The organism is Paenibacillus sp. J22FR5, from assembly GCF_059691975.1.
Genome location: NZ_JCAUAN010000006.1, coordinates 1 through 57,671, shown reverse-complemented (window position 1 = coordinate 57,671; position 57,671 = coordinate 1). Strand labels below are relative to the sequence as shown.

Sequence of the window (57,671 nt, the reverse complement as noted above, 5' to 3'; positions counted from 1 at the left end):
TGAAAAAGTTAGAGCTTGATACGTTTAATCAAATTATTTACTCGAAAGTTCCGATCGACGAATTTGATAACTTCGTTAAGAAGTGGCAATCCTCTGGTGGCGATCAGCTCACTAAAGAAGTAAACGATTGGTACAGTTCCGTAAAATAATAATGGGGCAGGCAGTGTCTTGCCTGCCCTTTCTTAATAATGTGAGTGGGAGTGGTAGATATGGAAGCCTTACAGAAGGTAAATAGACGAGGCGACAGCTGGCAGTTATATCTGATGCTGCTACCGGCAGTTATTTTTACGGTAATTTTTATTTATGTTCCGATGGGCGGGGTTGTCATGGCCTTTCAGGACTATAAGCCTTATACAGGGATCCTTCATTCAAAGTGGGTGGGCATGGACAATTTCAAGTTTTTGTTTACTTACCCAGATAGCAAGCAAGTCATATGGAATACGTTCATCATAGCTGTGCTGAAAATCGTCTTTGGAACCATTGCAACATTTACCTTTGCACTCTTACTTAACGAAGCACGAAATAAATTCATGAAAAATTCTGTTCAAACGATTGTGTTTCTGCCACACTTTTTATCATGGGTTGTTCTAGGCGGCGTGTTTATGGAATTATTGGCCCCGAACGGCGGTTTAGTGAACCAATTTCTGCAGAACGTGTTGGGGATGAAGCCGATCTTCTTTCTTGGCGATAATCGTTTTTTTCGAGCGACCATGGTTGCAACCGAAATTTGGAAGGAATTTGGATATGGTTCGATTCTATTTCTAGCTGCTCTTGCAGGTATTAATCCTGCGTTATATGAAGCAGCTGAAATCGATGGTGCAGGCAGGTGGAAACAAACGCTAAATATCACCATCCCATCGATCGTCCCGACATTGGTCGTCGTGGTTACCTTGTCGCTCAGTCAGGTATTGAATGCTGGCTTCGATCAAATTTTCAATTTGTACAATCCGCTTGTTTATCAGACAGGTGATATTATAGATACTTTCGTATACCGGATGGGTCTCATTAGTGGAAACTTTAGTGTTTCAACCGCGATTGGACTTTTCAAATCCGTCGTCGGCCTTGTGTTGATTATTACCTCGTATCGAATCGCCGGGAAGTTTGCGGGCTACAAAATATTTTAAGAGTGGAGAGAATCGCCATGCATGCTATAAGTCCAGGCTACAGAATCTTTCAGGGCGCCAATTTTATTTTCTTAAGTCTACTTGCTTTACTGTGTCTAATCCCAATGATTCACGTTGTTGCCGTTTCCTTTAGTTCCGCATCTGCGGTTGCCGCACATGATGTTACATTCTGGCCTATTGAACCCACACTGTTTTCCTATAAGAAAGCGCTTGGAAACCCTGAACTATATCGATCCTTTATCGTTTCGGTGGAAAGAATCGTTCTCAGCTTTGTCATCGGGTTAACGATCACGTGTATGGCTGCTTATGTCATGTCCAAAGGAGGAGGGCGCGACGGGATCGGAGGTTATCGATTCTTCGTCGGATTTTTCGTTGTCGCGATGCTGTTTAACGGCGGAATGATTCCCACATATCTACTGGTAACGAAGATCGGGCTGTACGACTCCATTTGGGCGCTGGTGCTTCCCGGGGCCGTCAGCATTTTCAATCTGATTCTCGTGATGAATTTCTTCAAAGCCCTCCCCAAAGAACTGGAGGAAGCTGCTTTTATGGACGGTGCGAATCATTGGATCGTATTTAGCAAGATTTTCTTGCCCTTGTCTCTTCCAGTCTTGGCGACGGTCGGGTTGTTTTTGATCGTGAACGACTGGAACGAATGGCTGGCCGGAAGCATCTATATGAAATCCAATCATGTGCCGCTTGCCACTTATCTGAAATCCATCATAGCCATGCCTGATGTGAATTCCAATAATGCCAAAGAATTGGCTCAAACCAATTTTCAAGCACTTATGTCCGCTCAAATTGTGATCGGTGCTCTGCCGATCCTCGCCATTTATCCAGTGCTGCAACGTTTCTTCACGGCTGGAATCGTCATTGGGGCTGTTAAGGAATAGGAATAAACGGACCGCTTAAGGTTAAAGAAGTCCTGCCCTTTCGAAGAAAGGGGCGGGACTTCTTTAGGTTGAGGCGGAAGCTGATGAAAGTGGCGCGATTCCACATAGTTTTCGATACGGCTGTCTTATTATATTAATGAAGAGAGATTTATAGGGTATGGGTATGCATGTGAAAGACAGGAGATGAATATTGTGGAGTCCGCTCAAGCATTATCACAACCGGTAACGAAACATGAAGTTAAGCATCAGGGACTACTACTTGCAGGTTTATTCATCGCGATGCTTTTTGGAGCATTGGATGGAACGATTGTTGGTACCGCGATGCCAAGAATCATTGGGGAGCTCGGGGGACTGGGATTGATGACTTGGTTAACGACCTCCTACATGTTAACCTCAACGGTAATTGTTCCGATTGCGGGAAAATTGTCAGACTTAATCGGTCGGAAAATGGTCTATGTTACTGGCCTTATGATCTTTATTATCAGCTCCGCTTTATGCGGAATGTCCCAGAATATGACCGAACTAATCATTTTTCGAGCGCTACAAGGGATTGGCGGGGGAATCATGATGCCAATGGCCATGATCATTGTCGGTGATCTTTTTACAGGTACTCAAAGAGCACGGTGGCAGGGGATTTTTGGAGCGCTTTTTGGACTATCCAGTGTCATTGGACCTCAAGTAGGAGGCTTACTCGTCGATAGCTTGAACTGGAGATGGGTATTTTATATTAATTTACCCGTGGGGATTGTCGCTACGATCCTGATTGCCGCGGCGCTTCCGAAGCATCGTTCGGTGGAAGCTGTTCGTTTTGATGTGGCAGGCATGTTCACGATGATCATAGGGGTTGTCGGTTTACTTCTCACCTTAACCTTCGGAGGGAAAGAGTTCGCTTGGGGTTCATGGCAAATTATTGGCTTGTTAACCGTTTCGATTCTTTTTATCCTGGCATTTGTTTGGGTAGAGACGAAGGCGGCAGAGCCCATACTACCCATGCGTTTTTTTAAAGATCGTACGTTTACATTGATCAATGCGATCGGGTTTCTGATGAGTGTAGGGATGTTCGGAGCGATGATGTTTGTCCCTTTATTCATGCAGGGAATTCTGGGAATCAGTCCATCGGCAACGGGAACTATCATGATGCCGCTTACCCTAACCCTGATTGGTGCGAGTATCCTTAGTGGCTTAATCATCCAAAAAACAGGTATTCGCTTGCAGATGGTGGTTGGCTTATTGATCATGGCGATTGGTTTTGTCTTTCTCGCAAGGATGGGCATGGATACAAGTACGTTAACCACTACGATGATTATGTTTATATTGGGGCTAGGGATGGGGCTGGTGTTCCCAGGATTAACTGTAGCCCTGCAAGAAAGCTATCCGCAAACTGATCTAGGAATCGTAACCTCTTCCAGCACGTTCTTTCGTCAAATCGGCGGAACCTTCGGGATGACCGTTCTTGGAGCTATTATGAATATTCAGTCCAGCAGTCTGCTGACCAATCGTTTGATTCCCGTTTTGAATCGATTGCCTGAGAAAGACCCGGCGATCGAGAGCATCATCTCCCAAGTTGATCGTGATCCGCAGCAGTTGTTCTCGTCATTATTAAGTCCGAGTTCTATTGCGCAAATGCCGAAAGTATTCCTCGATAATGTGGTTCCTGTTATGAAAATAGCGCTAGTTGATTCACTTCATTCGGTATTTCTCTGGTCTCTCGGGTTTGTTGTAGTCGGTCTTGTCATCTGCCCGTTTATTGGGAAAATCAAGATTACCTCTCAAGCAAAAAGCAAAAAGAATATGACCCAGCTGCATTAACTTTTCACTCTTAAAGGAGACTGTGCAGAATGAAGGAAGCTCTGGAAGCGGCAATTCCACTTGATTTTCAACTCGATTTCACCGTGGGACCGCTTTGGCCGATCACGACTCCCGCTATCAGGGATAGAGACGACCCTCGTTGTAGACAGGGCCTTCACGTAGGTACGCTCTGCTTTACCGGTTCGTATCAGGGGCAAATCCCTGCATCGGAAACCGTCGACGTCGAACGTGCCTGCAAGCTGGCAGCGGTTACTGCTGCCCGCAAGCATGTCGGCGCTTCGGTTGGAAAGCAACTCATGCTCGTTTTGGACTCGTTCTCGGGTGCCATTTTGGAGCTTGGGGAAGTGTGCGATACATTCCGGGGGAAAGTGAATGGGCATGCGCTGCAGAGAGAGTTGGACGTTCGATATCCATTTGACTTCGGGTTGTCGTATACCACATTTGAGTATTCCGATTTGAATGTACAAGCCGATAACAAAGAAGAAGAAATCGCTGTTCAAGTCACTTTGAAGATTAAAAATGTCGGAAATCGCTTTAGTAAGGAGATTGTCCAGCTTTATGTACAGGATAAGGAAAGTAGTTTAAGACGCCCGATTCGAGAGTTGAAGGCTTTTACGAAGGTAGCCTTGCAACCTGGGGAGGAAGTTGAAGTCTTCTTTACTCTGACGAAAGGGGTTTCTCGTTCTATCACGATACGCTGAAGGCTTGGTATATGGAACCGGGTGAATTCGAGATCGCAGTCGGGACCTCCTTAAGAGATATCCGTTTGAGTCAAAAGATTACACTTCAATCGATCAACCCGACCCCAATCCCACTGAATATCGATTCCTACATTTATGAATGGGAGGCTGTCCTCCTATGCTGAAGGCACTCTTTGAAGGAATGAAGCAAACGATTGGAACGGAGGAGTTCCTATACATGTTCGGTTCAATGCCTCTTCTCCGTTTCGCACGTTTTCCATTAATTCCGCTGACGGACGAACAGGTTTTCTCATTCATCGGGGATTTGAACAGAAGCGATGATAATCGTAAATGACCGCCAATACCACAGGCTGCCGCTGAGCAGTCTTTTCATTTTTCAGCGCAAAGCGGAAGTTAAGAGTCGCGTGAAAAACGTGACTTTTTTTTCTGCAAATACACACAATCTGAAAGTTGACATATATCGACTTAGTATGTTCTAGAGGATCTGAGACATATAATAATTTAACTTGATGTTATGGGGGAATTAAGGTGAAGTTTCGGAGATTGGGCAACCAAATGTGGGATATGTCTCATTTCCCTCCAGGATTAGAATTGTATACATTGCGTAATGAAACCAAAAACGACTTTTATGGCACACTAGAGAAAATAGCAAATATGGGATATAAAGTAGTAGAGTTTGCAGGTTATGAAAAAATATCATCTTCAGAAATGAAAAAGTACTTAGACACTCTTGGTTTAAAGGCGATATCTACTTTAGGCGGCGTCGAGTATGATTTCAATGAACAAATCAAATACGCTAAGGCCATTGGCGCGCAGTATATCGTGGTCACATCTCCCAAAGAGACTTTCAACGATGATTCCAAAATTCAAGTGCTTATTAAATCTCTTCGAAGTTTTGGAAAAGAGCTTCAGCGTCATGGTCTTCAGCTCTTGTATCATCCTCATGATTACGAGTTTGAAAAAAAAGACGGACATTATTTCGTCGACCGTTTGTTGGAGCATGTAGGTAGTGATCTTATGCAATTGGAACTCGATCTTTATTATGTGAAGAAGGCGGGACTGGATCCGCAAGCCACCCTTCAAAAATATAAAGGCCGCGTTTCGCTCATTCATATCAAAGATATGGATCAAAGCGGGGACTTCGCTGATGTTGGCAGCGGTACGATCGATTGGCCCCCGATTTTTCGTATGTTGAATGAAGTTGGTGTCAAGTATTACTTCGTAGAGCGTGATCAAAGTCCGCATCCGTTGGAAAGTGTAAAAATGAGTCTGGAATATCTTCGGTCTATTGGCGTCGTTCCTTCAAAAACGTAGTTATTTCAATTGTTGGACAATAAAATCGGCTGTGCGAATGGCAAGGGCAACGGTAGTGAGCGTCGGATTGGCTGTACCGCTTGTCGGAAGGATACTGTTATCTGCAACATAAAGGCCTTGTACACCATGGATTTGACCATAACGATTGGTTGCCGAGGTCATAGGATCATCTCCCATACGGCAGGTCCCCATTTCATGCGAGCCGAAATCATACGGATGAAAGAGAATTGTTTCACCGTTATTCGACATCAAGGGAACTTTCATTGCATTGGATGCCTGCTTCACCGCTTCTCCCATTTGCTGAATGACGAGGCGATCCCGTTCGCTGTAAGTAAAATGCATCTGAAGCTCCGGTACCCCATATTCATCAGGTCTCTGCGGGTTAAGGCTTAGATAATTGTCAAACCGAGATTCGATCCTTCCATAAGCCAAAATAGAAAGGTTCAATTCTTTGCTCAATGGCTCTACAGTATCCTGGCCACTCTTCATATAAATGGGTCCACTAAATTGTATTTGATAGGGGCGACGTTCGGTTCCAGGAGTTAGTATGAGAAGAGGTCCCAAGCTCTCCGGAAATTCGTCACGTTTTACTTTTCCCATGGCAGAGACCTTGGAATGCCCGCTTAAATAATGGCCAATTGCTGTCCCTTCAATCCCCGAATTAAGCAGGATTTGCGTCGTACCCAATGTGCTTGCAGATAGGATCACGTTTTTTGCTTTTAGAAAATAGCTTTTTTTATCTTCCGACATGACTTTAACGCCTACGGCTTTTTTATTTTCTGTGAGTACCTTGACGGCTCGGCTATTTATGGCCAAGTCGAAAGGAGAGTAACTCATAGCCTTTGCTAAGAAAATAATGGAACTGAAATAGACGTTTGAACTGAGCGTCTCATATGCCAATGTTTCCAAATTTAAGGCCATAGGGGTATCGATTGATTCTGGAAATCCATTCAGCTGCAGCCAATTTAGAAGAATTTGTGTGAGTGAGGCTCCTTTAGTAAAGTTCTGTGTTACACTCATGACCTTTTCTGCAAGGTTATAATAAAAATCCATTTCTTGAAGCGAGACGGGCCAGTCTATAATTTCTGAAACAGGCATGCGTGGACAAGCCACTCCCCAGAACAAGGTTCTGCCGCCAAGGGCATAGAGTTGGGGGAATGGTACATCGGGATTGCTTGTAAAAACATTGTTTATATATTTTTCGTAAAGCTGGAAGTCCATAGTAGCAATATTAAGCGCATGAGTCGGTATTAATAGACTGCCTCTTTCAATAATGCCGATGCGTTTGCCGCTGTGTCTCAATTGTTGCATGATTCTCCACAAAGCAGCCCCTCCTCCAGCTCCGGTACCGACAATAAGGACATCATAGTCTTTGCTTTGCATCTCATCTAGGGAAGTCAAGGGAATCCATTCATCCTTAAGTTTCTCCATACTTTTTGTCGGTAGGGCAAGATCGGGAAGTCTTACTTGTTTGTTAACAAGATTTATATCTGGATCGATGATCTGCGGATTAAGTAAAAGCAGATGCTCCAGTTCAACATGATTTTTCCGAGCGATAATTCGAAGCGTATCGGCATGACGAGCGATACAGATCTTCAACAATTTTACACACCCTTTCGTTTACGCTCTTACATATATATGTACGAAGAAGTGGTCTATGAAGAAAAAATGCATATTCTTAAGCAACGTGTGTAATACCCCATTTCAAAGAATTTGGCAGATAACCTTAAGCGCATTGAGGAGATTTTTGTCGATTTCCAAGATATTCAAATCCTTCCATGGAGATATGAACCTGAACTCAATAATGAGGCATTTTCTGTTTATTTCGATACGCTTGTTCAAGGGAAAGAGCTGAATTTTTTGAAGGAATCCCTTCAGGATTTGGTGACTCATGAAGTTGGACCGGCTACGATGATTACTCCTGATGATGTAATATCCCATTTCAGAGCGATAGAATCCAATATAAGGATTTGTCGTCCTCTTCACCAGACGATGAAATGATGATGAATCATTCACAAAATAGCTGAATGTAAGTGATACTGCTTAACGCGATAGTATCGAGTTTCCGCGATCCATAAAAAGAATTGATTAAAGCATCCTGAAAAGGGCGCTTATTTTTTTTGAAGATAATTAAACCAATTGACGGATTTATTCCCCTTGAGTGTAAATGGGTTGTCATAAGAAAAAAAAAGACAGTGGCGATGGCGTTTTCCTCAAGCGAATTTTAAAAGATATTCCCACCAAATTTCTGAAGTTAAGATTCGACTATACAACCTTTAGATTGAGCTATATAACGCTGCATCAGAGTTTTGTACACTTGGATTGTATAACAGAGAAGGCTACTATGGAGGACTGAATATGGAAAGAGAGCTATCGAATAAAGCTTTAGCGGGAGATGCAATGGGGCAATTCTCCCTAAATATCTCAACCGGCCTGCTTGGGATGATCACCTATTACTATACGGATATCGCCGGGGTTTCTGCTGGGTTGGTCGGGACGATCATGCTGTTGACCAAAGCGCTGGACGCTGTGGCTGATGTAGGGATGGGGGTTCTCGTCGACCGGACACGGTCCAAGCATGGGCAAGCGCGCCCATGGCTGTTGTGGATGGTCATTCCAATGTTTGTATCGATTTTACTACTGTTCTCGGTACCTGATGCGGATCCCGGAGTGAAGGTTGTCTTTGCGGTCGCTACCAATATCTTGTTCTTTATAGGCGTATATACACCACTTTCCATTCCTTATGTAAGCTTAATGGTATTAACGACAAGAAGCCCGGCAGATCGATCTCTCATGGGCATCTTTCGTTCGGGATTCGGATATTTGGCAGGGATGGTTGTGGCAGTCGGATTCATTCCGATGGTAAACGCGATGGGAGGCGGAAAGCAGGATTGGATGCTGCTCGCTGCGATATTCGGAGCTGTTGCCTCCATCGGTATTTATATCGCCTTCCGTACGACGAAGGAGAAGTACAATACAGAACAACTGAAGGAGCTGGGTGAGGTCAAGAAGTCGTTGTCCTTATGGGCAGGGACCCGATTGTTGTTCACGAACAAATTCTGGCTTATCATCGCTGCTTCCAGCATGTTAGCCAGTATCTTGTTTGCGTTATCCGGTACTGCCGGGATGTATTATGCCAAATACATTTGGGGCGATGTCAATCTGGTCAGCATCATGGGCGGTATCGGTCTTATACCCGTCATCGTCGTTTTCTTGCTTTCTGGACCGGCGATCAAGCGAATCGGAAGACGCAATACGGCTATCCTTGGGCTCATTATCGGGATATTCGGGTTGCTCTTGCGTATCATCGATCCTGCGAGTGTTACGATCGGCCTCATCGGCTCCTTGATCCAAGCCTTCGGGATGATTCCGCTTATGATTGTGCTTTCGCCGCTTATGGCGGATACGATCGAATACGGAGAATGGAAGCATGGACAGCGCATCGTCGGACTAACGAATAGCGTTAGCGGCTTCTTTGGCAAAATCGGCACCGCATTCGGGACTGCTTTAATCGGCTGGCTGCTGGCCTGGGGTCATTACCAGGAAGGGGCAACGGTTCAGATGGAGTCCACCAAGCAGATGATCATTATTTTTAATATTTATATACCGCTGGTCATTTATGCATGTATTGCCGTACTACTGTTCTTCTACTCCCTGGAAAAACAATATACGCACATCTTGGACGACTTGGAGCGTAGAAAAGACATCATCAGTTAGTAGATTACGTTTGCTGATGAGAGGAGCGTTAGAATGGATTATCCAATATTTCCCGGAAGTTTTTTCATCAAGGACAATGTACCGATCCATACGGCATTGACTGAAGAGGCACCTTATCTGATGAGACATCAGCATGATTGTATCGAAGTCGCTTATGTTACAGAGGGAGAGGGACTGCACTATATCGGTGAAAGTACTCTGAGCGTGACCAAAGGCGACTTGTTTCTCATTCCTGCCTACGTATCTCACGTATTCCAGCCGAAGGAGTTAACAGGTGAACGACCGCTAAAGCTTATCAATTGCTTATTTTATCCCGATATGCTGGACGCAGCGGAGTTGTGTCAGATTAATCATTGGCGGGTATACCGCGAGCTTGGTGACGAATTCAAGCAGCTTCTGGACGGTATGCTTACAGAACAACAGAAGCAAATAGAAGCTCCCATGGGGCTTTTGACGTTATGGAAGAAGCTGATCGTACTGCTTCAAACCAAACCACAGAAGACGGATTTGAATTGTGTTGAAAGTAATGAGGTTCCGATTCACCAAGCAGTCCAACATATGGGATTCCGATTCGTGAACCCGCTTCCTATAACGGAAATCAGTCGGTTCGTTTCCATGAGTACCCGGAATTTTCAACGCTTGTTTAAATCCCTTACCGGACGATCCTATGTACGAATGCTGCAAGAAATTCGAATGCTCCACAGCTGCGGAATGCTTCAATATACCGATTGGAGCGTTCAGGCTGTCGCTGAAAAGGTCGGCATCTATGATATGAATTATTTCTACAGGTTGTTTAAGGATCATTTCGGTACGACGCCAGCAGCGTTTCGGCTGCTTCACAATCGCTTGGGAGCGTTATGAAAATGGCGTGATTTCACATAGTTTTTCAGAATGAGGTTTTGTTATCTTTAGTTAAGAAATCTGAATTGCAAAGAGAGGAATATGATTATGAGAATCACTCGATTGAAAACCAACCGTATTGTCAATCCGATAGGATTCGCGCTTGACAAACCGCGATTATCATATGTCGTGAATGAGACGGACGCAAAGAAACAGATCGCCGCGCGTTACGAGGTCGCCTTGGATGATAAATTTACAACCGTTCTTTACGACAGCGGCAAGAGAGAGGATATCGATAGTATCGCGTTTGAACTATCGATTGCACTGCAACCGCGAACCCGTTATTACTGGCGAGTGGAAGTGTGGGCGGATAACGGTGATCATGCCGTCAGCGAGACCGCGTGGTTCGAGACTGCGAAGCTGGACGAACCGTGGGTCGCCAAATGGATTGTTCCAGAGTTGGACAAGGACACTCATCCGGTCCTTGCGAGATCGTTTGAGTTAAGTGCGCCGATCGCGTCTGCACGTGCATATGTTTGCGGATTGGGATTGTATGAAATGGAAATCAATGGCGAGAAAGCCGGTGACGAGTACCTCGCTCCCCATTTTAACGCTTACCAGAAATGGCTGCAGTATCAAACTTATGATGTGACGGAATTGCTGCAGCAAGGCGAGAACCAAGTAGCAGTCAGTCTCGGTAACGGATTGTATAAAGGAAGATTCGGCTTCGACGGACATTCGGCTGAGATGTACGGAAACGAGTTCGCCCTTCTGTGTGAAATCGTTGTAACGTACTCTGACGGATCGAAATTTGTTATTTCATCTGATACGGACTGGAAGGCAACCAAGAGCAAAGTGATGGACGGCAATCTTTATGACGGTGAAGTTTACGATGCGACATTCGAATCATCGGAAACCTTCGCTGTCCGCGAAGGCGCGATCGGTTACGACCGGTTAGAAGCACGGCTTAGCTTGCCTGTTGTCATTAAAGAAGAACGTAAGCCGATCGAAGTCATTCATACTCCGGCAGGTGAAACCGTACTTGACATGGGGCAGAATATGGTCGGTTGGATGCGATTCCATACCAACGCTCCCAAAGGCACCGTCATCCGTCTCCAGCATGGCGAAGTGCTGCAAGATGGCAACTTCTATCGTGAGAACCTGCGTACTGCCAAGGCGGAATATCAATATACAGCTGATGGCTCAGAAGCATTCGTGCAACCGTATTTCACGTTCTATGGCTTCCGATATGTAAAGGTTGAAGGCTGGCCAGGCGAACTGAATCTAGATGACTTCGCCGGGTGCGTCCTTTACTCCGATATGGAGGAGATCGGAACCATTGAAACGAGCAATGAACTCGTAAACCGTTTATTCCTAAATGCGTTGTGGGGACAGAAAGGCAATTTCCTCGATATTCCGACGGACTGCCCGCAACGGGATGAAAGAATGGGGTGGACGGGGGATGCACAGGTGTTCTCCGGCACGGCAAATTTCAACATGGACACGTATGCCTTCTTCAGCAAATACGGATACGATATGGGCCGTGAGCAAGAGGATCGGAATGGCATGGTTCCGATGGTCGTTCCAGCTGCTAATGTGCAGGGAGGCGGCTCCAGCGCCTGGGCAGATGCGGCGACCATTATTCCATGGAACGTATACCTCCATTACGGTGACAAAGCCATTCTGGAACAGCAATTCGAGAGTATGACAAGTTGGGTCGACTTTATTATCCGTGCGGATGAAGAATCCGGTGGACGGAGACTATGGACGACTGGCTTCCATTTCGGCGATTGGTTGGCGCTTGACGGAAGCAATCCAGATTCTCCGATGGGCGGAACCGACACGGACTTTATCGCTTCGGCCTATTATCGTTATTCCTCGCAATTGGCGGCGAAAGCGGCAAGAGTGCTCGGGAAAGACGAGTTGGCAGACTACTATGGGCGCATATCGGATGAAGTGAAAGCAGCTATTGAAGTCGAATTTTTCACGAAAAGCGGGCGGCTCGCTCTCGATACGCAAACAGCTTATGCGGTGGCCTTATTCATGGATCTGGTTCCGGACGCTTACAAAACGAGAGTAGTTGATGGGCTTCGCAAGCGGCTCAAGATCGATCGCAATCACCTGAAGACCGGCTTCGTTGGTACCCCGTACTTGAATCGCGTTCTTTCGGAATACGGATGTAATGACCTTGCCTATACACTGCTGTTAAATGATGACTATCCGAGCTGGCTCTATGCTGTAAAAATGGGGGCAACGACGATATGGGAGCGCTGGAATTCAATTATGCCGAACGGCAAAATAAGTAGTACGGGAATGAATTCGCTTAACCACTATGCGTACGGGGCGATTGTGGAATGGATGTACCGCACGGTTGCGGGGATCAATCCAGTCGAAGAAGCGCCGGGCTTCCGTCGTGTAGAACTAGCACCGCAACCGGATTTCCGTTTAAAGTGGGCCAAGGCGGGGGTGGAGTCGGCGGCAGGATTATTTAAAAGCGAGTGGACATTTAGTGATAAAGGACATCTTACATTCCATTTCGTAATACCGTTCAATGCAGAAGCAAACGTTCGATTGCCTTATGCGGACATGACAGCGGTCGAGATTAACGGCAAGAACGTAAGTGAGAGCTTGATCGCCGGCGTTCAGCTAGGTGAAGAAACGCAGCTGGAACTGTCCAGCGGCAGCTATATCATTCACTATGCGCCAACTAAAAGTTATATCAAGCAGCTTAGCACTAAGACACCGCTGATCGAGCTGATTAGCCATGAAGGCGCCGCAGCCTTGATTCAAAGCCTTCTTCCTCCCGGCATGGAGCTTAATGCAGACATCCTCGTACAGATCGGAGACGCATCGCTCCGTGAATTGGCGGCCTATTATCCGATGGAAGCAAGCATGCTCGACGAGTTGGATGAGCAGCTTATGGCGTTGACTATCGGATAAAATTATCACGTTCGAGAGGGAAAATAGATGAGAACTTTCACCCAACTGCTAACCAATGAAAATGTTACATTAACGGCCTATCTGTTGGATTCATCGCAAGAGATGCCGAACACCCACATCCGGCCGGCCATTCTTATACTTCCAGGCGGTGCGTACCGGGGTTGTTCGGATAGGGAAGCCGAACCGGTTGCCATGGCCTTCCTGGCGGAAGGATATCAAGCGTTCGTGCTAAGATACTCCGTCAATCAACATGCTGCATTCCCGAAACCGCTTCACGATGCGGAAGAAGCTTTGGAGCTGATCAGGGAGCACAGCAGCGATTGGGGGATCGACCCTGACAAAGTGGCAGTCTGCGGCTTCTCGGCAGGAGGACATTTAGCCGCGGCACTTGGCACAATGGGGAGAGTAAGGCCGGATGCCATGATACTCGGTTATCCTTGTATCTTGGCGTCGATGAGCGCCATCTTTCCAACGCCTGTGCCAGGCGTAGATGAAGAGGTCGATGCTTCCACGCCGCCTGCGTTTATCTTCCATACGTTCGCGGATACGCTTGTACCTGTTAACAATGCGTTGGCATTCGCTGCGGCTATGGATCGCGCGAAAGTGCCGTTCGAGCTGCATATTTTTCGCAATGGCGTACACGGATTATCCCTTGCGAAGCCTGTCACTTCAGGCGGATTGCGGTCTATGGCGGATGCAGATGCTGCCAAATGGTTCGGTTTGTGCACGGCTTGGATCAAGAATGTATTTGGTGAATTTGCTTCGAATCAAGAGCTATCGTTGAACGAAGATGTTCATGAATATAGTGTAGACGTTCAACTGGGCGTACTATGGAAAAATCCCGCATGTAAACAATTAATACAGACTGAGCTGCCCATACTTGAAGATAGTCCGCAATTGCAAGATGCAATGGGCGTTCCACTGCGTACCGTAATCGAATTCGGCGGGGGGCTGCTGTCGGAAGAGGCCATAGACCGATTGAACGAGGACCTCAAAGTGATTCCGGTTGACTAGATTATTAGCTGAGGAGAGTGCCATATGGGAAGAAAAATCAATGAATTGATAGCCGCCATGACATTGGAGGAGAAAGCCGGACTTTGCTCCGGAGCTACCTTTTGGACAACGAAGGCGATTGACCGCCTTGGTATCCCATCCATTATGATGACGGACGGACCGCACGGACTGCGCAAACAGGCGGGAAATGCGGATCATCTGGGGCTGAACGAAAGCGTTCCGTCTACCTGCTTCCCTTCTGCAGCAGGATTGGCAAGCTCTTGGAACCGTGAGTTGATCCACCGTGTCGGCGAGGCTTTGGGTAAGGAGAGTCAGGCGGAGAATGTCGCCATTCTGCTTGGTCCGGGTGCGAACATCAAACGTTCGCCGCTCTGCGGCCGGAACTTCGAATATTTCTCAGAAGACCCCTACCTGACTGGTGAACTGGCAGCCGCTCATATCGCGGGCGTGCAAAGCCAAGGCGTAGGGACATCGCTGAAACATTTTGCCGTGAACAACCAGGAGCATCGCCGGATGACGACTGATGCGGTCGTAGATGAACGCACGCTGCGTGAAATTTACCTGACCGGCTTCGAAATAGCCATTAAAAAAGCGCAGCCTTGGACAGTCATGTCGGCTTATAACCGCCTGAATGGAACATACTGTTCCGAAAATGAGAGACTGCTCACGAACATTCTGAAAGAAGAATGGGGGCATGAAGGGTTCATCGTTTCCGACTGGGGGGCCGTGAATGAAGCGGCAGACAGCGTAGCGGCCGGTATGGAGCTGGAAATGCCGGCCAGCAACGGCGTCGGTCAAGAAAAAATTGTGTCGGCCGTGAATAGCGGGCAACTTTCCGTTGAGGCGTTGGACAGAGCGGTTGAGCGTCTGCTTACAGTTATTTACAAAGCCGTCGATAACCAAAAAGCCGATGCGGTCTATGACAAGGAAGCGCATCACCAATTAGCGCGAGAAACCGCTCGCGAGACGATGGTGATGCTGAAAAACGACGATAGCCTGCTTCCTTTGCCAAAAGCCGGCAAGATTGCGATTATCGGTGCTTTGGCCGAGCAGGTTCGTTATCAAGGCGGCGGCAGCTCCCATATTAACCCGACGAAGCTGGATAACATGCTCGATGAAATGAAGAAATTGGCCGGCAGCGGAGCAGATATCCATTATGCGCAAGGGTACGAGCTGGGTAGCGACGATACGGTCGATGCTCAGTTGGAAGAAGCCAAGAGACTGGCTGCGGATTGCGACACAGCCGTCTTGTTTGTCGGTCTGCCCGACCGCTACGAATCGGAAGGCTATGACCGGACGCACCTCGATTTGCCGGCAAACCAGGTATACCTGATCGAACAAATCTCGACGGTCCAACCGAAAATCGTAGTGGTACTTAGCAACGGTGCGCCGATTGTCATGCCTTGGCTTGGGAAGGTCAAGTCTGTACTGGAGGCGTATTTGGGCGGGCAAGCTGTCGGGGGAGCAGTGGCCGATATACTGTTCGGCGACGCCAATCCGAGCGGCAAGCTTGCGGAGACGTTCCCGAAGAGCTTGAAGCAGAATCCTTCGCACCCTTACTTCCCTGGCGAAGGGGACCAGGTGGAATATCGCGAAGGGATATTCGTCGGGTACCGGTACTATGAAGCGAAGGATATTGAACCGCTCTTCCCTTTCGGCCACGGACTAAGCTACACCACGTTTGCTTATTCCGACCTTACTGTAGGTAAGAGCGATATTACAGACCAAGATACCGTTTACGTAAGCGTGAATGTGAAGAATACGGGCAGCCGATCAGGGCAAGAAATTGTTCAGCTGTACGTCTGCTGTGCGGCTTCAAGTGTGATTCGTCCGGAAAAGGAACTCAAAGAATTCGCCAAGATTGCACTTGAGCCGGGTGAAGTGAAAAAGGTTTCGTTCACATTGGATAAGCGAAGCTTCGCCTATTACAACACCGAATTGAACGATTGGTATGTAGAATCGGGAGAATACGAAGTACTGATTGGCAGCTCTTCCCGCGATATCGCTCTGAGGTCATCCTTTAACGTAAAGTCCACGACTGAGCTCGTGCCGGCGTTCCACCGCAACACAACACTCGGTGAACTCATGGAGAATCCGAAGACGCGCCCGATCCTGGAATATCTGCAAGGGATGTTCTCTCAATCCGCAGCGCCTTCTGAAGCCGTTTCTTCAGATATGATGATGGCGATGATGCGTTACATGCCGCTGCGTGCACTAATGGCGTTTTCAGGTGGAGCGATGACGGAGGAGATGCTTACTTCACTTCTCCAGCAATTTAACAACGCGGTTAGAAACAATTAATACCTTCAAGGATTGAACCCAAATCGTATAGCGGAGGGAACCAATGTCAAAAATCGATTTTTTGAACGAAACATTTATTCGCAATCCCTATCCTGCCTACAGCGAAGTTCGCGATCAAGACCCGGTGTACAGTTTTCTCATGCCGAACGGACACTATGCATGGATTATCACTCGATACGACGACGCTGTGGAAGTCTTGAATGACTCGCGTTTCGTGACGAACCCTCCATACATGGCCGAGAACAATGGACCATCTGGTCCGCTGCACAAGGAGATCATTTCCCGCAACTTGCTGAGTGTGAATCCTTCGGATCATCGCCGCTTGCGTCGTCTGATTCAGAAGGCGTTTACGCCGCGTATGATCGAACGACTCAGAGGGCGGATTGAGGAGATCAGCACTGAACTTCTCGATAAGGTGCTGGACAAGGGGGAAATGAATCTTATCAAAGATTTCGCATTCCCGCTGCCGATTATTGTGATCTGCGAAATGCTGGGCGTTCCGATCGAAGATCAGGATAAATTTCACGAATGGTCCAATGTGATTATGGAAGGGTTTAACAATTCACAATTCGAAGAGCAAAGCGATGCCGTGATGATGGCATTCGTTGATTACTTGCAGGACTTGATTGCAAAAAGACGCAACCATCTGCAGGAGGATTTAATCAGCGATCTGATCAGCGTAGAGGACGAAGGGGATGTCCTAACTGAGCATGAGTTGTACGCACTCGTATTCGTACTTATTATTGCTGGTCATGAAACGACGGTGAATTTGATCGGGAACGGCATACTTGCTTTACTGGAACATCCGGAACAGAAGGAAAGGCTGCAAAGTCAACCTGAGCTTATTCACTCTGCGATCGAAGAAATTCTACGCTATAACGGGCCTGCTGAGGTTAGTAACATTCGATGGGTGACGGAGGATGTGGAGCTGAGAGGCAAGCGTATTCGCAAGGGCGAGATGTTGTTTATTTCTTTCGCATCAGCCGATCGGGACAGTGAGCAGTTCACAGAGCCGGATAACTTCGACATCACCCGAGAGGCGAATAACCATATCGCCTTTGGCAAGGGGATTCATTACTGCCTCGGTGCGCCCCTGGCCCGATTGGAAGGAGAAATCGCCATCGGCATGGTGCTTCGACGAATGCCAGAACTGCGTTTGAAGACGGCAAGCGATAACCTGGCATGGCGTCCCGGGATGATTATACGAGGTCTAGAGGAGATTCCAGTTTTGTTTTAATTACGATTTTAGTTGAAAGATCATCATACAGGAGGTATTAAGTGGTATGACATACAACGCGAACATCAAAATTGGCGAGCTTCTGAATCACGAAGATGCGGTAGCCATATTGACAAGACATTTGCCCGAGTTTGTCAAGGAGCCTGCCTTTAAAATGGCTTCTTCCTTCACTCTGGATCAACTGGCGGCTTTACCTCAAGTAAACATTCCGACAGAAGTGCTGCAAGCGCTGAAAAACGACTTGTCGCAGCTCTCTTTTGAATACTTGTCTTCTGAAGCAGCACCGAAAAGTGAAGTACCGAACCTAGCGGCTGCTCCCAACCTTGAAGGCAAGGTCGTCATTGTTACTGGGGCTGGCAGCGGGATCGGACGGGCGAGCAGCTTGAAGCTTGCCGCAGGCGGTGCCAAGGTTGTTGTCGTCGATTATAACGAGAGCACCGGACTGGAGACGCTTGAGCTTGTCAAGCGTATGGGCGGAGAAGGCATCTTCGTGCAGGCGGATGTATCAAACAGCTCTGACGTTCAGAACTATGTGCAAAAGACCGTTAATACGTATGGCAAAATTGACGTTCTATTCAACAATGCCGGTATGCTGCAGAAATTTGGCCGGTTCCAGGATATCTCTGAAGAGGAATTCAGTCAGGTGCTGGATGTCAATCTGAAAGGGGTTTTCCTTGGCATGAAGTATGCCCTTCAGGTTATGGATAAACAAGGGTATGGCCATATTATCAACACGGCTTCGACGACCGCACTACGCGCGGAGCATAGTCTTGCCGCTTACACGGCAAGTAAACACGGGGTGGCCGGATTAACCAAAGCAGCCGCTATCGAATATGTGCGAAAAGGGATACGGATTAATGCAATCTGTCCGGGTGGAGTCGCAACAACCTTGACAGATGCAGTGCCAAGACAACTTCAAGAAAGTGGATATGTGCCGGAGGAGTTCCCGAATATGCGAATCGGACGCTATGCTGAGCCGAAGGAACTAGCTGAGGTTGTTGCTTTTCTGGCTTCCGACAGCTCCAGCTATATGACAGGATCAATCATTGTCGTTGACGGTGGATTGACGCTATAATACAAGCGAAACAAGGGTGTCCTATATGGGATACCCTGTTTGCTTATTAACAGAGTCAGAGCAGGTCAAGACAATATTCGCCTTTGGTACAAACCTGAATCGACACTACAATATGCCTTCATAGAACTTTCGCACTATTATGATATAATTGCAGGTGTTCCATAAGAGGTGGGTTGATTTTTTTGCAAATCATAATTAGTTTGGGCGGGGGTGATACCATTGAAAATTGGAAATCTTTTAAACGTGAAAAAAAGTATTCAAAGTAAAATATTTGTAGCTTTCATATTGGCTTTGGTTGTACCGGCTATCATTATAAGCATGAGTTCTTACTATATATCTGTACAAATCCTTAAGAACAAAGTAAGTTCTTCCTACATTGAAACCGCCATGTATATTGGAAATAGTATAGAGAAAGATCTCTTACAATTGGAGCAAATGAGTGATTATATTTTTACAAGTTCAAAGAACTATGATTATTTGATTAGAAATTACAATAGTATTACCGAGTCTTATTCCGATTTTAAAAAAATGAATCAAAGTATAGATAATTATTTTACTTACGTCAAACTCTCTCCCTACGTTTCGTGCATCGCCATTCTGGGTAATAATGGTTATTTGTATTTAAATGGAAATGATTCCATGGGATTTCAAGCCGAAAGTATGAAACAGTCTTCCTGGTACAACCAGACTTTACAATTGAATGGTAAGATTAACTGGATCGGGGCTGAGGAACTTACCACAACTGCAGGATCCAAAAGATCAGTCATTTCGTTTTCCCGAGTGATCAAAGATATCGATTTTAAAAACACGATAGGAGTTGCTTATATTGCCGTAACGAATGATGTTTTTTCGAATTCACTAAAAAAAGTAAGTACCCATTCAAATAATCAAATTTTTCTGTTGGATAACAACGGCAATATTGTCGTACATCCCGATGTTGAACAGATAAACAAGCATTTTGATGAAGTAAGTAAATGGGGTGTTACTACAAATGGGAGTTATCTTTCGTCGGAAAACGGTCAGCAATATCTGGTTGCTTACCAATTGATAAATCAATATGGCTGGTGGGTTGTAGAAAAAATACCTTTCAGTGAGTTGATAAAGGATAACAGGCTGATTATTGATGCAACCCTAGTGGTTTGTGTCGTTTCTTTTATTTTTTTCAGTATTATTTTGTACTTTGTATCATCGGCCATTGTCAAACCAATCAAGGGACTTACAAAAATTATGAAAAACGTAAAAAACGGCAATTTCGGCTCGAGGTCATCTTATACCGGGGAGGATGAAATCGGTATATTGAGTCATAATTTTAACTACATGTTGGATAGGATAAATTTTCTGTTCAATACCATCATGGAAGAACAAAATATGAAAAGAGATGCCGAATATAAAGCGCTTCAAGCACAAATCAACCCTCATTTTCTATATAACACACTGAATACGATCCGGTGGATGGCCATCATAAAAAAAGAAGACGGTATTAAAGCAGTAGTTGAATCACTAGGGAGGCTTCTTAAGAATACGACCAGCAAAATGGATCCCTATATATTAGTGAAGGACGAGCTTAGTAATCTTAAGGATTATGTTTTTATTCAAAAGTTAAGGTATAAAGATAAGTTTGATATCATCTACGAAATTAAGGAAGAATGTCTGGAATGCAAATGTATTAAATTCATTTTACAGCCAATCGTTGAAAATGCGATTTTTCACGGAATTGAACCGAAGGAAGGAAGAGGAACCATTTGGCTCCACGCTGAAATCCATGAAAATTTGCTCATATTTCTAATTAAAGACGATGGCGTCGGAATACCCACACAGAAAATTAGCCATCTGCTGTCTGGAGAGGCCGAGGATCGAAAGAGATTTAACGGAATAGGTGTAAAAAATATTAATGACCGCATTAAAATGGAATATGGAGAGCAGTATGGGATTCAAATTGAAAGCAAGGAGAATGAGTACACATCTTATAAAGTCATTCTGCCTTCGATAACTGCAAGTGATGAAGAAACAAAAAGTTGAAAGGGGTATTGGATTGTATTGTATAAGGTGCTTATTGTTGACGATGAGGTTCTGGCAAGAGTGGGAATAAAATCTTTTGTTCAATGGGAAGAAGCCGGATTTGAAATTGTTGGAGAGGCTGAGAATGGGAAAAAGGCTTTTGCCATGATTAAAGACTTAAATCCTGATATCGTAATTACCGATATTCATATGCCTGTTATGAATGGAATCGATTTGATTAAAGCTGTAAAAGAGGAAAAAATTCCTGTCAACTTCATCGTTTTAAGCTCCTACAATGATTTTGAATATGTGAAAGAAGCAATGAAACTTGGGGCTGAAGATTATATATTAAAGCTTGAAATGGAGCCAGAAGCTTTAAATGAGCTTTTAAATAAATTGAAGGAAAAGATAGAAGCGGAACATACAAGGAAATCGGAAGAAGATATACACTCTATGCATGCTAAGGAGAATATATCGACAATTAAAGAAAAGCTCTTTAAGGACATGGTGTTTGGGAATAAATATAGAAATGAAGAGTTTAAAGAAAGATTAAAGGCAATCCAGATAGAGTTGCCACAAAAAAATTTATTTTGCATCGTTCTGCATTTGGATAACAAAGGGCGCTTTAAAAGAGATGTAAAGGATGTTTACCTTTTAGATTTTGCTATTTTGAATATTATTAATGAGATTTTGACAGATTATCACTATGGGAATGTATTTTGCTCCCAACCTGAAGAATATGTCATTATATTCTCTGCCGGAGAAGAAGTGAATCGCGATCACATGAATGAGAAGCTGGCACAGATGGAGCGATTAATAAAACGATTTTTGAAGGAATACCTAAATATAAGCGTATCTATTGGAATCAGTGATGCATTTCAAGAATATGTAAAATTACAAGTGGCTTATCAACAGGCATTGTATGCAGTGAATCAAAATTTCAATTTCCCGAAAGGCAGTGCAATTTGGTATACGGATATTGTTCCCCGATCAGTAGCCACTGACCTCTCGATTAAAATTGACTTCAAGGATTTAGAAAGACAGCTTGAAGCAGCCAATGTTGTAGGTATCCAAAATTGTTTCGATATCATTATAAATAGTTTTCTGGGGGCGGCAGCAAGTCTCACAAGGGAATATTTAAGAGCAACATGCGCCGCACTGGTCCTTATTATCAATTCTTATCTGGATGAAAGCGGTATGGAGAATGGGAAATTATGGCGAGATGATCCGTACAAGCAACTTGAGGAACTAAAAACTCAAAAAGATTTTATATCTTGGATAGAAAAATTGAAAAATACACTATTAGATGTTTTCAACCAAACAGATGAATCGAAGAGAATGATTGCAAAAGCAAAGCAGTTTATTATCAAATATTATATGGAAGATATATCATTAGATTCCGTTGCCGAGCATATCAGTATTTCTCCTAATTATTTAAGTACAGTTTTTAAAAAGGAAACGGGACATAATTTTATTGATTACGTGACGAATGTTCGCATTGAAGCTGCAAAAAAGCTCCTTAAAGAACAAAAATATAAAATATACGAAATATCACAGATGGTTGGATATGAGAATGAACATTACTTTAGTAGAGTATTTAAAAAGATTACCGGTATGTCTCCAATAAAGTTTAGGTTATAAAAATAAATCGTAAAAAAGTTCACTTTATTATAAAAAAGTGAACTTTTTTCTATAAGTCCGAGGCAGGATCATGAGCTGCCATAAGATGTCGAAGAATCTGGTGAAAATAGTGCAATATGTCGAAAGTAATTGCATTAAGGAGAAGTGTGGAGTGTTCTATAATGAAATTGTAAATAAAATTAATCAGCTGGGGGAAAGCAATATGATGAAGTTAAAGAGAACAATGTCAGTAACATTAGCTACTTTCATAACGGCAAGCTTGGTTAGTGCGTGTGGTGTCAACTCAAATTCCGGTACTTCAGTTAGCCCGAAAAGTTCAAGTAGTGTGACAGCAACTCCTGGTTCCGACGCGAACAAGAAAGCTTCCGCTAAAATCACGATGTTTTTGGATTCGGCAAAAGCTAAGAATGCTGTATTTACGGACTTAATCTCTGAATACAATGCGCTTGGCGGAGATCAAGTTGAAGTGAATGTATTACCCGGAGATGGCGTGGCGGCAATGCAGAAAATGGATATCTTGATGTCGTCAGGCGATACCACAGATGTAGTCGTACTTGATAACCCGCTGGTCCAAAAAAAATATGCTGCTGCAGGATATCTTGCACCCGTGAATGATTTGGCTAAAACCGCCAACGTCGATTTGGAGAAAACATTTGGTCAATATCTTGCGAAAGAGGATGACGGTAAATCCTACTATCTAAGAACGGATGTCGGTCAATGGTATGTATTTTACAATAAACAACTATTTGATGATGCGAAGGTTCCGTATCCTTCTGGAAAATGGACTTGGAGCCAATATATCGAAACCGCAAAAAAACTGACAAACACTCAAAAAGGGATCTATGGTTCCCTTATGCTGGACTATGACAATTATCTAAATTTTACGGCAAGACAGAAGAATGTGCCGGCTTATAAGAAAGATGGAACGTCGAATTATGATGACCCGGCCTACAAGGATGCTTTGAAATTCTTTGGGGATTTAGGTAATGTCCAAAAAATTCAACCCAATTGGCTGGAGTTTAAAACTCAAAAGGTTGCATGGGATGCTTTTATGTCCGGAAAGTATGGCATGCATCTGATTGGTGGTTGGTACATGGGATTATTAACTGATAAGAAGACTTATCCGATCACATGGAAATGGGGCATTACGCAAGTGCCTGTACCGGATTCTGGAGATGGAGATCGGACATTACTTGCTGGTGGTGCATTCGGAGTAAACAGTAAGTCAAAAAATAAAGATGCTTCATTTAAATTCGTAAACTACTTGGCGCAAAACGTATATAAGAAAAACAAGGGGATTCCTCCGCTGCAAAATATAACTGATGCCGAAAAAACAGCATTACTTCAAGGCATTGCGGATGCCTCCGATGGAAGTGTCACAGTTGATGATCTGCGCAAAGTCATATTTGATAGCGGCTTAGGAGTTGCAGATGAAAAGATTTCCGGTCCTGGAGCGTCTGTAATCAGCCAAACGGTTCTCCAAGAAGGCGAACTTTATATGGTTGGACAAAAGTCACTGGATGATGCGATTGGAGCTATCAAGAAAAAATCGGATGAAGCAATAAAAGCGGATGCCAAAAAATAAGTTCCAACAACATGCACGTTAAAAAAGAAATAAATTCTAATAAGATAAGACTCTTTTTAGAGTCTTATCTTATTAGAACAAATAGTGAGGTCCAGCGATGAAAAATGCATATGTATCTTTAAGAAAGTCTGAAAATTTTTATGCCGTCTTGTTTTTAGCGCCATTCTTGGTAGGGTTTATTCTATTTAATCTCATCCCCATTCTATTTTCGGTTATCCTTAGTTTTGTGGATTATAACAAGCTTGGACCTTTGAATATGGATTTTGTTGGATTGAAAAACTATGTAAACATATTTTCTGACGATCAAGCTATAAACGGCTACCTGAAAAGTCTTTTATTTACCGTAGGATACGTGCCGGCAATGATCATTTTGTCTCTACTGATAGCTATTCTAATTAACAAGAGCTTCCACCTAAGGACTCTAATAAGAACGATGATTTTTATGCCGTATGTAGCGAATGTTACTGCAGTTGCTATGGTTTGGTCATTGTTATTTGATCCGTTCAAAGGACCAGTCAATCAATTGTTAAAGTTCATAGGTGTATCAAACCCTCCGCTTTGGTTTGGGGGAGTGAATACTTCCTTGCTTTCCATCGTTATCGTGAATGTATGGATCAATCTGGCGTTCCAGACCATTGTCTTTTTGGCAGCTTTGCAAGGTGTTCCCAAGGATCTTTATGAATCGTCCTCTATTGATGGGGCCGGAACGTGGAGAAAATTTATCAACATTACAGTTCCATCCATATCCCCTGTAACTTTTTTCTTAATCGTTACAAGTGTGATAGGGTCATTCCAAAATTATTCCATCGTCAAGTTGCTTACCAATGGGGGGCCTGGTACATCCTCAAGAGTAGTATCGTTAAATATTTATGAAGAGGCTTTTAACTTCAATAAATACAGCTATGCTTCTGCACAAGCGATGTTATTATTTGCCTTTATTCTCATTCTTACTCTAATACAATGGATGTGGCAGAAAAAATGGGTTCAAGATTAATTTCAAAAGATACATGGGAAACATATAGAAAGTTGCTATTTTCATTCATTATGCTGCTCGTTGGACTAATCATGATTATTCCGTTTATCCTCATGATTTCGGCATCATTCAAAACGTCGGCCATGGTATTTGAAAACCCGCTCTCTACAATTATTCCTAAAAACATTGTTTGGGACAATTATTTGAGCATTTTTCAAGATCAGTATTACTTTGTTTGGTACTTTAATAGTATTCGGGTAGTATTTCTGACGATTATTCTCAGGGGATTTTTCGTAACGATGGCAGCCTATGCATTTGCGAAAATTGAATTCAGGTTTAAAGATGTATTATTTCTGATGCTTCTAACTACGATGATGATCACCCCGGATACTACTGTCGTATCACGTTTCCTTATATATAAGAGTATACACCTTAACAATACGTTTTGGGCTCTCGTATTACCAGCTGCATTTGATGTTTATTTTATCTTCATGCTTAGACAATTTATGACTGGTATTCCCAAGGAATTATCTGAAGCGGCTATTGTTGATGGATGCGGTCATTTCAAGATTTATTATCGGATTATGCTGCCGCTTATCAAGCCGCCTCTTGTAACGATGATCCTGTTCACCTTCATTTGGTTATGGAATGATTATGCCAACCCGTATATTTTTTTAAACAATATTAAAAGCCAGACTTTAACTGTCGGATTAACAACTTTCCAGGGGCTTGGCGGAGCAAACTATGCATTGCAAATGGCTGGTGCTACTTTGGCAATCATACCCACCGTGCTGGTATTTACCTTTTTTCAAAGATATTTTGTTGAAGGAATTGCTTCAACTGGTATCAAAGGTTAGTTGAATATTTTTCGTATGTAGAACATGATCGAGTTGTGCGGAAGCATGACTCGATACCGATATATTGAATTGTGGAATCGCTTTCAACTGATGCGTGAAAGGGGTGATTAACCAAATCCAGCTAATGAATGTTTGTGACTGTAAATTTCAGAAAAAGGAGTTAAAAGTATGATTAAAAGTCTGATTTCTAACCGCAGTAAAAAAAGGTTTAATGTGTTATTTTTGTTGCTTGCTTTGTTAGTATCTTTCGTTCCAATTGTATCCATGCCGACAAATGTTCAAGCGGCTACTACATTAAATGTATATCCGGCTCCATCAGGGGTTACACTTGACACCACCTATACGGTAAAGGTGCGGGTACCGGGTGGGTCTTGGCATGATTTGGACGAATATCAAACGACAGTCGGAGGGTATACTCCCACGAATGCTGCCTTTGTTTATTTCGATACGGACGGTACGGTGGATCTATCTGTGACCTATAATAGCGGAAGTGTTTCTTCGGCTGTTATCCGCCCTGCAAGCAAAAACATTACTCCCACGATCAGCGGCAATACCATGACATTTAGCATTTCTGGTCCTACGAAGCTCTCCTTAGCGGTTAACGGGAATATCAACAATACGCTGGACATTTTCGCGAATCCAGTTGAAGTGAATCCTCCGAGCTCAACTGACCCTAATGTCATATACCTTGGTCCAGGTCTTTATACACAGGACTACACTGTGCCTAGCGGCAAGACGCTTTACATTGCCGGCGGAGCGGTTGTCAAAGGCGGCGTTATTTTGGATAATGCCACGAATGCCAAAGTAATAGGGCGTGGAGTTCTAGACCATCCTGCGTTAAAAGGGATATCGGCTGACTATACCAACCAGATCACGATCGATGGGATCATCGTGAACGACTACGGCGCGGGGGATAACGGCGGCTGTGCAATTTCGCTCGGAGATGCCACCAATGTGACCATCAATAACTTTAAAGCCTACAGCTTTCGGAAGTGGACCGACGGCATTGATACGTTTTCCTCTTCCTATATTTCGATCAATGACATCTTTATGCGCACCGGTGATGATGCGATTGCGGTCTACGGTATGCGCGCTAATGGCGGAAGAGTCTGGTCGGGCAATTCCAGCCATATCAGTGTTACGAATTCGTTTTTATTGCCCGATGTTGCTCATCCTCTCAATGTCGGTACACATGGCGATCCAACTGCACCTGGCGGCGGCGATACGCTTGATTCAATCAGCCTTTCGAATATCGACATCTGGGATAAAAATCAGGCATTGCCAATTACCGTTACCAGCACCGACGGTAACCTGGTAACGAATGTGTCTTTCACAGATATCCGAATTGAGGATAATTCTGTTGGAAAGTTTGTGGAACTCCAAACGTTCTTTAATTCGGCCTATGCCAGAGATGCGGGTCGCGGACTTAACAATGTCTATTTCAAGAATGTTACCTACAACGGCACGAATGATGTCGTAAACCCGATTTCCGGCTATGACGCTAACCGTATCACTCAAAACGTAACATTTGAAAATTTGATTGTGAACGGGACTGTCATTCAGAGTGCCAGCGCGGGCAACTTTAGCGTCGGCAGCTATACCAATAACATTAACTTCATCGCTACCGGAGGTTCTGTACCTGCACCGATAACGATTCCGCCATATACCCCCGTCAATCTGGCTCAGAACAAGAGCGCCAGTGCGGATAGTGCATTCTCGGAGAAACCTGCCTCCTATGCGAACGACGGTAACGATGCGACCCGTTGGTGTGCGACTGATGGAAGTGCCGGCCATTGGTGGATGGTAGACCTTGGCTCCAGTATGGATATCACCGGCGGTACTCAGGTGAAGTGGGAAATGAGCGGCGTGGCCTATCAGTATAAGATTGAAACATCCAATGATAATATTAATTGGACGTTAAAAGTTGATAAAACCGGAAACACCAGCACGAACCAGATTCAATCCGACTACTTCCTCGATACCGCCCGGTATGTCAGAATTACAGTTACCGGAACGGCATACGGTTCTTGGGCCAGCTTCTACGATTTCAAGGTATTTGGAGACGCAAGCAACCTGGGGCTGAAGAAGTTCGCCACTGCGGATAGTGTACTGTCGGGCAATCCGGTCTCCTTTGCGAGCGATGGTAACGCTGCGACCCGTTGGTCTGCGAATGATGGAAATACCGGCCATTGGTGGAAGGTAGACCTTGGCTCAAGCCAAAATATCGCCTATGGCACGCAGGTCAGTTGGGAAAAGAGCGGCGCAGCCTCTCAGTATAAGATTGAAACATCAACGGATAATACCAACTGGACCTTGAAAGTTGACAAGACCGCTAATACCAGCACCGATCAGGTGCAATCGGATTACTTTACCGATACTGCCCGGTACGTGAGGATTACCGTGACCGGACTGCCTAGCGGTGCTAATGCCAGCATCTGCGATTTCAAGGTATATGGAGACCCAACTAATCTGGCGCTTGGTAAGACTGTCAGTACGGATAGTTCGCAAACAGCCAATCTGGCAGCGAGCGGGAACGACGGCAACACGACGACCCGCTGGAGTGCGAATGATGGAAATACCGGCCATTGGTGGACGGTAGACCTTGGCGCACCTATGAATATCAACGGTGGTACTCAAGTGATGTGGGAGAAGATTGGCCAAATCTATAAGTATAAAATTGAAACTTCAAACGATAATACCAATTGGACGTTGAAGGTTGACAAAGCTGCCACTAGTGGTGATGCTAATGCACAAGGTAATACAAGATCTGCCCAGGTCCAATCCGATTACTTTACCGATATCGCCCGTTATGTCAGGATTACCGTGACCGGACTGCCTAGCGGCGCTAATGCCAGCTTCTACGAGTTCAAGGTATTCGGAACGGGTACCTTTAGCGGAGCTTACAAAATCATTAATCGGAATAGCGGTAAGGGCCTCAACGTTCCGGGATCTTCAACTGCAGACGGTACACAACTGCTCCAGTGGCCATATGGAGGGTCACCGAACGAACAATGGCAAATCACGCCGGTCGGTGATGGGACGTACAAAATCATAAACGAGAACAGCGGCAAAGCGATTGACGTTAATGGAGGCTCTTCGTCGGACGGAGCCTCAGTCATTCAATGGTCATACTCAGGAGGTGCCAACCAGAAATGGTGGATCGTGGATGCAGGTGGGTATTACAAATTTATCAATGCAAAAAGCAATAAATATCTCGATGTGTCGGGCGCATCAACAGCCGACGGCGCCTTGATCGTTCAGAATAGTGACAACGGTGGAGCGGATGAACAGTGGCAAATCCTGACACCGTGAGGTAGCATTTGATCGTCCAATACTATGCGCTTGCACAGATGCAGGCGGCAGGTATCGCCAATGATAGCATATCGTCTCAACAATAACTAATCATATCTCTTATTAAATCTAGATAGGGTTGTCTTTAATAGATAACCCTATTTGGATGTTAGGGCTAGAAGCAAAGAAAGAGTAGGAAGGGAAACGATGATGCATATTCAATTTGATTCTCCTGCCGTTTATTGGACAGAAGCGCTCCCAGTTGGAAACGGCAGACTTGGCGCAATGGTATTTGGCGGGGTTGAGAAAGAGCGCATTGGTTTGAATGAAGATACGCTTTGGTCTGGCTACCCAGGTAATTGGAATAATTCGGGTGCGAAAGAATTGTTACCGAAGGTGAGGGAGCTTATCGAACAAGAAAGATATGAGGAAGCGGATCGGCTCTGCAGGGAAATGATGGGTCCTTATACGCAATCATATTTACCTTTCGGGGATTTGCATATCGTGATGGATCACGGTCAATTAAGCCGCAGCGGGTATAGCCGGAAGCTTGACTTGTCTACCGGGGTTGTTACAGTTGCATATTCCATTGGCGGTGTTCAATATTCACGCGAAATATTTGCTTCTTATCCGGATCAAGCCATTGTCGTACGTTTAACAGCAAGCAAGGAGGGCTTCCTTCATTTCCGGGCCAAGCTGGATAGTCGTCTCCGATATGCATCGAAAGTTGACGGTGATCACTTTACGATATCCGGCAAAGCGCCGGAGCATGTCACGCCCAGTTACTACGATAGGGAAAATCCTGTGCGTTACGGCGACCCTGAGACCTCCCAAGCATTGAAGTTCCAAGGACGTCTCTCTGCGGTGCATGAAGGCGGGACGATGACGGTTGATGCGGACGGCTTACACGTCATCGGAGCAACTAGTGCAACCTTGTATTTCAGTGCAGCGACAAGCTTTGTTCCGAGCATCGGAGCCAGTTGCTCCGAACGCGAACCGAATCAAACGACATCTGAGGCGATCCAGGCTGTTTGCGGGAAACCATATGCGGATATTCTGAATCGTCATCTGGATGACCACCACAAGCTATTCGGCAGGGTTGCTCTACATTTGGGAGAAAGCAAAGCCCCCTCGGATATGTCTACCGATCGGCGAATTGCCGAATACGGAAGCAGTGATCCGGGATTGGTTGAGCTTTTGTTCCACTATGGACGGTATTTGTTAATTGCCAGCTCTCGTTCGGGAACTCAGCCCGCTAATCTTCAAGGGATATGGAATGAAGAAACGCGGGCTCCATGGAGCAGCAATTATACGCTTAATATTAACGCGCAGATGAACTATTGGCCTGCAGAGACTTGCAATATGGCAGAGCTGCACGAGCCGTTGATTGATTTTATCGGCAGGTTGGCTGAGAATGGCAAGAAGACGGCAGCAACGAATTATGGCGCAAGAGGCTGGGTAGCTCACCATAATTCCGATTTGTGGGCCCAGACAGCACCGGTTGGCGATTATGGTCATGGAGATCCGGTATGGGCATTTTGGCCGATGGGCGGCGTTTGGCTAGCCCAGCATTTGTGGGAGCATTACGCTTTCAGCGGGAACGAGGCATATTTGCGGAATACAGCGTATCCGATTATGAAGGAAGCTGCGTTGTTCTGTTTGGATTGGCTAATTGAAAATAAGGACGGACATCTCATTACGTCGCCGGCCACTTCTCCGGAGCATAATTTTTTGTTTGGAGATAAACGCCACGCCGTAAGCGAAGCGACGACGATGGATCTATCATTGATCGGAGAATTATTCGACATCTGCATCAAATCGGCAGAGCGGCTGAAGCTGGATGCGGATTTTGCAAACACCCTTATCGAGACGAAGCAACGGCTGCTGCCACTTCAAATCGGCAAGCAAAGCCAATTGCAGGAATGGTACAAGGATTTCGAAGACGAGGATGTCCATCATCGCCACGTCTCCCATCTTGTAGGGGTTTATCCTGGTCGGCTCATTACGGAGCAGTCTGCTCCAGATCTGTTCCAAGCAGCAAAGAAATCGCTTGAAATCAGAGGAGACGGCGGTACAGGATGGAGTCTAGGTTGGAAAATCGGTTTATGGGCAAGATTCAAGGACGGCAATCGTGCAGAACGTCTCATCTCGAATTTGCTAACCCTTGTAAAAAGTGACGCGCCAATGGATCATGGAGGCGGCGTATATGCCAATCTGTTTGATGCGCATCCTCCTTTCCAAATCGACGGTAACTTTGCCGCAACAGCGGGGATCGCAGAGATGCTATTGCAATCCCATGAAGGATATTTGGAACTGCTGCCAGCGCTTCCTGATGTTTGGAAAGAAGGATATATCAAAGGATTGCGGGCAAGGGGCGGATACGAAGTTGATGTAGAATGGACGAACGGCGCTTTGTCCAAGGCAGTTATCGCAGCTTCCATAACGCAGACATGTGAAGTGCTTACGAAGCAGAAGATCCGGATTACCCAAGACGGCGAAGAAGTGAAAGGGTTTTATATGGAGAACGGCCGTATTGGTTTCCATGTTGAAAGCGGCAAACGTTATGATATAACGCAAATATAAACAATTGCAAAGAGGCTGCCCGAAAAGTTATCATAGATGACAGAGGGTGGTCTCTTTTTACCACATGGATCGAAAGGTTAATGTTCAGTATTTCCAACGAAAAGTAGGTAAAAAATGATGTATACGAATCGCAAAACAAGCTTTCAGAGGTTAAGAGGGAGAACTATATGAAGTTCCTTAAGGATTTTATCCGCAAAAAAAATATGCTTGTGAAAATTATTCTTTCCTATGTATTCGTCGGTTTTTTGTTTATGGGCGCCTTTTCCTATTTGGTTTTAAGCAAGGTATCCGATAATGTAACGACGGAAATCAATGAGACGTCGGCAAGGATCATCGATCAATCCTATAACACGGCCAATATCCTTCTTACGTCCACTTATAATTATTTCTCCCAAGTATTCACCAATAATGAATCTATATATAAGGCGATGTACGCTAAAAATCTGACAAAAATCGAAATTAATAAAATCAACAATGAGCTGAACGATTTTACGTTGGCCAACCCGCTCGTGTCGTCCATCTATGTTTACAACTTCAGCAGCGGGCTTATCTTTTCTTCCTCAACAGTCGTCAGCCCCTTCGAGAATTTTTATGACAAAGATATGACCAAGATGCTAATTCAGAATGAGACGAGCAAGGGAAGCATTTTTATTCCACGGCAAGCTCACCTAACCCTCCTGGGCAAAAGCGAGAATAAGAACCTGATTTCGGTCATTTATTCCAATTCTCGTTCCAACGGCAATCGGGATGGCATGATGATTCTTAATCTTGATCAGAGCGTGCTGCAGAATCTGGTGACAAAGGGAAGCGGGGATGCAACTCATAAGATGATGATCGTCAATATCGATGGCGTCATTATTTCACGTCCGGACGGATTGTTTATGGATGAAAATAAAGGCACACCGCCATTCCTGCGGACTGTGCTGGAAGCCAAAGATAAACGGGGACGGATGCTTACCTATATCGATGGCACGAAGTCTATGGTTTCTTATGTGAAATCGGATCGATTGGGCTGGAGCTTTGTCGACGTGTCCGATTATGACAAGCAGCTAAGTAACGTGAACAGGTTGAAGAATTTTATTTTATGGGTGACCGGGGTCATTGCTGCATCGATGGCGATCGCTTCAGCTCTATTTACCAGAATCATTTATGTACCTATTTATCAACTTATCAATAGGATGAAGAAAAATGCAGTCGAGCCGAAAGAACAAACACAGCTTAACGAGTATGATCTATTAAGTAAATCGTTTTCCAATCTTGAGAATAAAGTGAACACATTGCAAACGGATGTAAATCAATCCCTTCAGGTACGTAAACAAGACTTTTTGCGCTCGCTGCTGCATGGAACGATAGGAAAAGAATCGGATTTCCGGCAAGCAGCAAAACAACTCGGCATCCATTTCGAAACCGGGAGATATCTCGTTTGCGTGTTGAAATTAGATGCTTTCCATGAACTTTCGGAGAAATACGATATGATCGATATTTCTTTATTGAAATACGCGATCGAGAACATCAGTAGAGAGTTAGCATCAGCTCACTACCCTATGGAAACCTTTGCGGATGGTCACGATACTCTTGACCTCATCTTGAATATTGGAGATGTCGGGGACACAGAGAAAGCAACGATCAAATCTCTGTTGAAAGACATTCAGTTCAATGTTGAGAAATTTTTGAAGATAACGGTTACCGTCTCCATTGGTTCGGTGGTCGATAGAATTGAGGAGCTCAATTATTCGAGACAAGGTGCTGTACATGCCGCTCATTACCGTTTGGTTTACGGAATCAACAGTATGATATTCTACAACGACATTTTAAGTGCAGATACCGCAGACTACCAATATCCCGTTGATCTGGAGAAGCAAATCATGGACAGCTTGAAGCGGGGCGAATTGGAGCGACTGAAGGAGCTAATCGCCGAATTTATCGGCAATATTCATTCGTTTAGTTATGATGAAATGATTCTTTCTCTTGTTCAATTGCTGATGATGACGGTTCGCACAGCCAAAGGGATGGCAAGCTTTGATAGCGTGGATGCGGTTTTCGAGATTCATACGTGCCAACAACAGCTTCTACAATTTGAAACGCTAGTGCAAATCAAGGCATGGTATATCTCGTTATGCGGAAAAATCGTTGCAATCCGGGATAAGCAGGCGCAAAGCAAAAATAATAAGGCCGTTGAAAAAATTGTTTTCTATATTCGTGAGCATTATACGAACTCCAATCTATCCGCAGACATGCTGGCGGAATTAATCGGACTTACACCTAATTATTTTTCGAAGCTGTTCAAAGAAGAAACGGGCCAGTCCATTGCCGAGTACATTGCCGAGCTTCGTTTCAAGAAAGCTGAAGAACTCATTATCCGCACCGATCATCCGGCCAACAAAATTGGAGAGATGGTTGGGTTCGATAACATCAGTTATTTTTATAAGTTGTTTAAAAAACATTTCGGCAAAACACCCGATCATTATCGTAGAGATCATAAATTGGAAAAAATCGATTAGGAGAATGGCTATGTTACATGGAAAATTTCGCTGGATTACCATTATGGCCATCACTGCGATGTTCATTGCGACATTGCTGGCGGGTTGCGAGCTTCAGAAAGATAAGCAAGAACCGAATAGACCCGAACCGTTTACGCTGAAGGCAATGTTATTCGGTAAAGAAACGAAGGATATGAATTTGGTGTTGCAGGAATTCGAGAAACGGACTCAGGATACATTAAATATGAAGCTGGATATCGAATGGAATGAATTGCCGGATCATATATCAAAATCAAATCTGAAGATTGCCACTGGAGAAGAGGTCGACATGGTATTTGACGCCAAATGGACCGGCAACCTCGTTCCGCTTATTCATCAGGGAGCTTATCAGCAGCTTGACAAGTATTTCAACAACGATAATTATCCCGGACTTAAGAAAGCATTTCCGCCTGAATTTGTGGAAAGCAACAAGATCGGGGGTCACAATTACACGATTCCACTGACCGAATTCCTGAATGACATCGAAGTCATCTACATCCGCAAAGATTTGCGCGAGAAATATGGATTGCCCCCTATTCAATCGTATGAAGATTTAAAACGGTTTTATGACAAGGTGCTGGAGAATGAAAAGGATATGGTTCCTCTAGCGCTAATGGGTGGTAACAGAGGCTTCTGGAATATCCTGAAGCCGGATGAGCCAATACGGAATGAGCGCGTGATTACGTTAAACATAACTGGGGCGGGTGTCGAATGGTATGCTTCCTTGTCTCCGGACGGCAAGAAGGTACTCGGCTTGGCGACCTTAGGCGATCCGGACTCGGAGCTTGCCGCTTTTCCGGCTCCTTACAATAACCCTATCAAGCTGTTCGAACCCTATTATCAGTATGCAGAATGGAACAAGTATTTGGAACCGGATGTCCTGAGCCGGAAAGATCCGTCTCCGCTGTTCGATTACGGGAAAGCCGCTTCTGGAGAAGGCATTATGAGTGGAATCGATAGTGAGACAAAAAGGCTCAAAGAAACACTCCCGAATGCAGAGATCGAATTTTTCGTTTATCGAGCATGCAAACGCAATATGCAGGCGGGATGCATTCCGACGGATTACCGGGCCAATAATTCCATAGCCATTCCCGTTACATCGAATCATATTGAACGGACGATGGCTTTCTTGGATTGGTTGTTCCGCGATCCGGCTAACCATGATCTGTTTCAGTACGGTATCGAGGGAAAGCACTGGCTGCCGGTTGGCGATAGGCAGTACAAGTCGCTTGCGGATAGCATCAATTACAACTTTCCAGGCTACGAATTGACTTGGAATCCGACAACGGCGCGTTTAAATGCGGACTTGGATGACTTTACGAAGAAATTGATTGAATATGCTTCAAAGCCGGAAAGTTATGTATACCAAAGGTTAGGACTCTTTGAATTCAACAACGATCCTGTTAAGAGTGAAGTGGCACAAATCCAGCCGAGGTGGAACGAATTTTTTCAAGCTGCCAATGTCGGTGCATATCCTAACTTGGGAGAAGAAGCAACAAAGCTGAATGTGGAGCTTCGTGGATTAGGGCTTGATGTCATCCGTTCGGAGTTGAAAAGTCAGCTCCAAGCTTACTTGGACAGCGGTGGAAAGTAAAATAAGCAAGATGCGAAACGGGAGATGCCTTCTGTTTTCGCATCTTTTTCTTTTTTTGAAGGTTAAATCGTGGCTTTTTACACAAATTGTTGATTTTTACCTAGGGGGGAAATGTCTATTTTGCTCATTTTCGTGCTAATTAAGGTGTTCAAACCAATGTGGAATTGACATATTGGTTGTAGGAGTCAAGCGAGAGGGAAGCAGAGGAGTCGTGAGCCAGAACATCACGATGACTGAGCTGAGCAACCTATTTTACTTTAACGCACGAAGGAGAGGTACATGCTAATGAGACGGAACACACACGCAGAAATAACCCATGTAAAGAAGCCGGATGCAGAGGGCTTGCTCACCAGTATCCCAAAAAATCTGGTAAGCGAGCTCTTTAAAAACAAAGCTTTGTATTCCATGGCGATACCGGGAATCATCCTGATTTTGCTTTTCAACTATTTTCCCATGTTCGGACTTTTAGTCGCTTTTAAAGATTTCAATTTTGCCGGCGGCATCTTTGGAAGTCCTTGGGCTGATCCGATTTTTCGAAACTTCGAATATTTGTTCACATCAGGTTCAGTGGTCAGGGTTACGTTGAATACGCTGTTTTTAAATGCGCTATTCATTACTTTTGGCGTAGTGTTTCAGGTAACGCTTGCGATCATGTTCAACGAATTGGCGGGGAAAAATTTCAAGAAAATTACGCAATCGATGATGTTTTTGCCCCATTTTATGTCGTGGATTCTAGTTGGCGTTATTGCTTATAATTTGTTCAGCATCGACACGGGATACATCAATTCAGTCCTTAGCAGTCTGGGGCAAGACAAGATGAACTGGTATGCGACTCCTTGGGTATGGCCCATTATCCTTGTTTTGTTTTATATTTGGAAATCAACAGGGTATGGCATGGTTTTATACCTTGCAGCGCTGGTGGGCATCGACCCGTCCTATTATGAAGCGGCTCAAATTGATGGCGCCAGCAGATGGCAGCAAATTCGCTATATCACGATTCCTTTCCTGACACCTACGATCATCGTGCTTGTGCTGCTGCAGGCAGGAAGAATTATGAACGCCGATTTCGGCATGTTCTATTCGCTAGTTGGCGACAATGCCGCAATTTTCAGCACTGGAGATGTCATTGATACGTTCGTATTCCGCAGTTTGCGGCTCAACGGCGATATCGGCATGGCTTCCGCTGCAGGCTTCTACCAATCGGTCGTTTCATTTATCGTGATTATACTATGTAACAAACTGGCAAGAAAATACAGCTCCGAATCAGCATTATTTTAGGCAAGGAAAGGAAGGTTTTCGGTGGCAGCAAATGTTAGCAAGGGTTTCATGTATCTCATCATATTGACTTTCGCCTTATTTTGTACGCTTCCCTTTATTATGGTGGTAAGCAGCTCGCTGACGAGCGAGGATTCGATTCTGCAATATGGCTACAACTTATTTCCTCGAAAATTTGATGTATCGGCTTACCATGTGCTTTTTATCGATGCGTCAAGAATTATAAGCGGCTACAAGGTTTCCATCATCGTAACAGTTGTCGGAACGTTCGCAAGCTTGCTCATTACTTCGATGCTCGCATATCCGATTGCTTTGAAAAGAGTGAAATACCGGACACAACTCAATGTGTTTACGTTAATTACCATTCTTATCTCCGGCGGTATTGTGCCTTGGTATATTGTTTGCATTAAGTATTTGCATCTGCAGGATAGTTTATTTGCGCTGATCGTGCCTTATTTATGCCAAGCATGGAATGTCTTTTTGCTCAGAAGCTACTTCCAGAACATACCGGAAGAGTTAAGCGAATCCGCCAAAATAGACGGCGCTGGCGAATACCGCATCTTCTTTCAAATGATCGTTCCGCTGTCGAAGCCGGCGCTGGCAACTGTAGGCTTATTTATCGCCTTGGCGTACTGGAATGATTGGTGGCTTGGATTGATGTTGCTGAATAAGGTTGAGCTTCAGCCTTTGCAGTTGCTGCTCAGAACGATTCAATCCAACGTTGAATTTCTTGCAACCTCCCAGCAAGGAGCCGAAATCGTCAGAATGACGGGCGGCAGGCTGCCTGGAGAGGGACTCAAAATGGCCACTGCCGTGATCACGATCGGACCCATCATCTTCGTGTACCCCTTCGTACAAAGGTTTTTCATCAAGGGTCTGTTGATTGGCGCAGTGAAAGGATGAATACAAACGGCTTTGCCGTATGTAGATAAATGAATTTAAATTCTGGGGAGGAAACAACAAGATGAAAAAGCTACAAAAAAACATTGCAGTTGGCGTATCTGTGCTGATGCTTGGCTCTATGCTGGCAGCGTGCGGTAAAAGCACTGACAAGCCTAAAGTCGAAGAAAGCAGCAAACCAGCGGCAACAGATGCAAAGAAAGAGCCGCTCAAAGAAGTCACACTGAAAATTTTCGTGCCTGGCGATGACCGCCCGGCAAAAGCAGAAGTGCTGAACGCGCTTTACGAGAAAACGAAGGACAAGCTGAACGCCAAGTTTGAACTTAACTTCGTACCGTTCTCCGACTACAAAACCAAGCTGACGTTGATGTCAGCATCCGGAGACAATTATGATGCAGCCTTTACAGCTGACTGGTTTGGATATGCCGACATGGTGAATAAAGGCGCTTTCCTTGGTCTAAACGACCTGATGCCGAAGTATGCGCCGGATATTTACAAGTTCTACAAGGACAACAACATGCTTTCTTCGGCTACCGTTAAAGGTCAGATCGTAGCAGTTCCGTGGACGAGAATTAAGACATCGAAGCCTGTGTTCAGTTACCGTAAAGATATTGCAGACAAATTGAACGTACAGCCTGGGGACTTGACGACGATTGAAGGCATTGACACGTTCTTGACGGCCATCGCCAAAGGCAACCCTGGCATGACGGTGTTTGATATGGCTATGCGCGGAGCAGCCGGAGATATCGTTCCTCTCCTTAACGCTAAGTATGAAATGTGGGATATGGGCTTCAACACGCTTTACATGGATCTGAATGACCCGAACAAAAAGGTAGTTCCTTTGGAGCAAACCCCGATGTTCAAGGAAGCAGTAACGCTTGCGAAAAAATGGTATGACAACGGCGTAATCTCCAAAAATGCGCTCGCGGACAAAGAGAACAAGCCGTTTGAAACCGGCAAAGTCTTTTCCGGCAAAGCTATCTATGAAAGTCTGTACGAGAAAACGAACTTTACGGACAAATCGGCAGTTAAAGCGGGTGTAGAAGTATATCCGAGCAAAAAGTTCGCGAGAGACTCGCAAATGAACAATGCGATGGCGATCAACAAAAATGCCGCAAATCCGGAAAGAATGCTCATGTTCATGAACATGCTTACGACCGATAAGGACATCTATGATCTGTTCTTCTACGGCATTAAGGATAAAACGTATACGCTGGATGCGAATGGTGTTGTTGGATTTGCTCCAGGCGAAGATCCGGCGAAGCCGCTGTGGCAAAACTGGAACAACTGGGGCTTTTACAGAGATGCGTTCACTAGAGCGACAGCTACGAGAGATGTAGAAGCGGTCAAAAAAGAGAAGGAATTTGTAACTCGCCCGAATATTGTGTTGTCTCCAATCACAGGCTTCACACCTTCACCAGACGTAATCAAGACGGAACTGTCGAAGAGACAACAAATTACTGACGAGCAAGGCAAGCTGCTTTTGTCCGGTATCGTGAAAGGCGATGTCGATGCGGCAATCAATGAGTACATCCAGAAACAAAAAGACGCAGGTCTTGACAAGATTCTTGCCGAGATTCAGAAGCAAGTTGATGAATTCGCTAAATCAAACAAGTAATTAACAAATAAGTAGATCGACGTGGTAGAGGCTGATCTGGACCATGCGCTCTGGATCAGCCTCATCACCATTTTAATATTACGAGAGTGGGGGTTGTAGGTTCGATATATGATGAACTTTTGGAAACCATTTCGAGCAATCCAAATTAGCATGCGAGGAGGAGGAGGAACACATGATACGTAAAACTGCACTTTATTTCGGAAATCTGTGGAGACGATTGCTGACGGTGGTGGCAGTAGCGAGTATGATTACGTCGCTGATTCCAATTTGCGCGGTTTCGGCTACTACTATAGGCACAGGCTATACGGTTGAAATTTATGACACGATTACCAATGGCTTTACCCACCCGGGTGTGGGTTTGACCAAGGCCACGCTTGAAACGATGAGAGCGGAGGTGTTAGCTGGGAAAGAACCCTGGTATTCCTATTATCAAGCAATGACTGTATCTTCAGCAGCTTCGAAAACGGTTACATCTAGCAATCAGAGTTCTACGGATCAGACGAAGCCGGCCATCGACGCATTTGACAGCCAGGGCTTTAATTCAAAATTTATAGCTGATGGTTTGAAAGCGTATACACAGGCGCTTATGTACTATATAACAGGCGATGAGGTTTATCGGGCAAATGCGATGCAAATTATCCGCATTTGGTCTCAGATGGATCCTGCGAAGTATGTATATTTTACGGATTCGCATATTCATACGGGCATTCCGCTCAACCGGATGGTAACGGCGGCAGAAATCTTGAGATATACGAGCTACCAAACTGCATCTTTGCAGTGGACGGCTCAAGATACGACGAATTTTACGAACAACCTGATTACGCCGGTAATAGAAACCTTCATGCATGATAACAACCATTTCATGAACCAGCATAACTATCCGATATTGGGTGCTATGGCGGGTTATATCTTTACCGATAACAGAGATAGATATAACGAAGCTGTCGAGTGGTGGACTGTTAATAAGACGGCCATTGATCAAGGCTTCAACGGTTCAATTAAGCAATTGTTCCGATTGGTTGATACGAATGCAGTGACAGGCGAATCTGTCACGCCGCATGTTCAGCATGTGGAGATGGGACGCGACCAAGCGCATGGCAGCGGCGACTTGACGAATGCAGCCATCACATCGCGGATGCTGCTTGCCCAAGGCACCAAGGTAGATCCAGTGGAAGGAACTGTATCTACGAATAGCGATGCTGTAGGGCCGTATGAGTTTTTGAATGATCGGATTTTAGCGGCCGCCGATTATTTCTGGCAGTATATGCTCGGCTATGACACGCCGTGGACGCCAGTGGCGTATTCCATAGCTCCCGATGGTACGATTAAGGACACCTACAATCAGTTTGCAACCGGTTACAGAGGAAGATTTAATACTGCTAATTTCTGGGACCTTTATTACTACTACACATATGTCAAAGGGGTTAATGTAGCTGAGAAGGCTCCACATTATTATGAAGCTTTCACAAAGAAGCTCCCATCCAATTTCTACTACCAAGGAAACCTCAATATGAACTGGGATGGTGCAGATGGCGGCGGAGACTTCTGGCTGTATTTGCCGCAGGCGGCAGAGGTTGACGGGGCGAACCTTCTTCCTAAGCCCGAAGCAAGCGGTTCGTTGATCGAAATCGAAGATCGCTACACCACGTTAGACAATAATACGTCTGCTATGCTAGAAGGATCTACTTCTTTTGTCAGGTTCAATGCAACGGACACGGGAAGCAAAATTGCTGTTCCTTCTGCGTCCACGAACAATAAGACGATTGGATTCAAGGTTCGGACCAATGGCGCAGCCAAATTGGAAATGAACCCGGGAATAAACGACACATTGACGTTGCCCGATACGAAGGGGCAGTGGGTCTATGTAACCTATACGATGGGCAATCTCCAAAGTTTGGGCGATATGGTTTATTTGAGTGTGAAAGGACCATCTGGCACTACGGTTGACATTGACCATCTGAATGTCGCTGCTGGAACGCAATTGACGCCTCCGGCATATTAATCAGGTAATGTGGATGCGAATATCTTTTCCTATGTCGGGGCGCCAATCAGCATTGATTTGTCCGCTACGGATTCAAATAGCACAGAGGTAGTTGCTTATACAAGCACAGCTTTGCCGCAAGGCGCTGTACTGAATGCGACTACCGGTGCATTTTCCTGGCAACCGGCGCAAGCGGGCACGTATTCTTTTACGGTTTCGGCTTCTGACGGCACAACTGCTACAGCCAAGAATGTCCATATTGTCATCACCAATGACCGTGCTTCTGCTATGCAAGCAGCGATAGCGGTATATGATCCAAACGCCATTTATACGACAGCATCGCTTAGTAAGTACCAAGCCGTTTATAATGACACACGGAGTCAAATGAATGTTGCGAATGATAACGCTTTCACTGGGCAATTGCAAACCTTAAGGACGGCAGCCGAAAGTCTTAAGTTGGTAACACCTGTGTTAAAACTTGACGGGAGCCTCGATTATCACGATATTGTCACATCGTCAACGACTGGTACCAATATCGTCAATCTCGTCGATGGCGATAATACGACAGGTACTTCGTACGTGCAGGCGGTATTCCCTGATTTGTTCCATATCTTCGATTTTGGTCCCGAATATAAAGTTTCGGCCACAGCTTTCGGTCTTCAAAGTAATATTTTTGCTGACCGTCTGGCGGGATCTGCGGTATTTGGCTCCAATGACGGGGACAATTGGACGCAGTTGACGCCTCAGCTTGCAGCATTCACCCAAAGCTTCCAAACACTGCAAGTGGACGATGCGTACAAGAATGCCAAATTCCGATTTATCAAAGTACAAATGGTTCAGCTACAGCCTGATATAATCCATAATCTTATTCAAAAGTTGTTTGAGATGACCGAGTTTAGAATCTATGGCCAGCGCTATGAAATTGGCAATAAAATTGACTCTGTATCGATCGGTTCAGATCAAAGCGTTAGCAGCAAGATTACGATCGGCGATACGGCCAAAGTAACGATCAAGGCAAAAGAACCTATTCAAAATGTCAAGGTCAGCATTCAAGGTGTAAATGCTGCAGTTAGTACGACAGACAACATCAACTGGACGGCCGTTGCAACGATGGCCAGCAACGTGTCAATCGGCAAAATTAAATTTGCGATTGACTATCAAAAGAATGACGGAACGAATGGAGAAACCGCGTATTCGACGACTGACAACTCCATGTTGTTCCTTGTAGACCGCACCAAATTTGTAAATGTTCCCATGTTGGCAACCGTTACAGCTTCGGATAAACAGTGGCCTGGCAACGGCTTGTCGGCGGATCAGGTAGGATATTTGCTGTTTGATGGCAACACGTCTACTTACGGCGACTTGAATACCGCTTCGGGTTCGTATTACACGATCGACTTCGGAGCAGGCGCAACGGTGAGTTTGAGCGATATTGCGCTCATGCCAAGATCAACGGCGAGCGGAAGAATGAACGGGCTTGTCGTTCAAGGCTCGAACGATAATGTCAACTGGACTGATCTAACTTCAGGTGTGAAAGGAACGGTATCCGGCGTATGGACCTTTTTCAAATCTGCTGAATTGCTTGATCACAATACATACCGTTATGTGAGATTGTTTAATACCGCTTCTTGGAGCGGCAACGTAGCGGAAGTTGAATTCTATGGCGATTATCAAGCATCGGCTGCAACGCTCGCATCCAAAATCACGAGCATTCCGACACCTGCAAGAGCTGCGACAAGCATTACGATGCCGAATGTTCCTGATGGCTATTCCATCGCGATCAAATCCGCATCGCCAGCAGGAATTATTGGCACAGACGGAAAGATTACAACTCCTGACTTTGATTCGTTAGTGAACGTAGTATTTACGGTAACGAAGCTGGCTGACGGCACGACAGCAGATACAGGCAGTATCACAACTTTGGCAACGGGTAAGTCAACCGCACCCAAAATTGATGTCAAATCACTGGCAACCACCGTTACCGCCTCGGATAAACAATGGCCTGGCACCGGCTTGTCGGCGGATCAGGTAGGATATTTATTGTTTGACGGCGACACGACCACAGCCGGAGACTTGAATACCGGCCCAGGTTCCTATTACATTGTTGATTTTGGAGCAGGCAATTCGCTTAAGCTGAACGAAATTAAGCTGATGCCAAGGACAGGGAATAGTGCCAGAATGAATGGTCTCGTTATCCTGGGCTCCAACGACAATGCAACTTGGACGAATCTTACTCAGCCTGTTATTGGAGCGGCCGAGGGGACTTGGACCGATATCAGGCTTGATAAAATTATGAATAATCAGTATTACCGCTATTTGAAAATCTACAACAGCATCACATGGTTCGGCAACGTAGCGGAAGTTGAGTTTTATGGCGATTTTAACTTTGATGTAAATTCGAAAGTCGTTGCGCCGGACGGCTATACGAATCTGAGCTACTATCTATACCAGCAGGAAGTAAACCGGATCAAAGCGGCGTTGGCCGAGCCGGGAGCTGACAAAATGGTTCTTCTCTCCCAACTCATTCAGGCTCGATCGCTGCTGGTGTCTACAAGTACGCTTACAGCGAATCAAATCGCCGTTACGCAGTCGATGGTGAATGCCTCGTCAAATCTGTGGCCTGGAACAGGCACAACGCAGCAGAATGGATGGCGTGCATTCGATGGCGATATAAGCACATCGCCCGATACGACATCGAACCCAAGCTGGATACTTGTTGACTTTGGAGCAGGTAATCCAAAAGTCATTGGCAGCGTTAAATTTTATCCGCGAAGCGGGGATGCGACTCAAATCCAGCGCATGAACGGAGCGATTCTGCAAGGCTCCAATGATGGAACGAACTTTGTTAATCTGTATACGATCAACAACATCAACACAGCGCAGTGGTATACGGCTGCCATTAACAACAGCACAGCTTTCCGTTATTTCCGCTATTACACGGCTACAGGAAATGCAAATGTGGCGGAACTTCAGCTTTATCAAGTTTCAAAAGACAAAACGCTGCTTACGTACTTGCTGGCTCAAGCGGATGCAGTTGTTGCAAAATATTACACTGCAGACAGCTATACGCCGTTCCCGTCAGCGGTAACGAATGCGAAATCTGTCGCTGCCGACACTAACGCAACTCAAACAACAATTGACGCGGCTGCGAGCAGCTTGCTGTCGGCGCTAAATGGATTGGTATATGTACCGGGCTTGCCGGTCATGGCTCCTGTCGCCGACCAGAACATCATCGCAGGCGACAAGGTTCACTTTACAGCGCAAGTGTCGAACGGCGTTTCCGGCGTTACTTATGGAGCAACGGGCTTACCGGAAGGCGCTACGTTTAACGCAGCTGCGCAATCGTTCGACTGGACGCCGGTGAAAGAACAAGGCGGCGTGTATACAGTCACCTTGAACGCTACAGCAGGCGGTCTTACTTCCGAGCGCAAGGTGAAGATTACGGTAAAAGGTTTGCCGACCATTGCTGCTGACACGACTGTCACAACGACGGCAAAGCAGGCGTTCAGCTACCAGGTGAGCGCATCCGATCCGTCGGGCGCAACACTTTCGTACAGTGCAGCGAATTTGCCGGCAGGCGCGACATTTGACACGGCGAAGGGCACTTTGACTTGGACACCGGGGCAAGCGGATTACGGCAGCCACCCTGTCACGTTTACGGTCAGCAACGGCAGCTTCTCGGTTAGCCAGACGCTGAACATTCAGGTCAAGCTGTACGTCATTCCGCCTGCAGGCTACACGCAAGGCAGCTATTACACTTACTTGGACACGGTTGCCACGATTGAAGCGAAGATGCAGCAAACGGGTGCCAATATGACGCAGCTTGCTGCCGATCTTACGCAAGCGGAAGGGTTGCTGGCTTCCACAAGCACACTTACGTCGAGCCAAATCACAGTGACGCAATCGATGGTCAATGCATCGACGAATCAGTGGCCTGGCACAGGCACAACGCAGCAGAACGGGTGGCGCGCGTTCGATGGCGATTTAACAACATCGCCCGATGCGTTATCCGCATCAGCCTGGGTGCTGGCAGACTTTGGCGCAAACAATAAGCAAGTGATTGGTACCATCAAGTTCTATCCTAGAAGCGGCAATATAGGCAGGATGAACGGGGCGATCTTCCAAGGCTCCAACGATGGAACGAACTTTGTTGATCTGTATAAAGTAGGCAGCCTCAGCGTTTATCAGTGGTACACGGTTGCGGTAACTAACACTACGCCGTTCCGTTATTTCCGCTACTATACGCCAAACGGATTTGCAAACGTTGCGGAAATCCAACTTTATCAGCCTGTGAAAGATAATACGCTGCTTACGCTTCTGCTGAACAAATCAACGAGTCTGTCAGCTAGCCAGTACACGGCGGACAGCTATGCAGCGCTTCAGACAGCAGTAACGGCGGGTCAAGCTGTATTGAACAATGTAAATGCCACTCAGGCGGATATGGATTCTGCATCGTCGAACCTGAAGACAGCACTGAATGGCTTGATCTATCTGATTTCGGCATCCGTAGACCCTGCTGTGCCGAACGGATTGAACGGTTGGTATACACTACCGGTTACCGTCACGCTTTCGACTTTAAGCAGTGCGGAATACAAGTTGAACAACGAGACTACATGGCATACCTATACGGCGCCAATTGTATTGGATCAGGACGGCATTTATACCGTCAGTTACCGATCCAAGAACAGCGCCGGAACTACCGGAGCCGTGCAGACGACGGCGGCTGTAAATATGGATAGAACAGCGCCGGCAGATATGAGCTTCGCTATGGTAAATACGCAGGACAATACTCATATTGCCGTCACAATCATCTATCCTGCCGACTCTGTGGTGAATGAGTACAAAGTGGGCGCAAACGGCGACTGGACTGCTTATTCTGCTCCGATCGTTGTTGGCGATAGTGAAACGGTATACGCAAGAGGAAAGGATGCTGCAGGGAATGTATCAAATGAGGTTCATGTTGTCACAAGCCTTATCGATATGATTCCGCCAGCGGACGCTGCACTGTCGGCTGACATTACGACTCCGACGAACGGCAACGTTAAGGTGACGATCACCTATCCGGCAGATGCTGCTGTGATTGAGTACAAAGTAGGCGATAATGGCACGTGGACAGCTTACAACGCTCCGGTAGTCATTGACTCTAATGATACGGTGTATGCAAGAGGAACGGATGCTGTAGGCAACGTGTCGAATGTGACGAGCTACACGGTCAGCAATATCGATCATATCGCGCCTGCCGATGCAACCTTGGCTGTCGATACGACAGATCCGACCAATCAAGGAGTCGCCGTAACAGTCAGCTATCCGGCTGATGCAGCGGTGAAGGAATACAAAGTGGGTGACAGCGGCACATGGACAGCATACATCGCCCCAGTCGTTGTTTCCGATAATGACACCGTCTATGCAAGAGGAACAGATGACGTAGGCAACGTCTCCAATGTAACTAGCATTACAGTCAGCAACATTTATAAAATTGCCCCTGTAACAGCCGCAACGTTAAGTCCGGCTGCGCCTAACGGCAAGAACAGCTGGTACACGACGGATGTTACGGTAAGCTTATCCGTAAGCGCGAATGTATACGGAGGAGCTGTGACAACCGAATACCAAGTGAATGACGGTGCTTGGATCACCCTCACCGGTTCCATTCCAGCCTTCGGTGAAGGAACTTATAAGTTCGGTTACCGCAGCAAGGATCAAGCAGGCAATGTCGAACAACTCAAAACCGTCGAGTTTAAGGTTGACAAGACGGCGCCATCATTAACCGTCCAATTAGATAAAACGTCGATTTGGCCGGCAGATCATAAAATGGTGACGGTCAATGCCACGCTGAATACGAGTGATGCTGCATCGGGCGTTGAATCCGTGGTGTTAACGTCCATCACGAGCAATAAACCGGACAGCGGTCAAGGCGATATTCAGGCAGCTTTCGGCACTGCCGCCACTTCGTTTAGTCTGCGTGCTGAGAAATCGCGCATCTATACGATCACCTACACGGCAACTGACAAGGCGGGCAACAAAACGGTTGCTTCCGTAACTGTGACCGTGCCTCATGATCAATCTGGTAATGGGCAATAACAATCAATCTAGGAATCAGGATCAGTCAGGAAATCATTAAGCATAATCATGTTACGGGAGGATGGCCTTAGCGCCCTCCTCCCTATAAAAACAGTAAGATTCTCGATATCAATCACTAATTCCCAATAGTAGGATAGACAGCGAGGGAGGTGAAATATGCCAAAAGTATCGATGACTCAGGAATATGATGGAAATCAGTAAAAGCCGCAAACGACGTTTAACAGGAGGATGTGACTCAGAGAAACTTTATCCACAAATTCTATTTTAGGAGGAATCCATTATGTTGAAACGTGCTCATAACTTATACAGGTTGCCATTTCACCTCATATGGATATTGTTATTTACAATGATTTTCTCTACCTTGCCGATAAGTTCGCGTCCTGCTTCCGTTCACGCCGCAACCACTTATGTGCATCCGGGCATGCTTCATACCCAAAGCGATCTGGATCGCATGAAAACGAAAGTGGCCGCCGGGTCTTCGCCGTGGATCGATGAATGGCATCTGCTACAGGACAACAGCCTTGCCTCTTCTACGTTTTCTACGACCTACTACAGCACTGTGTGCAGGGGAAGCAGCGATAGCTGTCCTAATGGCCAAGTCGGGAATCAGGAATTGATGGACAGCGGCTCAGCAGCCTACTTGAACGCATTGGAATGGTACATTACCGGCAATCAATCTTATGCCAACGAGGCTATAGCGATCTTGAACGGCTGGTCGAATACGTTGACCTCCATTCAAGGCAGCGATGCGATTATTGCTACCGGCTTGTACGGCTACAAATTTTTAAATGCGGCTGAAATCATCCGCTATACGAATGCCGGATGGCAGCAATCCGATATTAACAAATTCTCAACGATGATGACGAACGTCTTTTATCCCATTACCCAAAATTTCGCGTCACTGAACAGAAACGGTGCGGTAGATGCGCTGCTCATTCTTTTTAATATTTGTTACGGGGTTTGGAACAACGACGATACATCCTATAATGCTGCGGTAAACTATTACAAAACCGGCGCAGGAAACGGTTCCATCTCTCATTTCATTCAGTCGGACGACGGGCAAACGCAAGAAGCCGGACGTGATCAGGCTCACAATCAATTGGCTGTCGGTATGCTTGCCGATGCTGCCGAAGTAGGCTTGAACCAAGCTTCGGTGAACGCCAATGGCGCCGACATGGTTTCCTATCCCAACAGCACATATGCGCTGTTGAAGGGAGCGGAATACACGGCCAAATATAATTTAGGTTATCCCGTACCTTTCGTAAGAGCGCTGAGCGCAGATGGGACAGCTGCTTATACGCAAATTTCCTCGCAAACCAGAGGGCAATTCAGACCGATGTATGAGCAGATTTATAATCTTTACCATAATAGAGTGGGTCTCGCCGATACATCGATGCCGTTTACCAAGCAAGTCATCAATACCCTAAAGCTGGAAGGCTTCGTTTCCGATCATCCCTCGTACGGAGGGCTTCTGAACGCGCAGGACACACGAACCGCTCCGCTTATTCCAAACGTGGCGATCAGCCCTGTGAGTCTGAACAGCTATGTCGTGACCGCAGCCAATGGGGGGGCCAATCCGTTAATTGCCAATGTAAACCGCTTCAATGCGGACGGTTCTTACAACATTGGCACACAGGAAACGTTTGCGATGGAGTATCAGGGAAATAAAACGTATTCGTTCAAGTCGTTGATTAATAACAAGTACGCGTCCGCAAACAACGGCGGCTCGGCCTATCTCATTGCCGACAGCGCCACGAGAGGCACGGCTCAGCAGTTCACTGCAGTGCTAAATGGTTTCAAGTCCAATGTGAATAACTTGTACTTGAATACGGATAGCACTAGCCAAATAGCGGCTACAGCGTCAGGAATCAGTTCGGATAGCCAGCGGTTTGATATTTTGCCGCAAAGAGCGGCGATCACCTCAACCGATACTCCGACGACAGCGTCGAATTTGGCGGCTAGCGTAATCAATAATACCCAGATGATGCTTAATTGGACGAAATCCACGGACAATGAGGGTGTGATCGGCTACAAGATTTACCGAAACGGCACCCAGGTAGGAACGGCCTATACAAATTCCTATACCGACACCGGACTTTTTCCTGCAACAGCCTATAGCTATACTGTGCAAGCTTATGATGCAGCCGGGACGGTATCGGTGCAGAGCAATACGGCGAGCAATACGACGGCAGGCACGAATCTGGCCGTTTACAAAACCGTGACAGCCAGCAGTACCACAGAATGCTGCTCTTGGTCCAGCACGTCAGTCACCGACGGACAGGAAGCCTCCGTAAGCGGCGCCTTGGGCTGGGCCAGCAACAGCTCCTTTGGGGCCAATCATACGGAATGGGTGCAGGTAGATTTGGGTGCGAGCAATACGATCAGCCAAGTGACCCTATTCCCGCGAAATGACGATATTAATGGAGGGATGGGCTTCCCGATTAATTTCAACATCCAGGTGTCCGCAGACGGAACGAACTGGACGACCGTGATGACGAAAACGAATTATCCGTTTGTGAACGGCGGGCAAGCGTTTACATTTGCGCCCGTACCTGCCCGATATATACGAGTAACCGGCACGAATCTGCGAACGAATCCGAACGATTCGAATAATTACCGGATGGTGCTTGCAGAAATCGAAGTGTACCAACAGATTGCAAGCGGCAGGACCTATAAATTGGTAGCGCGCCATAGCGGCAAGCTGGCGGGCGTGAACGGAGGTTCGCTGTCCGACGGCGCAACTGTTGTCCAACAGACTGATAGCGGAAGCAACAGCCAGAAGTGGATTATTACCGACCTTGGCACCGGCTATTATGAAATCAGCAACGTGAACAGCGGAAAAGCGATGGATGTCAGTGGAGGATCAACAGCAGACGGCGCGCAAATTATTCAATGGACGTATGGTGGGGGAAACAACGAGCAATGGCAATTTATCGATGTAGGCAACGGGTATTTTAAAATTATTGCCCGCCATAGCGGGAAAGGGATGAACGTCGCAAATAACTCTACGGCAGACGGCGCGCAAATTGTCCAGTGGCCGTATGGCGGCGGCAACAATGAGCAATGGGCGCTGATTGCAGACGCTACGGACAAAATCCAGATTGCGCCTTCCATGGTTACAGCCTCGACGAATCAATATCCCGGCACAGGCACAAAGGGTTCTAATGGATGGCGCGCGTTCGATGGCGATCTGAGCACTGCAACCGATGCTACATCCAACCCGAGCTGGATCCTCGTAGATTTTGGCCCAAACAATCAGCAAGCCATCGGAAGCGTCAAGTTTTACCCAAGAAGCGGGAATGCCTCGCGCATGAACGGAGCAATCCTTCAAGGCTCGAGCGATGGAACGAACTTCGCCGATTTGTATACGATAAGCGGTATCACCAATTATCAATGGTATACGGCTACGATAACCAACAATACGGCTTTCCGATATTTCCGTTATTATACGACAACAGGATTTGCGAATGTTGCGGAGCTTGAGTTGCATCGTTAAGAGGGGGAAATATCAGTGAGGCTGATTATCGGATCAATCTCGACAGCTTTTTGATGTTACTTATGAAAATTAAAGTTTGATAATCTCCAGTAATTAATGACGTATAGAAAATTTGAAGTTTACGTTACCGAACCTTGTACTCATAATTGAATGGAGAATGATGAAGAACTAACATTCATCAGTGGGCTTTGGTCAAACAGTAAAGAAAGAAAGAGGCTGTCCCAGTACCCAATGGGATAGCCTCATTTCTTTGCAATCAACTATGGATGAATTGACGCCGACATAACCAATCGGCGGCGCGTAAAGGAAAGTGATGGGAGGAGGGGACCATGAAAGATCATGTTCGCATAGAAGATAAGCAAGGTGAATATTCCATCCTGCTCATTAATAAAGGACAGACCCACCTGATGGACTAACGACAACACTTTAACGACGCAAAAGACTATGCCTTTTATTTGGCTCGTAAGATAAGGCTGGAAGTGTTCTATCAAGAAAGGCAAATAAGCTGAGAATGTTTGACCAAACAAAGATAATAAGAAAGAGGTTCTTATATGAGACGATTGAAAACCTACCCGACACTACAGGATGTTCCCAAACGTGATGATTTTTCGATTCGAGCCCGCATCCCTGACGGTGAGTGGATTGATGTAACGGTATATGAAGTTAAGGTGGACATGCATAACGTCCGGCAAGCATCAATGGCTTACTTTGATATGAAGGGATCTGTCGAGATTGAAGTTGTTTGCCGTTTTACAAATATCCAATCGGTTGCTATCCGTCCGCTCTCCTTCGATATACCTTTCGAACAGAGAGGGGGCACGATCTCCTTTATTCTCGAACAACCACGCATGCTCTCGATCGAAGTTAACGGAGACCGATTCCGCAATCTGCATCTGTTCGCGAATCCGATAGAGGAGAATGCGCCCAGAATGGATGACCCGGATGTTCTTGTCGTGAAGCCAGGCATTCACAGGATTGAGCATATTTTGCGCCCGGCGACCCAAGGCTCCGTTGAGAATGATTGGAATGAGCCTAATGTCATCTATTTCGCCCCAGGCATGCATTATATTGAAGAAACGATTTTCCGCATACCCTCCGGCAAGACGGTATATATAGACGGCGGAGCCGCAGTGGTCGGTTCCTTGGTTTGCGATAACGTGCAAAACGTCACCATCAGCGGCAGGGGAATGATCTACCTATCTGATTTCCACCGATTATCGGCGTTTCGCGGTATCCGCATCATGAATTCCCAATTTGTTTCTGTTGAAGGAATTATGACAGTTGATGTACCGCATTACAGTATATATATCGGAGGTTCGGATCACGTTAGCATCCGGAACTTCAAAACGTTCAGTACCAGAGGATGGTCGGACGGCATCGATATGATGGCCAGTTCTAATATCGACATCGACAGCATTTTCATGCGAAATTCCGATGACTGTATCGCCATTTACGGAAGCCGGTGGGATTATCGCGGCGATAGCCGCAACATCCGAGTGCGCAATGCTGTGTTATGGGCTGACGTAGCTCATCCCATCATGATCGGCATCCATGGCAATCACCATGGCAGCGGTGATACGATCGAAAATATTCTCTTCGAGAACATCGATATTCTCGAGCATCACGAGCCCCAGCCGAATTATTGGGGGGCGATGGCTATTAATGCCGGCGACAATAATATCGTCCGGAATGTAACTTTTGACGGAATCCGGATAGAGCCATTTGAGTTAGGGCAATTATTTGACATTCGCGTAGTGTGGAATCCGGACTATAATCCAATTCCCGGGGGCCGGATTGAAAATATCCTGTTCCGCAATATTGAATATACCGGTGGAACACCCAACCCATCCCGGATCTACGGCTACGATCCAGAACGTATCGTTGACGAGGTTACTTTTGAAAACGTGCGGATCGGTGGAGAACTTGCGACCGGGACGAACAGTTCCGACTTCGACATCAACCCGTTCACGAATAATATCCGATTTATAACAACACAAAAGAATGAATCGTGAGGAGAGGAACAGAAATGACTGAACGATAGATCATCAAGAATCCCCTGCTTCGGGGTGCAACCTGGATCCGTACATGTTGCGGGTTGGAGACGATTATTACATCGCAACGTCCACCTTCGAGTGGTTTCCGGGAGTGGCGATTTACCATTCCCGCGATTTGGTGACTTGGCGGTTGCTGACCTATTCGCTTTCGAGCGGAAAGCAGCTTAATCTCGTCGGCGTACCGAGCTCCGGCGGCATTTGGGCGCCTAACCTGACTTATCACGAAGGCACCTACTTCCTGCTGTATACGAATGTCGTGAGCCGCAAAGGCGTATTCAAGGATTCACACAACTACCTGATTACGGCTTCCGATATTCGCGGTCCGTGGTCCGAACCCGTTTACTTGAACGCCAAGGGTTTCGACCCAGCCTTCTTCCATGACGATGACGGCAGCAAATGGCTGATGCAAATGCGCTGGGACTTCCGTACGGGCCGCCCGCGTTTCAGCGGGATTATCATGCAGGAATACGATCATGCGGAGAGAAGACTAGTCGGCGAGGAGCGGGTGATCTTCAAAGGCACAGAGATTGGCGTCACCGAAGGACCGAGCATGTTCAAGAAAGACGGCTGGTATTACTTGATTACGGCGGAAGGCGGCACCGGCCGCAATCACGCTGTGACCGTCGCACGCGCTCGCAGTCTGGAGGGACAGTTCGTAACGATGCCGGGCAACCCGTTGATGACGACCGCGCAGAATCCCGAGCATCTGATGCAAAATGCGGGTCATGCGGCTTTTGTGCAAACGCAGAACGGAGACTGGTACATCTCCCATCTGGCGGTTCGCGAGCTTTCCGACGGAAGGCGCCTCAACCCGCTCGGACGCGAAACCTACATCCAGCGGATCGTATGGATGGAAGACGGCTGGCCGAGACTTGAGAGCGGCGGCAAGCTTCCGTCGCTGGAGGTCGAAGCGCCGCCACTGGTGTCTCATCCGTTTTCGGCAGCGCCGGAGCGCGATGATTTCGATGCCGACGAGCTCGATATTCATTTCAGCACGCTTCGGACGCCAGTGGAGGAAAGCTGGCTCTCCTTACGGGAGCGACAAGGTTATCTTCGCTTGCGCGGACGGGAATCGCTGCATTCCTGGCATAAGCAGAGCATTGTTGCTCGGCGTGTGCAGCATTTCCGCTTCGAAGCGGAAACGTGCGTCGAATTCGAGCCGCAGACATTCATGAATATGGCCGGACTTGTTTTGTATTATGACGAGCAATTAAAGTTATTTGTTAGAAGTGGGCGGTATAGGAACTCGTTAATTGGGTCCTTATACCGCCTGTTTCCATTTTTAATTAAGTTTAAATAAAGGGTGTTGAAAGAACTGCCTCAAATCGTATCGAGGTTTGACCGCCGACGTGTGACCGAGCACCGCGCGCTGGGAGGCGCACGCGGTGCGGAAAGCAATAATTTTGATAATATATACCGCGTTTCATCTAATTTGGCTACCGCGGTAATATTACGTATATATAAATGGTGTTTTGGCTACAAAGTAGTTAAAGTAATTTATTTTAATATTATTCAAAAAGGTGATATTATGACTTTTCGCTTAAGGCCAAGAGTAGGTGAGAGTTTACGAGGATTAGTAACAAGACTTGCATCAAAATATAGATACTCTTCTTCTACCTTTCTATATAAACACTTAGGATTAATGAGGGGAAAACATCCTGAAAAACTATTTATGCTATTAAATGATATTCCATTAAGTAAACTTGTAACTCAACTACGTGTATCTGAAACAACGTTAATAAATCTATCTTATAAAAATGAATTGAAAAATTCTTCATTAACCCTGACAGATATTACTTATCTAAATCAATTTGTATTCCATAGTGATTATACACAAATATGCCCTTTATGTTTTTCTGAGGGTGAGTATTTTAGGAAAATATGGGATTTGAAAATTATAACAAGTTGTCATCTACATAAAGTATTATTGATAGATAAGTGTTCTAAGTGTAATGAATTGATTTCACCATACAATGTCTTGATAAATAAGTGTTCATGTGGCCAAAAATATCATGCAAATGAAATAATTCAGGCTCCGCATATTGAGATGGATAAATTAATAAATGATAAATTAGTTAATTGTTCTGAAATAGAATGTAATGAAGTGTTTAGGGATATGGATTTTTTAAGTCTTATTAATTTGATAGAACGTATTTCTTATTGTGTTAGTAGCTATTGTTACGAAAATAAAATTAAAATTTATATGATGGATACAATTATTAAGAATGAGGTGTTTAATCGTACTTTTAACATTTTTAAAGATTGGCCAATAAGTTTTTATGAATTTTTAAAACAAATTAAAGATGTTAAGAAAGGCACTGATTCAAAAGGTATTGTTAGTGGGTATGGAAATTTCTATCATAACCTTTATAAGAATTTATCTGGTAATCAGTACGAGTTTATTAGAGAGCAGTTTGAGCTTTTTTTATTTGAGAACTGGCAAGATGGGATTTTAGGTAAAGCATTATTAAAAAGCATTTCCAGTCAAGTGAATTCGTATTTTGTTTCTGGAGTCGAAGCTAGTAGAAGACTAAATGTAGAATATAAAAAAGTATTATTTCTAGTCGAGGAGAAAGAGATAGAAGGTGTAATAATATTAAAGAAAAGTAAAAAATCTATTTTAGTTAAGACATCAAGTATAGAAGATTACAATAATATAAAAATTGCCTGGACAACTAAAGAAGTAGTGAGAAAATCACTTGGTTTAAGCCATCGCTATGTAGATGAATTAGTTATGGCTGGTTTAATTAAAGGTGAGTGTATTTTTAACTCTATTGGAAAAAAAGAGTGGAAATTCTTAAAGAAGGGTTTGGATTGCATTATAAACTCTTTTCAAGAAAATATAACGGAAGGTTTTGATAAAACGATTGATGTTTTTACATTTGCAGAATTATTAAAAGAATCTCGTCTCAGAAGGATAAAATTAAGTTCTTTTATAAATAAAATTAAAGAAAGAGAAATAAGAGTAATTGAGGTGATTCAAAATATTGATCTTGGGTTACAGCGTTACGGCTTTTTTAAACATGAAATAATTAATTGGATGTACGAGGTCGAGATGCGTTCAATATTAAGTATTAGACAAGCAGCGAGTATTTTAGGTGAAAATATAGCATCTGTTAAGCATTGGGTCGAAGTTGGCATTATTGAAAGGGATTTATCAAGCAAAGCATTAAAGACAACAAATAAATCAATTGAAAAATTCATTGAAAATTATATAACTCTCGCAGCGTTGATAAAATGTAAGAATACAAACTCTAAGCGAGTTCTTTTAGATCTAAAATTATTAAATATTGAACCTGTAGTTAGTCCAAATATTCTAAATGGAAAAAATTCTGGCTATTTGTATAGAAAAAGTGATCTTGATAATTATTTGATCTAGATGCCTCTTTAATGTTTAGGATTCTACATTAAGGGGAATAATGGATATTAAATAATTCATTTAGCGAGGGGAAATAATTCATATGTTTACTGATCTTAAAGAGGGTTTTGAAAAGTTTATTAATAGTTCTTCATCTTTCATGTTCGTTGATGGTGTTACCGGCATTGGAAAGACGTTTTTTGCTAAGCAAATAATAAAGGAATTTAATACTATTAGTAATGGGGAATCATTGATCTTGTATACGCATGCCCCTTATATTGATAACGAAAAACACTTTATATCTTCATTATTACGAGATGAGATATTCTTGAAAAATAATGTCTCCTTACCATATCTGAAGAATATATTATTATCTAAACTATCAACTTGTAAATGTTTAGTGATTGACGATTCTCAAAATCTTTTACAATCATATAGATTATTAAAAAATCACTTTTTGTTAATGTTGTGGCTCATAGATGAACTTAATATCAAGGTCATGTATTTAGGTACATATCCATTTCAGCCTGTATTAGAAGAACACGATACAATACGCAGAAGAAGCATAACATATAATTTGATAGCATCTTAGTTTTGCATTAAAAACACGGATCCCTAAATGGGGATTCGTGTTTTTTTGTGGGAAAATCATAATTTTGCGACATTTCAAAGTACAATAACTGTGCTAAGCGACAAATCATCATACAGAAAGCGCCAAAATCAAATTACAAATACATTTGATTATGTATTTAGAAAACGACAAAACAAATTACAATTATCATTTTTTTTTTTTTCTACGACGGCAAGATTAGCAAACGCACTGTGCGTCCCATAGGTTTTCCAGGCTTTCTAGGTACTTTTCTGGGTCTCGTCTAAATCGTTTACGTTTTACGCTATCTTGTAAG

35 protein-coding genes (1 of these 35 running past the window's edge) are annotated in these 57,671 nt (G+C 45.1%); 34 read left to right on the top strand and 1 reads right to left on the bottom strand.

All coding sequences use genetic code 11. The features are described 5' to 3' along the window. From AC58P7_RS10905 to AC58P7_RS10875, 7 genes are all read left to right on the top strand, one after another. On the top strand, nt 1-149 hold the final stretch of the coding sequence (locus tag AC58P7_RS10905; protein ID WP_497342641.1) for a type 2 periplasmic-binding domain-containing protein. It extends 1,561 nt beyond the left edge of the window; the window shows 149 of its 1,710 coding nt (coding positions 1,562-1,710); its start codon lies beyond the left edge, outside the window; the stop codon is at nt 147-149. A 60-nt stretch (nt 150-209) separates the two neighbouring features. Then, entirely contained in the window at nt 210-1,124 is a 915-nt protein-coding gene (locus AC58P7_RS10900; RefSeq protein WP_497342639.1) for an ABC transporter permease, read from the top strand. A 17-nt stretch (nt 1,125-1,141) separates the two neighbouring features. Continuing rightward, entirely contained in the window at nt 1,142-2,017 is an 876-nt protein-coding gene (locus AC58P7_RS10895) for a carbohydrate ABC transporter permease (protein WP_497342637.1), read from the top strand. A 183-nt stretch (nt 2,018-2,200) separates the two neighbouring features. Continuing rightward, nucleotides 2,201-3,826 carry an MDR family MFS transporter gene (locus tag AC58P7_RS10890; RefSeq protein ID WP_497342635.1) on the top strand — a complete coding sequence of 542 codons (1,626 nt, stop codon included), beginning with the start codon at nt 2,201-2,203 and terminating at the stop codon, nt 3,824-3,826. A 29-nt stretch (nt 3,827-3,855) separates the two neighbouring features. Next, a complete protein-coding gene (locus tag AC58P7_RS10885) occupies nt 3,856-4,527 on the top strand; it encodes a fibronectin type III-like domain-contianing protein (RefSeq protein ID WP_497342633.1) in 672 nt (223 codons plus the stop codon). A gap of 157 nt (nt 4,528-4,684) precedes the next feature. After that, nucleotides 4,685-4,861, top strand: coding sequence for a hypothetical protein (locus tag AC58P7_RS10880; RefSeq protein WP_497342632.1), 177 nt, complete (start codon nt 4,685-4,687; stop codon nt 4,859-4,861). Between the two features lie 194 nt (nt 4,862-5,055). Beyond that, the gene (locus AC58P7_RS10875; RefSeq protein ID WP_497342630.1) at nt 5,056-5,841 is read left to right on the top strand and encodes a sugar phosphate isomerase/epimerase family protein; all 786 of its coding nucleotides are present in this window, start codon (nt 5,056-5,058) and stop codon (nt 5,839-5,841) included. Here the strand turns inward: AC58P7_RS10875 and AC58P7_RS10870 are convergent, their stop codons facing one another. Continuing rightward, entirely contained in the window at nt 5,842-7,443 is a 1,602-nt protein-coding gene (locus AC58P7_RS10870) for a GMC oxidoreductase (protein ID WP_497342628.1), read from the bottom strand. A 111-nt stretch (nt 7,444-7,554) separates the two neighbouring features. Here AC58P7_RS10870 and AC58P7_RS10865 point away from each other — a divergent pair, with 111 nt between their 5' ends. From AC58P7_RS10865 to AC58P7_RS10735, 27 genes are all read left to right on the top strand, one after another. Continuing rightward, nucleotides 7,555-7,842 carry a hypothetical protein gene (locus AC58P7_RS10865; RefSeq protein ID WP_497342627.1) on the top strand — a complete coding sequence of 96 codons (288 nt, stop codon included), beginning with the start codon at nt 7,555-7,557 and terminating at the stop codon, nt 7,840-7,842. A 357-nt stretch (nt 7,843-8,199) separates the two neighbouring features. Continuing rightward, complete coding sequence (locus AC58P7_RS10860) at nt 8,200-9,558, top strand: MFS transporter (RefSeq protein WP_497342625.1); 1,359 nt, start codon at nt 8,200-8,202, stop codon at nt 9,556-9,558. 33 nt (nt 9,559-9,591) lie between these two features. Beyond that, on the top strand, nt 9,592-10,419 hold the full coding sequence (locus tag AC58P7_RS10855; protein WP_497342623.1) for a helix-turn-helix domain-containing protein: 828 nt from the start codon (nt 9,592-9,594) through the stop codon (nt 10,417-10,419). Nucleotides 10,420-10,506: 87 nt separating this feature from the next. Continuing rightward, nucleotides 10,507-13,338, top strand: a complete 2,832-nt coding sequence (locus tag AC58P7_RS10850) for an alpha-L-rhamnosidase (protein WP_497342621.1) — start codon at nt 10,507-10,509, stop codon at nt 13,336-13,338. A gap of 27 nt (nt 13,339-13,365) precedes the next feature. After that, the gene (locus tag AC58P7_RS10845) at nt 13,366-14,352 is read left to right on the top strand and encodes an alpha/beta hydrolase (RefSeq protein ID WP_497342619.1); all 987 of its coding nucleotides are present in this window, start codon (nt 13,366-13,368) and stop codon (nt 14,350-14,352) included. 24 nt (nt 14,353-14,376) lie between these two features. After that, nucleotides 14,377-16,653, top strand: a complete 2,277-nt coding sequence (locus AC58P7_RS10840) for a beta-glucosidase family protein (RefSeq protein WP_497342617.1) — start codon at nt 14,377-14,379, stop codon at nt 16,651-16,653. Between the two features lie 43 nt (nt 16,654-16,696). After that, a complete protein-coding gene (locus AC58P7_RS10835) occupies nt 16,697-17,890 on the top strand; it encodes a cytochrome P450 family protein (protein ID WP_497342615.1) in 1,194 nt (397 codons plus the stop codon). A gap of 265 nt (nt 17,891-18,155) precedes the next feature. After that, nucleotides 18,156-18,965, top strand: a complete 810-nt coding sequence (locus tag AC58P7_RS10830) for an SDR family NAD(P)-dependent oxidoreductase (protein ID WP_497343008.1) — start codon at nt 18,156-18,158, stop codon at nt 18,963-18,965. 243 nt (nt 18,966-19,208) lie between these two features. Next, nucleotides 19,209-20,984, top strand: a complete 1,776-nt coding sequence (locus AC58P7_RS10825; protein WP_497342613.1) for a sensor histidine kinase — start codon at nt 19,209-19,211, stop codon at nt 20,982-20,984. Nucleotides 20,985-21,011: 27 nt separating this feature from the next. Further along, nucleotides 21,012-22,604: a response regulator gene (locus AC58P7_RS10820; protein WP_497342611.1), complete on the top strand. Its 1,593-nt coding sequence runs from the start codon at nt 21,012-21,014 to the stop codon at nt 22,602-22,604. A 151-nt stretch (nt 22,605-22,755) separates the two neighbouring features. Continuing rightward, the gene (locus tag AC58P7_RS10815) at nt 22,756-24,189 is read left to right on the top strand and encodes an ABC transporter substrate-binding protein (protein WP_497342609.1); all 1,434 of its coding nucleotides are present in this window, start codon (nt 22,756-22,758) and stop codon (nt 24,187-24,189) included. A 97-nt stretch (nt 24,190-24,286) separates the two neighbouring features. Then, nucleotides 24,287-25,183 (top strand): carbohydrate ABC transporter permease, encoded by an 897-nt coding sequence (locus AC58P7_RS10810; RefSeq protein WP_497342607.1) that lies wholly within the window; start codon nt 24,287-24,289, stop codon nt 25,181-25,183. Beyond that, nucleotides 25,150-26,019 (top strand): carbohydrate ABC transporter permease, encoded by an 870-nt coding sequence (locus AC58P7_RS10805; RefSeq protein WP_497342606.1) that lies wholly within the window; start codon nt 25,150-25,152, stop codon nt 26,017-26,019. The genes AC58P7_RS10810 and AC58P7_RS10805 overlap by 34 nt, the downstream gene beginning before the upstream one ends. 168 nt (nt 26,020-26,187) lie before the next feature. Continuing rightward, complete coding sequence (locus AC58P7_RS10800) at nt 26,188-29,331, top strand: discoidin domain-containing protein (RefSeq protein ID WP_497342604.1); 3,144 nt, start codon at nt 26,188-26,190, stop codon at nt 29,329-29,331. Nucleotides 29,332-29,520: 189 nt separating this feature from the next. Then, nucleotides 29,521-31,893, top strand: a complete 2,373-nt coding sequence (locus tag AC58P7_RS10795) for a glycoside hydrolase family 95 protein (protein WP_497343006.1) — start codon at nt 29,521-29,523, stop codon at nt 31,891-31,893. A gap of 167 nt (nt 31,894-32,060) precedes the next feature. Next, the gene (locus AC58P7_RS10790) at nt 32,061-34,394 is read left to right on the top strand and encodes an AraC family transcriptional regulator (protein WP_497342602.1); all 2,334 of its coding nucleotides are present in this window, start codon (nt 32,061-32,063) and stop codon (nt 34,392-34,394) included. A 10-nt stretch (nt 34,395-34,404) separates the two neighbouring features. Further along, nucleotides 34,405-36,006 carry an extracellular solute-binding protein gene (locus tag AC58P7_RS10785; RefSeq protein ID WP_497342600.1) on the top strand — a complete coding sequence of 534 codons (1,602 nt, stop codon included), beginning with the start codon at nt 34,405-34,407 and terminating at the stop codon, nt 36,004-36,006. Between the two features lie 285 nt (nt 36,007-36,291). Further along, nucleotides 36,292-37,284 carry an ABC transporter permease gene (locus AC58P7_RS10780; protein ID WP_497342599.1) on the top strand — a complete coding sequence of 331 codons (993 nt, stop codon included), beginning with the start codon at nt 36,292-36,294 and terminating at the stop codon, nt 37,282-37,284. A 21-nt stretch (nt 37,285-37,305) separates the two neighbouring features. Beyond that, on the top strand, nt 37,306-38,184 hold the full coding sequence (locus tag AC58P7_RS10775; RefSeq protein ID WP_497342597.1) for a carbohydrate ABC transporter permease: 879 nt from the start codon (nt 37,306-37,308) through the stop codon (nt 38,182-38,184). A 61-nt stretch (nt 38,185-38,245) separates the two neighbouring features. Further along, the gene (locus AC58P7_RS10770) at nt 38,246-39,799 is read left to right on the top strand and encodes an extracellular solute-binding protein (RefSeq protein ID WP_497342595.1); all 1,554 of its coding nucleotides are present in this window, start codon (nt 38,246-38,248) and stop codon (nt 39,797-39,799) included. A gap of 172 nt (nt 39,800-39,971) precedes the next feature. After that, nucleotides 39,972-41,801 carry an alginate lyase family protein gene (locus AC58P7_RS10765; protein WP_497342593.1) on the top strand — a complete coding sequence of 610 codons (1,830 nt, stop codon included), beginning with the start codon at nt 39,972-39,974 and terminating at the stop codon, nt 41,799-41,801. A gap of 9 nt (nt 41,802-41,810) precedes the next feature. Then, complete coding sequence (locus AC58P7_RS10760; RefSeq protein WP_497342591.1) at nt 41,811-47,858, top strand: galactose-binding domain-containing protein; 6,048 nt, start codon at nt 41,811-41,813, stop codon at nt 47,856-47,858. A gap of 280 nt (nt 47,859-48,138) precedes the next feature. Next, complete coding sequence (locus AC58P7_RS10755; RefSeq protein WP_497342589.1) at nt 48,139-51,354, top strand: RICIN domain-containing protein; 3,216 nt, start codon at nt 48,139-48,141, stop codon at nt 51,352-51,354. 551 nt (nt 51,355-51,905) lie between these two features. Further along, nucleotides 51,906-53,366 carry a glycosyl hydrolase family 28 protein gene (locus tag AC58P7_RS10750; RefSeq protein WP_497342587.1) on the top strand — a complete coding sequence of 487 codons (1,461 nt, stop codon included), beginning with the start codon at nt 51,906-51,908 and terminating at the stop codon, nt 53,364-53,366. Nucleotides 53,367-53,439: 73 nt separating this feature from the next. Next, nucleotides 53,440-54,708, top strand: coding sequence for a glycoside hydrolase family 43 protein (locus AC58P7_RS10745; protein WP_497342585.1), 1,269 nt, complete (start codon nt 53,440-53,442; stop codon nt 54,706-54,708). Nucleotides 54,709-54,714: 6 nt separating this feature from the next. Next, on the top strand, nt 54,715-56,787 hold the full coding sequence (locus tag AC58P7_RS10740) for a TniQ family protein (protein ID WP_497342583.1): 2,073 nt from the start codon (nt 54,715-54,717) through the stop codon (nt 56,785-56,787). Nucleotides 56,788-56,869: 82 nt separating this feature from the next. Beyond that, on the top strand, nt 56,870-57,358 hold the full coding sequence (locus AC58P7_RS10735; protein WP_497342581.1) for a P-loop NTPase family protein: 489 nt from the start codon (nt 56,870-56,872) through the stop codon (nt 57,356-57,358). Nucleotides 57,359-57,671: the final 313 nt, after the last annotated feature.

Coding starts and splice junctions, on each gene's coding strand:
- AC58P7_RS10800 (WP_497342604.1), top strand. CDS start 26,188: ATGATTAAAAGTCTGATTTCTAACCGCAGTAAAAAAAGGTTTAATGTG.
- AC58P7_RS10880 (WP_497342632.1), top strand. CDS start 4,685: ATGCTGAAGGCACTCTTTGAAGGAATGAAGCAAACGATTGGAACGGAG.
- AC58P7_RS10770 (WP_497342595.1), top strand. CDS start 38,246: ATGAAAAAGCTACAAAAAAACATTGCAGTTGGCGTATCTGTGCTGATG.
- AC58P7_RS10850 (WP_497342621.1), top strand. CDS start 10,507: ATGAGAATCACTCGATTGAAAACCAACCGTATTGTCAATCCGATAGGA.
- AC58P7_RS10885 (WP_497342633.1), top strand. CDS start 3,856: ATGAAGGAAGCTCTGGAAGCGGCAATTCCACTTGATTTTCAACTCGAT.
- AC58P7_RS10755 (WP_497342589.1), top strand. CDS start 48,139: ATGTTGAAACGTGCTCATAACTTATACAGGTTGCCATTTCACCTCATA.
- AC58P7_RS10895 (WP_497342637.1), top strand. CDS start 1,142: ATGCATGCTATAAGTCCAGGCTACAGAATCTTTCAGGGCGCCAATTTT.
- AC58P7_RS10745 (WP_497342585.1), top strand. CDS start 53,440: ATGTTGCGGGTTGGAGACGATTATTACATCGCAACGTCCACCTTCGAG.
- AC58P7_RS10890 (WP_497342635.1), top strand. CDS start 2,201: ATGAATATTGTGGAGTCCGCTCAAGCATTATCACAACCGGTAACGAAA.
- AC58P7_RS10780 (WP_497342599.1), top strand. CDS start 36,292: ATGAGACGGAACACACACGCAGAAATAACCCATGTAAAGAAGCCGGAT.
- AC58P7_RS10845 (WP_497342619.1), top strand. CDS start 13,366: ATGAGAACTTTCACCCAACTGCTAACCAATGAAAATGTTACATTAACG.
- AC58P7_RS10835 (WP_497342615.1), top strand. CDS start 16,697: ATGTCAAAAATCGATTTTTTGAACGAAACATTTATTCGCAATCCCTAT.
- AC58P7_RS10750 (WP_497342587.1), top strand. CDS start 51,906: ATGAGACGATTGAAAACCTACCCGACACTACAGGATGTTCCCAAACGT.
- AC58P7_RS10860 (WP_497342625.1), top strand. CDS start 8,200: ATGGAAAGAGAGCTATCGAATAAAGCTTTAGCGGGAGATGCAATGGGG.
- AC58P7_RS10765 (WP_497342593.1), top strand. CDS start 39,972: ATGATACGTAAAACTGCACTTTATTTCGGAAATCTGTGGAGACGATTG.
- AC58P7_RS10795 (WP_497343006.1), top strand. CDS start 29,521: ATGCATATTCAATTTGATTCTCCTGCCGTTTATTGGACAGAAGCGCTC.
- AC58P7_RS10735 (WP_497342581.1), top strand. CDS start 56,870: ATGTTTACTGATCTTAAAGAGGGTTTTGAAAAGTTTATTAATAGTTCT.
- AC58P7_RS10840 (WP_497342617.1), top strand. CDS start 14,377: ATGGGAAGAAAAATCAATGAATTGATAGCCGCCATGACATTGGAGGAG.
- AC58P7_RS10790 (WP_497342602.1), top strand. CDS start 32,061: ATGAAGTTCCTTAAGGATTTTATCCGCAAAAAAAATATGCTTGTGAAA.
- AC58P7_RS10785 (WP_497342600.1), top strand. CDS start 34,405: ATGTTACATGGAAAATTTCGCTGGATTACCATTATGGCCATCACTGCG.
- AC58P7_RS10855 (WP_497342623.1), top strand. CDS start 9,592: ATGGATTATCCAATATTTCCCGGAAGTTTTTTCATCAAGGACAATGTA.
- AC58P7_RS10900 (WP_497342639.1), top strand. CDS start 210: ATGGAAGCCTTACAGAAGGTAAATAGACGAGGCGACAGCTGGCAGTTA.
- AC58P7_RS10805 (WP_497342606.1), top strand. CDS start 25,150: ATGGATGTGGCAGAAAAAATGGGTTCAAGATTAATTTCAAAAGATACA.
- AC58P7_RS10810 (WP_497342607.1), top strand. CDS start 24,287: ATGAAAAATGCATATGTATCTTTAAGAAAGTCTGAAAATTTTTATGCC.